At 73.6% G+C, this 44,104-nt stretch carries 34 protein-coding genes, 3 pseudogenes and 1 riboswitch; of the genes and pseudogenes, 14 read left to right on the top strand and 23 right to left on the bottom strand.

Annotation, left to right across the window (positions count from 1 at the left end):
- Positions 1-130: 130 nt before the first annotated feature.
- On the bottom strand, positions 131-1,276 hold the full coding sequence (locus tag ACZ6EJ_RS21505) for a hypothetical protein (RefSeq protein WP_469269198.1): 1,146 nt from the start codon (positions 1,274-1,276) through the stop codon (positions 131-133).
- Positions 1,277-1,772: 496 nt separating this feature from the next.
- Here ACZ6EJ_RS21505 and sepH point away from each other — a divergent pair, with 496 nt between their 5' ends.
- On the top strand, positions 1,773-2,834 hold the full coding sequence (gene sepH / locus ACZ6EJ_RS21500; protein WP_469269196.1) for a septation protein SepH: 1,062 nt from the start codon (positions 1,773-1,775) through the stop codon (positions 2,832-2,834).
- Between the two features lie 78 nt (positions 2,835-2,912).
- Here the strand turns inward: sepH and ACZ6EJ_RS21495 are convergent, their stop codons facing one another.
- On the bottom strand, positions 2,913-3,743 hold the full coding sequence (locus tag ACZ6EJ_RS21495) for a sulfurtransferase (protein ID WP_469269194.1): 831 nt from the start codon (positions 3,741-3,743) through the stop codon (positions 2,913-2,915).
- Positions 3,744-3,978: 235 nt separating this feature from the next.
- Between ACZ6EJ_RS21495 and ACZ6EJ_RS21490 the strand changes: the two genes are divergently transcribed.
- A complete protein-coding gene (locus ACZ6EJ_RS21490) occupies positions 3,979-4,755 on the top strand; it encodes a VOC family protein (protein WP_469269192.1) in 777 nt (258 codons plus the stop codon).
- A gap of 13 nt (positions 4,756-4,768) precedes the next feature.
- Here ACZ6EJ_RS21490 and ACZ6EJ_RS21485 read toward each other — a convergent pair whose 3' ends face one another.
- The 4 genes from ACZ6EJ_RS21485 to ACZ6EJ_RS21470 all read right to left on the bottom strand — a co-directional run bounded on the left by ACZ6EJ_RS21485 (position 4,769) and on the right by ACZ6EJ_RS21470 (position 10,193).
- On the bottom strand, positions 4,769-5,422 hold the full coding sequence (locus tag ACZ6EJ_RS21485; protein WP_469269191.1) for a thymidine kinase: 654 nt from the start codon (positions 5,420-5,422) through the stop codon (positions 4,769-4,771).
- A gap of 47 nt (positions 5,423-5,469) precedes the next feature.
- On the bottom strand, positions 5,470-6,657 hold the full coding sequence (locus ACZ6EJ_RS21480) for an alkaline phosphatase family protein (protein ID WP_469269190.1): 1,188 nt from the start codon (positions 6,655-6,657) through the stop codon (positions 5,470-5,472).
- Positions 6,657-7,253 (bottom strand): DUF5998 family protein, encoded by a 597-nt coding sequence (locus ACZ6EJ_RS21475; protein WP_469269189.1) that lies wholly within the window; start codon positions 7,251-7,253, stop codon positions 6,657-6,659. Before ACZ6EJ_RS21475 ends, ACZ6EJ_RS21480 begins: the two co-directional genes overlap by 1 nt.
- A gap of 87 nt (positions 7,254-7,340) precedes the next feature.
- Positions 7,341-10,193 carry a bifunctional acetate--CoA ligase family protein/GNAT family N-acetyltransferase gene (locus ACZ6EJ_RS21470; protein WP_469269188.1) on the bottom strand — a complete coding sequence of 951 codons (2,853 nt, stop codon included), beginning with the start codon at positions 10,191-10,193 and terminating at the stop codon, positions 7,341-7,343.
- A gap of 171 nt (positions 10,194-10,364) precedes the next feature.
- Here ACZ6EJ_RS21470 and ACZ6EJ_RS21465 point away from each other — a divergent pair, with 171 nt between their 5' ends.
- Positions 10,365-10,646: an HPr family phosphocarrier protein gene (locus tag ACZ6EJ_RS21465; RefSeq protein WP_469269187.1), complete on the top strand. Its 282-nt coding sequence runs from the start codon at positions 10,365-10,367 to the stop codon at positions 10,644-10,646.
- Between the two features lie 545 nt (positions 10,647-11,191).
- On the opposite strand, the gene ACZ6EJ_RS21460 is transcribed toward ACZ6EJ_RS21465, so the two are convergent.
- The 3 genes from ACZ6EJ_RS21460 to ACZ6EJ_RS21450 all read right to left on the bottom strand — a co-directional run bounded on the left by ACZ6EJ_RS21460 (position 11,192) and on the right by ACZ6EJ_RS21450 (position 15,123).
- Positions 11,192-11,974: a M23 family metallopeptidase gene (locus ACZ6EJ_RS21460; protein ID WP_469269186.1), complete on the bottom strand. Its 783-nt coding sequence runs from the start codon at positions 11,972-11,974 to the stop codon at positions 11,192-11,194.
- A 14-nt stretch (positions 11,975-11,988) separates the two neighbouring features.
- Positions 11,989-12,152: riboswitch (cyclic di-AMP (ydaO/yuaA leader) on the bottom strand.
- 218 nt (positions 12,153-12,370) lie between these two features.
- Positions 12,371-13,741 carry a M16 family metallopeptidase gene (locus ACZ6EJ_RS21455; RefSeq protein WP_469269199.1) on the bottom strand — a complete coding sequence of 457 codons (1,371 nt, stop codon included), beginning with the start codon at positions 13,739-13,741 and terminating at the stop codon, positions 12,371-12,373.
- A gap of 26 nt (positions 13,742-13,767) precedes the next feature.
- Positions 13,768-15,123, bottom strand: a complete 1,356-nt coding sequence (locus ACZ6EJ_RS21450; protein WP_469269184.1) for a M16 family metallopeptidase — start codon at positions 15,121-15,123, stop codon at positions 13,768-13,770.
- A 270-nt stretch (positions 15,124-15,393) separates the two neighbouring features.
- Between ACZ6EJ_RS21450 and ACZ6EJ_RS21445 the strand changes: the two genes are divergently transcribed.
- Entirely contained in the window at positions 15,394-17,844 is a 2,451-nt protein-coding gene (locus ACZ6EJ_RS21445) for a DNA gyrase/topoisomerase IV subunit A (RefSeq protein ID WP_469269183.1), read from the top strand.
- Positions 17,845-17,872: 28 nt separating this feature from the next.
- Here ACZ6EJ_RS21445 and ACZ6EJ_RS21440 read toward each other — a convergent pair whose 3' ends face one another.
- Positions 17,873-19,063: a CobW family GTP-binding protein gene (locus ACZ6EJ_RS21440; RefSeq protein ID WP_469269181.1), complete on the bottom strand. Its 1,191-nt coding sequence runs from the start codon at positions 19,061-19,063 to the stop codon at positions 17,873-17,875.
- A 25-nt stretch (positions 19,064-19,088) separates the two neighbouring features.
- On the bottom strand, positions 19,089-20,234 hold the full coding sequence (locus ACZ6EJ_RS21435; protein ID WP_469269180.1) for a citrate synthase: 1,146 nt from the start codon (positions 20,232-20,234) through the stop codon (positions 19,089-19,091).
- A 139-nt stretch (positions 20,235-20,373) separates the two neighbouring features.
- On the opposite strand from ACZ6EJ_RS21435, the gene ACZ6EJ_RS21430 reads away from it, so the two are divergent.
- Genes ACZ6EJ_RS21430 through ACZ6EJ_RS21420 form a run of 3 tightly spaced genes read left to right on the top strand, consistent with a single transcriptional unit; the run spans position 20,374 to position 24,076 of the window.
- Positions 20,374-21,720, top strand: coding sequence for a citrate/2-methylcitrate synthase (locus ACZ6EJ_RS21430; RefSeq protein WP_469269178.1), 1,347 nt, complete (start codon positions 20,374-20,376; stop codon positions 21,718-21,720).
- Positions 21,717-23,405 (top strand): sensor histidine kinase, encoded by a 1,689-nt coding sequence (locus tag ACZ6EJ_RS21425; protein ID WP_469269176.1) that lies wholly within the window; start codon positions 21,717-21,719, stop codon positions 23,403-23,405. Before ACZ6EJ_RS21430 ends, ACZ6EJ_RS21425 begins: the two co-directional genes overlap by 4 nt.
- Entirely contained in the window at positions 23,402-24,076 is a 675-nt protein-coding gene (locus tag ACZ6EJ_RS21420; protein WP_469269174.1) for a response regulator, read from the top strand. The genes ACZ6EJ_RS21425 and ACZ6EJ_RS21420 overlap by 4 nt, the downstream gene beginning before the upstream one ends.
- Positions 24,077-24,147: 71 nt before the next feature.
- Here the strand turns inward: ACZ6EJ_RS21420 and ACZ6EJ_RS21415 are convergent, their stop codons facing one another.
- The gene (locus ACZ6EJ_RS21415; protein WP_469269172.1) at positions 24,148-26,274 is read right to left on the bottom strand and encodes a DNA gyrase/topoisomerase IV subunit B; all 2,127 of its coding nucleotides are present in this window, start codon (positions 26,272-26,274) and stop codon (positions 24,148-24,150) included.
- Between the two features lie 450 nt (positions 26,275-26,724).
- On the opposite strand from ACZ6EJ_RS21415, the gene ACZ6EJ_RS21410 reads away from it, so the two are divergent.
- Complete coding sequence (locus ACZ6EJ_RS21410; RefSeq protein WP_047179196.1) at positions 26,725-26,958, top strand: DUF7455 domain-containing protein; 234 nt, start codon at positions 26,725-26,727, stop codon at positions 26,956-26,958.
- Between the two features lie 131 nt (positions 26,959-27,089).
- Here the strand turns inward: ACZ6EJ_RS21410 and ACZ6EJ_RS21405 are convergent, their stop codons facing one another.
- The 9 genes from ACZ6EJ_RS21405 to ACZ6EJ_RS21365 all read right to left on the bottom strand — a co-directional run bounded on the left by ACZ6EJ_RS21405 (position 27,090) and on the right by ACZ6EJ_RS21365 (position 39,918).
- Complete coding sequence (locus tag ACZ6EJ_RS21405; protein WP_469269170.1) at positions 27,090-27,920, bottom strand: S1 family peptidase; 831 nt, start codon at positions 27,918-27,920, stop codon at positions 27,090-27,092.
- Between the two features lie 148 nt (positions 27,921-28,068).
- Entirely contained in the window at positions 28,069-29,616 is a 1,548-nt protein-coding gene (locus ACZ6EJ_RS21400; RefSeq protein WP_469269168.1) for an RNA polymerase sigma factor, read from the bottom strand.
- A 328-nt stretch (positions 29,617-29,944) separates the two neighbouring features.
- Complete coding sequence (locus tag ACZ6EJ_RS21395; RefSeq protein ID WP_469269167.1) at positions 29,945-30,832, bottom strand: FadR/GntR family transcriptional regulator; 888 nt, start codon at positions 30,830-30,832, stop codon at positions 29,945-29,947.
- Between the two features lie 160 nt (positions 30,833-30,992).
- Entirely contained in the window at positions 30,993-32,729 is a 1,737-nt protein-coding gene (locus ACZ6EJ_RS21390; RefSeq protein WP_469269165.1) for an ATP-binding cassette domain-containing protein, read from the bottom strand.
- 219 nt (positions 32,730-32,948) lie between these two features.
- Positions 32,949-33,707 (bottom strand): NUDIX hydrolase, encoded by a 759-nt coding sequence (locus ACZ6EJ_RS21385; protein ID WP_469269163.1) that lies wholly within the window; start codon positions 33,705-33,707, stop codon positions 32,949-32,951.
- Between the two features lie 138 nt (positions 33,708-33,845).
- On the bottom strand, positions 33,846-35,222 hold the full coding sequence (locus ACZ6EJ_RS21380; protein ID WP_469269162.1) for a DUF4192 domain-containing protein: 1,377 nt from the start codon (positions 35,220-35,222) through the stop codon (positions 33,846-33,848).
- Positions 35,223-35,579: 357 nt separating this feature from the next.
- Complete coding sequence (zwf, locus tag ACZ6EJ_RS21375; protein WP_469269161.1) at positions 35,580-37,040, bottom strand: glucose-6-phosphate dehydrogenase; 1,461 nt, start codon at positions 37,038-37,040, stop codon at positions 35,580-35,582.
- On the bottom strand, positions 37,037-38,518 hold the full coding sequence (locus tag ACZ6EJ_RS21370; protein ID WP_469269159.1) for a sugar porter family MFS transporter: 1,482 nt from the start codon (positions 38,516-38,518) through the stop codon (positions 37,037-37,039). Before ACZ6EJ_RS21370 ends, zwf begins: the two co-directional genes overlap by 4 nt.
- Positions 38,519-38,616: 98 nt before the next feature.
- Entirely contained in the window at positions 38,617-39,918 is a 1,302-nt protein-coding gene (locus ACZ6EJ_RS21365) for a YhgE/Pip domain-containing protein (RefSeq protein WP_469269158.1), read from the bottom strand.
- Positions 39,919-40,269: 351 nt separating this feature from the next.
- Between ACZ6EJ_RS21365 and ACZ6EJ_RS21360 the strand changes: the two genes are divergently transcribed.
- From ACZ6EJ_RS21360 to ACZ6EJ_RS21340, 5 genes and pseudogenes are all read left to right on the top strand, one after another.
- A complete protein-coding gene (locus ACZ6EJ_RS21360) occupies positions 40,270-41,139 on the top strand; it encodes a 3-hydroxyacyl-CoA dehydrogenase family protein (RefSeq protein ID WP_469269157.1) in 870 nt (289 codons plus the stop codon).
- A 36-nt stretch (positions 41,140-41,175) separates the two neighbouring features.
- A complete protein-coding gene (locus tag ACZ6EJ_RS21355) occupies positions 41,176-41,469 on the top strand; it encodes an acetoacetate decarboxylase family protein (protein WP_469269155.1) in 294 nt (97 codons plus the stop codon).
- Positions 41,435-41,536 (top strand): annotated as a pseudogene (locus tag ACZ6EJ_RS21350) (hypothetical protein); the annotation flags it as partial. The gene ACZ6EJ_RS21355 and the pseudogene ACZ6EJ_RS21350, both read left to right, overlap by 35 nt.
- Positions 41,537-41,639: 103 nt before the next feature.
- Positions 41,640-41,771 (top strand): annotated as a pseudogene (locus ACZ6EJ_RS21345) (acetoacetate decarboxylase); the annotation flags it as partial.
- A gap of 418 nt (positions 41,772-42,189) precedes the next feature.
- Positions 42,190-42,474 carry a hypothetical protein gene (locus ACZ6EJ_RS21340; RefSeq protein WP_469269154.1) on the top strand — a complete coding sequence of 95 codons (285 nt, stop codon included), beginning with the start codon at positions 42,190-42,192 and terminating at the stop codon, positions 42,472-42,474.
- Positions 42,475-43,013: 539 nt separating this feature from the next.
- Here ACZ6EJ_RS21340 and ACZ6EJ_RS21335 read toward each other — a convergent pair.
- Together ACZ6EJ_RS21335 and ACZ6EJ_RS21330 are read right to left on the bottom strand one after the other, a co-directional pair.
- The gene (locus ACZ6EJ_RS21335; RefSeq protein WP_469269152.1) at positions 43,014-43,322 is read right to left on the bottom strand and encodes a hypothetical protein; all 309 of its coding nucleotides are present in this window, start codon (positions 43,320-43,322) and stop codon (positions 43,014-43,016) included.
- 159 nt (positions 43,323-43,481) lie between these two features.
- On the bottom strand, positions 43,482-43,862 hold the full coding sequence (locus ACZ6EJ_RS21330; protein WP_469269150.1) for a winged helix-turn-helix transcriptional regulator: 381 nt from the start codon (positions 43,860-43,862) through the stop codon (positions 43,482-43,484).
- A 150-nt stretch (positions 43,863-44,012) separates the two neighbouring features.
- Here ACZ6EJ_RS21330 and ACZ6EJ_RS21325 point away from each other — a divergent pair.
- A pseudogene (locus ACZ6EJ_RS21325) lies at positions 44,013-44,104 on the top strand (RidA family protein); the annotation flags it as partial.

Raw genomic sequence — 44,104 nt, 5'->3', positions numbered from 1 at the left:
CCCCCCCCCCCCCCCCCCCCCCCCCCCCCCCCCCCCCCCCCCCCCCCCCCCCCCCCCCCCCCCCCCCCCCCCCCCCCCCCCCCCCCCCCCCCACGCCTGTTCCGCCGCCTTCGCACGGGGGGCTTCCGCCTCACGGGGTCCCGGTGCCGGGCGGGGCCTGCTCGCCCGGTGCGGGGCCGCCGCCGGTCGGGGCGGGGGCGGAGGGCTCGCTCGCGCCCTCGCCGGGCGTCGGGGAGGCGGGCGGGACGGGTGCGGTCGGCGCGGTCCCCCCGCCGCCGGACGCCGAGGGCGTCGGCGCGGGCCCGGTGCCCGGCGTCCGGCCGGTGTCGGGGGCCGGGCCGCGGGTGGCGCCGCCGTCCGGGCGCGTGGCGGGCGCCGAACCGGTCCCGTCTCCGGGGGTGCGCGGCTCCTCGCTCCGGCCGCCGTCCCGCCCGTCGTCCTCGGCGGGGGTCGGGTCCGGCGTCGCCGGCGCCGGGGGCCGATCGCCGCCGCCGCGGACGACGGAGCTGATGGTGGTGCCCTGGCCGCCGCCGAGCTGGGTGTCGGAGATCGCCTCGTAGGCGGTGATCCCCGCCATCGACACGGCGAAGACCCCGGCGGCCGCGAGCGCGGGGCGCTTCCAGCCGCGCAGCCGGGTGCCGTGCGTGACGCCGGCGGTGAACGCCTCCTCGTCGGCCCCCTCGGCGGGCCGGACTCGCGGCAGCGCCTGCGTACGGTCCGCTCCAACCCCTGCCGACGGGGCCCGCAGCATCCGGGTCCGCGCGTCTCCCAGGTCCAGGAGCTGCGTGCGGTCGGCGAGCTCCCGCATCCGCGTCCGGTCGGCCTCGGGCCCCGGCCGCTCCGCGGGAGCGGCGTCCGCGGCGAGGGACGGCATCTGCGTGGCGTCGGCGTCCTCGGCCCGCTCCCCCGGCCGCGCGGCGTCCGCGGCCACCGTCGGGAGCACCGCGGTGGCGTGGTCCGCCGGTTCGGCCTCCGAACGCCGCGCGGGCCGCCGCTCCTTGGTGTGCACCGTCACCTGGCGGCCCTCCGGGTGGGTCACCTGGACCGTCACTTCGCGGATCTGCTCGCCGGTGCGGCGGAAGAAGTGCTGGAAGACGGAGCCTCCGCAGGTGGCGACGACGCTCATCACGCCGGCTCCGGCGATCGTGCCGTACACGCCCAACTGGGACGCCAGCACGGCGGCCGCGACTGCCGCCACGGCGCTGCCCGCCACCTGGGGCAGGCTCAGATCTATACGCCTTTCCTTGGTTTCCGGGTCGCTCTCCGGCTTCTGCACTGTTACCAGCCTCTGCTTGACATCTCTCCCACCATGCAACAGGAAGGGACAAATGAGCGAAGCAGATAGTTCCGTTTCAGGTGATTGTGTGAAGGACGCCACGCACCGGGGCCCTTCCAGGGAGAACTGGGTAACCCGACTCCCGCGCCCCGCGGCAAGTCCAGCGGCGCGCCGCTCCACCCCGGTGGCCCGAATGGAGTACTGTGACGAGCCCTGGGGCGGTCTCCCACGTGGGAGTCCGCGGCTACGGAAGGGGGCCGACGGCGGCACTCGAACCGGCGGCGCCACGGCATCGCACGGGAGCTTGCTGCACAGAGCGGCCAAATCGGTCACTTTGGGATGCAAGGGATATCGTGTCATGGCGGCGTTCCAGGGCGAGCGCCCGACACGCGGGCAACTCGGCAAGGTTGTGGCAGGCTGCACCCGGGCAGGTCACACTCGACTAGCGGAAGCAGCGACGCACGTGACGTCGGCAGGCACCACCCGGGAGGTCCCCATGCCCGAACTGCGTGTCGTGGCCGTCTCCAACGACGGCACACGACTGGTGCTCAAGGCTGCGGACAGCACGGAGTACACGCTTCCGATCGATGAGCGGCTGCGCGCCGCGGTCCGCAACGACCGCGCCCGGCTCGGCCAGATCGAGATCGAGGTGGAGAGCCACCTCCGGCCCCGCGACATCCAGGCCCGCATAAGGGCCGGAGCCTCCGCGGAGGAGGTCGCCCAGTTCGCGGGCATCCCCGTCGACCGTGTACGCCGTTTCGAGGGCCCCGTGCTCGCGGAGCGCGCCTTCATGGCCGAGCGGGCCCGGAAGACCCCCGTGCGCCGTCCCGGCGAGAACACCGGCCCCCAGCTCGGCGAGGCGGTGCAGGAGCGCCTGCCGCTGCGCGGGGCCGACAAGGAGACCGTCCAGTGGGACTCGTGGCGCCGCGACGACGGCACCTGGGAGGTCCTGCTGGTCTACCGGGTCGCGGGCGAACCGCACTCGGCGAGCTGGACGTACGACCCGCCCCGGCGGCTGGTCCAGGCCGTGGACGACGAGGCGCGCTCGCTGATCGGCGAGACCGACGACGTCGCAGCGCCCGAGCCCAGCTTCCCGTTCGTCCCCCGGATCGCCCGGCTGCCGCGCGACCGGCCGCTGGACCGCGCCCTGGACCGGCAGATCGAGCGCCCCGCCCCGGCCCCGGTCGAGCCCGAGGAGTACACGGGCGGCGCCTCGGCCGGTGAGCGGGACTCGCTGACCAGCCTGCTGGAGGCGGTGCCGAGCTTCCGCGGCGACATGGTCGTGCCCGATCGGCTCTCGTCGCCCGAGCCCCCCGCGCTCGAACCGGCGTTGGACGAGGAGGAGGCGGACGAGCCGCCGGCGGCCGCCGCGTCGGCCGGCGCCGGGTCCGCGTACGCGGACGTGCTCATGCCCAAGGCCGTGGCCGGCCACCGGGACCGGCTGACCGGGACCACCGACCGCCAGGCCGAGGCGGACGGGGTCCGCCCCGGTCGCCGGGCCGCCGTGCCGAGCTGGGACGAGATCGTCTTCGGCACCCGCCGGAAGAAGCAGGACTGACCGGAGAGCGACGACCGGTGGGTGAGGGGCCCGTACGCGACCGCGTACGGGCCCCTCGCCGCCGTCCGGCCGGCGGGCTCAGCGGGGCTCGGGCCCCGTGGCGACCGGTCGGGCCGGGTCCGAGGACCACTCGGACCAGGAGCCGGGGTACAGCACGCCCCGGAACCCCGCGATCTCCAGGGCCAGCACCTCGTGGGCGCCGGAGACCCCCGACCCGCAGTAGACGCCCACCCCCTCGGCGCTCCGCTCCGCCCCGAGCGCCGCGAAGCGTGCGGCGAGCCGCTCGGCGGGGAGGTAGCGGCCGCGCTCGTCGACGTTCTCGGCGGTCGGCGCGGAGACGGCGCCGGGGATGTGGCCGCCGACGCGGTCGATCGGCTCCACGTCGCCCCGGTAGCGCTCCGCCGCCCGCGCGTCGAGCAGCAGACCCGACCGGGCGAACGCCGCCGCGCCGTCCGCGTCCAGCGTGGGCATGGCCCCCGGCTTCGGCCGGAAATCCCCCTCGACGGGGTGCGGGATCTCGGTGGAGAGCTCGCCCGTCCACGCGGCGAGGCCGCCGTCCAGCACCCGTACGTCCGGATGCCCCGTCCAGCGCAGCAGCCACCAGGCGCGCGCGGCGGCCCATCCCTGCCCGCCGTCGTACACCACGACCGGGGTCTCCCGGCCGACCCCGGCGCGGCGCATCACGGCGCCGAAGTCCTCCGGGTCCGGCAGGGGGTGGCGGCCGCCGCTGCCCGCCGGTCCGGCCAGCTCCGTGTCGAGGTCGACGAAGACCGCACCGGGCAGGTGGCCGGCCTCGTAGTCGGGGCGGCCGTGCGCCCCGCCGAGCTGCCAGCGGACGTCCAGGAGCACCGGCGGCCGCGGTCCGGCCGACTCGCTCGCACACGCGGATGCGGTGATGATGGGCTTCATGCGGGCCATCCTCGCGCAGAGACCGCGGCGTCCGTAACAGCGCCGGGGCGGACATCCCATAACGAAACGGCCCCGGCCGGTCGAGAACCCGCGGAACGCGGCGCGGCCGGAGCGCCTCACGCGTCGTGTGGTGCGAGCATCGGCACGGGGCACGGGGACCACGTCCCGACCGGCGGCGCCGTAGGCGTCCCGGACCCCGTACGGCCACCACAACGGTCCGAGGAGAGATACGACGATGACCGAGGCTGCCGCTCGGCGCACGCCCGGAACACCTTGCTGGGTGAGTCTGATCGTGCACGGCCTGACCACGACCCAGCGGTTCTACGAAGCCCTGTTCGGCTGGGAGTTCCGGCCCGGCCCCGACCAACTGGGCCCCTACGTCCGCGGGCTGCTGCACGGGAAGGAGGTCGCGGGCATCGGGCAGTTGGCGCCCGAGCGGCACCTCCCGATCGCCTGGACCACCTATCTGGCGAGCGACGACGCCGACGCGACCGCGGAGGTGATCCGCGCCTGCGGGGGGACGGTGGCGGTCGGCCCGCTGGACGCGGGCGAGGCCGGACGGCTCGCCATCGCCTCGGACCCGAGCGGGGCGGTCTTCGGCGTCTGGCAGGGCGCGGAGCACAGCGGCACCATGACGGCCGGCATCCCCGGCACCCCCGTCTGGAACGAGCTGGTGACCCAGGAGACCTCGACGGTGGCGAAGTTCTACCAGACGGTCTTCGGCTACGCGACGGAGGCGGTGGTCTCGGCCGACTTCGACTACCAGACCCTGCTGGTGGAGGGCAGGCCGGTGGCGGCCCTCCACGGGGTCGGCACCGCCCTGCCGCGCGACCGGGGGCCGCACTGGATGACCCACTTCGAGGTCGCCGACCCGGACGCGGCCGCGGCGCGCGTGGTGGAGCTGGGCGGACGCGTCGTGCAGCCGCCGCGCGAGGGGGCCGGCGGCCGGGCGGCGACGGTCGCGGACCCGGAGGGAGCCGTGTTCACCGTCGTCCGGACCTCCGGGGAGTGAGGCGGTCTCGCCCTCAGCCTTCGGCGGCGACCGGCAGGACGTCCGGGGACAGGCTGCCGGCGCCGGCCGTCCGGGCGGTCGCCCGGCGGCGGTGGTGGCGGCGGCACAGCACCTCGTAACCGACCTCGCCGGCCTGGCGGTTGACGTCGCCGACCACCACCTGCGCGCCCTCCACGACCATCCGGCCGTCCACCGTGCGGGCGTTGTGCGTGGCGCGGGCGCCGCACCAGCACAACGCCTCCACCTGGAGGGCCTCGATGCGGTCGGCCAGCTCGATCAGGCGCTGGGAGCCGGGGAACAGCTTCGTGCGGAAGTCCGTGGTGATGCCGAAGGCGAAGACGTCGAGCCCGAGGTCGTCGACGACCCGCGCGAGCTGGTCGATCTGGGCCGGGGCGAGGAACTGCGCCTCGTCCACGATCACGTAGTCGACCCGGCCGCCGCGGCTGACCCGGTCGACGATGTGCGCGTAGAGGTCCATGCCCTCCTCCGCCTCGACGGCGTCGGTGACCAGGCCGAGACGGGAGGAGAGCTTGCCCTCCCCGGCGCGGTCGTCCCGCGTGAAGATCACGCCCTGGAGGCCGCGCGCCGAGCGGTTGTGGCCGATCTGGAGGGCCAGCGTGCTCTTTCCGCAGTCCATGGTTCCGGAGAAGAACACCAACTCGGGCATGAGGGGTCGAGCACCTTTCACAGGGAGGGACGGTCGGGCGGGGGCGGTTACGAGCGTACTTCGAGGAGCGGCACGAGCTGTTCCACGGGGGTCAGGGAGCCGTGCACGCCGGCCATCGCCGACTCGTGCGGCTCGTTGACCGAGGCGGTGATGATCACGTCGTCGTGGGCCGCGGCGACGACGTCGCCGATCCGGCCGTACACCCGCTCGTCGATCCGCGGCCCGAACCAGCCCGCCGCGATCGCCTCGTCCCGGCTCGCCACCCAGAACTGCTCGCCGAGCACCTCGCGCCAGACGGCCAGGACGTCGGCCTGCGCGCCGGGATGGGCGTAGACGTGGCGGGCGCGCCCCTCGCCGCCGAGGAGGGCGACGCCCGCGCTCAGCTCCCAGTCCTCGTCGAAGTCGATCCGGGACCGCTCGTCGAACGGGATGTCGATCATGCCGTGGTCGGCGGTGATGTAGAGCGCCGAGCGGGGCGGGAGCTGCTCGGCGAGCCGGCGGGCGAGCCCGTCGACGTACATGAGCTGGCCGCGCCAGGCGTCGGAGTCCACGCCGAAGCGGTGGCCCCTGGCGTCGACCTCGCTGTAGTACGTGTACACGAGGGAGCGGTCGCCGGCGGCGAGGCGCTGGGCGGCGACGTCCATCCGGTCCTCGCCGGAGAGCCGGCCCAGGAAGGAGCCGCCGCTGAGCGCGACCTTGGTGAGCGGGGTGCGCTCGAACGTCGGCGCGGAGACCTGCGCGGTGCTCACGCCCGCGGCGTCGGCGAGCTGGAAGACGGTGGGGTGGGGCTGCCACACCTTCGGCTCGGTCCACGGCTGCCAGCGGAGCTGGTTCATCAGCGCGCCGGACTCCGGGTCGCGCACGGTGTAGCCGGGCAGGCCGTGCTCGCCGGGCGGCAGCCCCGTGCCGACCGAGGCGAGCGAGGTCGCCGTGGTGGAGGGGAAACCGGCGGTGAGCGGGCGGCCGGTGCCGCCGCGCGAGGTCGGCAGCAGGGAGTGCAGGAAGGGCGCCTCGTCGGGGTGGGCGGTGATCTGCTCCCAGCCGAGGCCGTCGATCAGGAAGACGCAGTTGCGGTCGGCCGGGGCCAGTTCGGGGATCGCGGCGGAGAAGCCGGGCACCTCCTGTCCGGCGACGAGCGTCGGCAGCAGGTCCGCGAGGGAGCCCCCGCCGTACTCGGGCACGGGCGCGGTGTCCAGCGGCAGCGGGTCGGGGTCGTGCCAGTCGGGCTGGGCCATCAGCGGCCGGTCGCCTCGGTGGCGGCCGTGGCCTCGGAGAGCGCCTGGGCGAAGGCGAGGGTCTGGCGGACCGTGTCGGGGCCGTCGCCGGCCTCGCTGACCCGCAGGCTCAGGTCGTCGGCGGTGGAGCTGCCGGTGTAGCCGTGGTCGGCGTCGCAGGCGGAGTCGCCGCAGGCGGCGGGCTCCAGGTCGATCCGGGAGACGGCGCCCCAGCCGATGGTGAGGACGACCTCGCGGGGCAGGGCGCCCGGAACGTACTTCTCCGGGTTGGCCACCACCCGGCTGACCACGACGGAGGAGATGCGGTCGAGCTTGACCGACTCGGTGGAGGTGGTGGCGTACGGGGTGGGCGAGCTGGTGTCGGCGGCCTGTTCGTCGGTGTGGCTGACGATGAACCGCTGCTCCGTCAGGACGAGGACCGTCACATGGCGGCGCACCTCGTTGGAGTCGAAGGTGGTCTCCTGGTGCACCAGGTACGAAGCGACCGGCTCCCCGCCGACGGCGGCCTCCACCGCCTCGGCCACGAGGGCCGGGTAGTAGCCGCTGCGCTCGATCGCCGCGCGCAGCCCCTGGGTCGTCGTACCGGTCTTTGCCATGAGCACCATCCTACGGCGGGCCGGTGACTGCCGGGGACGCCCCGGCGGACGGGTGCGGGGCGTCCGCTTCCGGCCGCGGGGCCGCCGTCAGTAGTTCGGGAGGCGGCGGGGGCCGAGGTCGCCGCGGGCGGGCGGCGGGGCGAGCCGGACGCTCGCGCTCAGCACGGTCAGGCCGTGCGGGGCCACCACGACCGGTTCGAGGGCGACGGACACCACCTCGGGGTGGTCGTCGACCAGCCGGGACAGCCTCAGCAACAGCTCTTCGAGCGCCGCCGTGTCGACCGGGGCCGCGCCGCGCCAGCCGAACAGCACCGGGGCCGCCCTGATCGACCGGACCAGCTCGGCGGCGTCGCGGTCGGTCGCCGGAACCAGCCGGTGGGCGGTGTCGCCCAGCAGTTCGGAGGGGGCGCCCGCCAGGCCGAAGGAGAGGACGGCTCCGGCGGCCGCGTCGATGGAGGCCCGTACGACGGTGTCCACGCCGCGCGGGGCCATCGCCTGGACGACGGGGAGCAGTTCGGCGGGGGCGCCGAGGAGGTCGGTCAGCTCTCCGTACGCCCGGCGCAGCGCCTCCTCGTCGGCGAGGTCGAGGCGGACCCCGCCGAGGTCGGCCCGGTGGCGCAGGTGGGGCGCGGTGGTCTTCAGCGCCACCGGGTAGCCGAGCGAGGCGGCCGCTGCGACGGCCGCCTCGGGGTCCGGGGCGGGCGCCGCGCGCCGGACGGCGATGCCGTAGCGGCCGAGCAGTTCGCGGGCCTCGTCGGAGGCGAGGGGCCGGCCGCGCGGGCCGGGGGCGGTGGCGAGCTGGGCCTCGATCAGGGCGGCGGCGCCGGGCTCGTCGATGGTGTCGTCGAGGAATTCGGGGACCTTGCCGGGCGCGGCCGCCTGACGCCTCCACTGGGCGTACTTCACGGCCTCGGCGAGGGCGCGCACCGCGCGTTCGGCGGCCGGGTACGCGGGAATGCGGCCGGGGCGGCCGGGCTGTTCGGCGTCGGCCTCCTCGGGGCGGTCCTCCGGCGCCGCCCCGGCCGCCCGGACGGGCGGGGGCGGGGTGGGGCGGGGGCGCGGGGCGGCGGTGCCGGCGGCGGCGGCAAGCGCCTCCGCGAGGCCGCCGATCTCGACGTGGACGACGGCCACGGGCTTGGCCGGGCCGCCCGCGGCGGCCTTGCTCAGGGCGGCGGCCAGCACCTCGCCGTCGCCGGTCTCGGCCTCCCCGTCCTCGCCGACCCACGGGATGGCCGTGACGATCACGGCGTCGCAGGCCGCGTCGGCCAGCGCCTCGGCGAGGGCGTCGCGGAAGTCGCGGGGGGAGGCGGCGGTGGTGAGGTCGCGCGGCGGGCGCGGGCGCAGCCCCTCGGCGAGGCAGGCGTCGTAGGTGAGCAGGCCGAGGGACTCGGAGTTGCCGAGGATCGCGACGCGGGGACCGGCCGGGAGGGGCTGGTCCGCCAGCAGGAGCCCGGCGTCGACCATCTCGGTCACCGTGTCGACGCGGATGACGCCGGCCTGGCGCATCAGGGCGGAGACGGTGGCGTCGGGGATGCGGCTGACGGGAACCGCGTGGCCGGGCGGGGTGGAGCCGCTGTGCCGGGCCCCCTTGACCACGACGACGGGTTTGACGGCGGCGGTGCGGCGGGCGAGGCGGGTGAACTTGCGGGGGTTGCCGATGGATTCGAGGTAGAGCAGGGCGACGTCGGTGTCCGGGTCCTCGAAGGAGTACTGGAGGAAGTCGTTGCCGGAGACGTCGGCCCGGTTGCCCGCCGAGATGAACGAGGACAGGCCCGCCCCGCGCCGGTGGAGGCCGGAGAGCAGGGCGATGCCGATCGCGCCGGACTGGGTGAACAGGCCGATCCGGCCGCGGGCGGGCGACTCGGGGGCGAGGGAGGCGTTCAGCCGGACGGCCTCGGCGGTGTTGATGATGCCGAAGGCGTTCGGCCCGATGATCCTCATGCCGTACGAGCGGGCCTGGCGGACCAGTTCGCGCTGGAGCTCGCGGCCCTCGGCGCCGCGCTCGGCGTATCCGGCGGAGAGGACGACGAGGCCCTGGACGCCGTGCTCCCCGCAGTCGGCGACGGCCTCGGGCACCCGGTGGGCGGGGACGGCGACGACGGCGAGGTCGACCCGCTCGTCGATCTCGCCGAGCGAGCGGTGGGCGGGCACCCCGTCGAGGGTCGTCGTGCCCGCGTCGAAGGCCCGGTTCACGGCGTACGCCCGGCCGGTGTAGCCGGCGGCGAGGAGGTTGCGCAGGACGGTGCGGCCGACGCCGCCGGGGGCGCGCCCGGCGCCGATGACCGCCACGGAGCCGGGGGCCAGGAGGCGCTGCACCGAGCGGGCCTCGGCGCGCTGCTCGCGGCCGCGCTGGACGGCCAGGGACTCCTCGGTGGGTTCGAGGTCGAGGGTGAGGTGGACGGAGCCGTCCTCGAAACTGCGGCGCTGGGTGTACCCGGCGTCGCGGAACACCTTGATCATCTTGGTGTTGGCGGGGAGCACCTCGGCGGCGAAGCGCCGGATGCCGCGCTCGCGGGCGACGGCGGCGATGTGTTCGAGCAGCGCCGAGGCGACCCCGCGGCCCTGGTGGTCGTCCTGGACGAGGAAGGCGACCTCGGCCGCGTCGGCGGGGGCGGAGGCGGGGCGGCCCCGGTCGTCGATGCGGTCGTAGCGGACGGTCCCGATGAACTCGCCGCCGATGGTGACGGCCAGCCCCACCCGGTCGACGTAGTCGTGATGGGTGAAGCGGTGCACGTCCCGGTCGGACAGCCGGGGGTACGGGGCGAAGAACCGGTAGTACTTCGACTCGTCGGACACCTGCTCGTAAAAGCTGACCAGTCGTTCGGCGTCGTCCGTGGTGATGGGCCTGATGCGCGCGGTGCCCCCGTCGCGGAGCACCACGTCCGCTTCCCAGTGGTCGGGGTACGCGTGATGCGGACTCTGCTCCGGCGTGGGCTGCATGGGCCCCAGCCTACGGCGGACACCCCGGTCGCGGACCGGGTGGAGCCGGGGCAGGCTGGGGAGCCCCACCCGCGGGCGGCCGCGGCGGGGGCGGGCTGGAGGCCGGGCACAGCACCGCGCACTGCATGAGAGACTGGTCTAGACAACCGTTGATATGTGAAGGGCAGAACCATGGCTGAGCGCCGCGTAAACGTCGGTTGGGCCGAGGGCCTGCACGCCCGCCCCGCTTCCATCTTCGTCCGTGCCGCCACGGCGTCCGGCGTCCCGGTGACCATCGCCAAGGCCGACGGCGACCCCGTCAACGCCGCCTCCATGCTCGCCGTGCTCGGCCTGGGCGCGCAGGGCGGCGAGGAGATCGTGCTCGCCTCCGACGCGGACGGCGCCGAGGCCGCTCTGGACCGGCTGGCGAAGCTGGTGGCCGAGGGTCTGGAAGAGCTTCCCGAGACCGTCTGACCCGCCGGGCCCGGCACGCCGGGTCCGCTCCTCCGGCCCGGTCGGCCCCCGCGATCGAGCGGGTCGGAGTTCCTGTCGCGCGAGAGCCGCGGCCCCTCACCGGGCCGCGGCTCTTTCGCGTTCCCGCGTCGGCGGCGGGCGGGCGCTCGCGGATCGCGTCGTCCGCGGCGGGTGGCGGGTGGTGGGCCGGGTGCCCTCGGAGGGGCGGTGGGCGCGACGGTCGGCGGTGGGCTCGGGTGCACGCCCTGGCTCGGGTTCGAGCGGCGCGCGACGGGTCGGCCGGGGATCCTCCGGACTCGGCGCGATACGGGCGGGTCGACCGGTGCCCCGCCGGGCGCGGCGCGGCGCGGACGGATCGGCCGGGGACCCGCCGGGCGCGGCGCGGCGCGGACGGATCGGCCGGGGACCCGCCGGGCTCGATGCGGCGCGGGCGGGTCGACCGGGCCCCGCCGGGCTCGGGCGGGCGCGGCGGGTCGCGGACGGTACGCGGACGGCCCCGCACCGCCGCGCGGTGGCGGGGTGCGGGGCCGTGCGGACCCGGTGGGTCAGAGGCTCAGGCCGTGGGCGCGCAGATAGCCGACGGGGTCCATGTCGGAGCCGTAGGCGGGGCTGGTCCGGGCCTCGAAGTGCAGGTGCGGGCCCGTGGAGTTGCCGGTGGAGCCGGAGAGCCCGATCTGCTGGCCGGAAGCGACGCTCTGGCCGACGAAGACGCCGATCGAGGAGAGGTGGCCGTACTGGGTGTACGTGCCGTCCGCCATCCGGAGCACGATGTTGTTGCCGTACGCGCCGCCCCAGCCGGCCTCGACGACCGTCCCGGCGCCGACCGCGACGACGGAGCTGCCGGAGGGGGCGAGGAAGTCCACGCCGGAGTGGCTGCCGGAGGACCAGAGCGAACCGCCGGACCGGTAGCCGGTGGTGACGTGGCTTCCGGCGACCGGGAGGTGGAAGGCGTTGAGCCGGGCGCGCTCGGCGGCGCGGGCGGCGCGGGCCTTCTCCTCGCGGATCTCCGCGGCGCGGGCCTCGGCCTTGCGTCGGGCCTCCGCCTTGGCCTTCGCCCGGGCGGCGGCCTTGGCCCTCGCCTCGGCCTGCTCCTGCTGCGCCTGCGCCTGGGCGTCGATCTGCTCGGCGAGGGAGGCGTCGAGGGCGATGGCCTGGGTGAGGCCGGTGTCGGCCGCGCCGGGGGTCTCGGTGTCCGCGGCGAGGGCCGGGGAGGCCAGCGAGCCGATGACCCCGGTGCCGGCCAGAGCCGCGATGCCGGCCGCCCGGGCGCCCCGGCGGGCGAGGCGGCTGGAGGCGCGGTGCTTCCCGGCAGGACGGGTGAACGCCATGGAGGGGCTGAATCCTTTCCTTCCTTCTCGCCTACCGGGTTAGCTGACGGGTTCGGAGCAGGAAGGTCTCCTACGGACACCGCCCCCATCCGGGCGCGGCCTCCGATTCACCCCAGGGACTGTGTGGGTCCCCGGCTCCCCAGGCTCGCGCCTGACGGGGACTCGGCGATGACTGCCCGGCGCCGCGGCTGCGGCATACGGGTGACGGACAGCGGAGCCGACGCTAAGCCGGACGGCTTCCCGACGCCAAGCCGATCAGACGATTTGTCGCACATCCCACAGGGCGGAACACCCTCTTCTCCGCGAAATCCAACAGAGCGCCCGTATCGGGCAAAGGGGAGGAACCCGGCGGACTCTCGTCCGCCGGGGTCCTCCTCGTCCGGATGCGCCGAGGTGTCAGCCGGTGACGACGGAGACCTCTCCGATGCTGAGGGCCTTCACGGGCTCCGCGATCCGCGCCGCGTCCCCCACCAGGACCGTGACCAGCCGGTCCACCGGGAAGGCGCTGACCACCGCGGCGGTCGCCTCCACGGTGCCCGTCTCCGCCAACCGGGCGTAGAGGCGGGCCTGGTAGTCGTCGGGGAGGTGCTGCTCGACCTGGTCGGCCAGCGTGCTCGCGACGGAGGCGGCGGTCTCGAACTTCAGCGGGGCGACGCCCACCAGATTCTGCACGGCCGTCTCGCGCTCGGCGTCGGTCAGCCCTTCGGCCGCCAGCGTGCGCAGGACCTTCCACAGGTCCTCCAGCGCCGGACCGGTGGACTCCGTGTCCACCGAGCCGCTGATCGCGAGCATGGCCGCGCCGCCCGCGTCGGGGCCGCTGGAACGCAGCACCTGGGCGAAGGCGCGCACCCCGTAGGTGTAGCCCTTCTCCTCGCGCAGCACCCGGTCCAGCCGGGAGGTGAGCGTGCCGCCCAGGCAGTACGTGCCGAGCACCTGCGCGGGCCACACGCTCTCGTGCCGGTCCGGGCCGATGCGGCCGATCAGCAGTTGGGTCTGGACCGCGCCCGGACGGTCCACGATGACCACCCGGCCGGTGTCGTCGGCGGTGATGGGCGCGACCGGGTACTCCCGGCCCGCGTCGCCCGACCAGTCGCCGAGGGTGTCGGCGAGCAGGGCGTCGAGGTCGATGCCGGTGAGGTCGCCGACGATCACGGCCGTCGCGGTGGACGGGCGGACGTGGGCGTCGTAGAACGCGCGCACCGCGGCCGCGTCGATCCGCCGGACCGTCTCCTCGGTGCCCAGGCGCGGACGGGACATCCGCGCGGTGGCCGGGAACAGCTCCTTGGAGAGCTGCTTGGCGGCGCGGCGGGAGGGGTTGGCCTGCTCGTGCGGGATCTCGTCCAGCCGGTTGCCGACGAGGCGCTCGATCTCGCTCTCGGTGAAGGCCGGGGCCCGCAGCGCCTCGGCGACCAGCCCGAGGGCCTTCGCCAGCCGGGAGGCCGGGACCTCCAGGGAGACCCGGACGCCGGGGTGGTCGGCGTGCGCGTCGAGGGTCGCGCCGCAGCGCTCCAGCTCGGCGGCGAACTCCTCGGCGCTGTGCTTGTCCGTGCCCTCCGAGAGCGCCCGCGACATGATCGTGGCCACGCCGTCCAGGCCCTCGGGCTCGGCGTCCAGGGGCGCGTGCAGGAAGATCTCCACCGCGATGACCTGCTGGCCGGGGCGGTGGCAGCGCAGCACGGTCAGCCCGTTGGGCAGGGCGCCGCGCTCGGGCGCCGGGAAGGCCCAGGGGCGGGCCGTGCCGGCGGTGGGCTGCGGGTGGAACTGCATGGCTACTCCAGTCACGGCGGCGTCGCTCACTTGGCCGCCCCCTCGTGGGCGTCGGCGCCGTCGGCGGCCTCGTCGGACGGCTCGATCGGCTCGTACACCAGCACCGCGCGGTTGTCGGGGCGCAGGGCCGCCGCGGCGGCCGCGCGCACCTCGTCCGCCGTGACGTCCAGCACGCGGCCGACGGCGCTCAGGGCGAGCTGCGGGTCGCCGAACAGGACCGCGTAGCGGCACAGTTCGTCGGCGCGCCCGGCGACCGTGCCGAGCCGGTCCAGCCACTCGCGCTCCAACTGCGCCTGGGCCCGCTCCATCTCCTCGGGGGTGGGCCCCTCGGCCGCGAACCGGGCCAGCTCCTCGTCGACCGCGGCCTCGATCTGCTCCACCTCGACGCCGCCGGACGTCTTCACGTCCAGCCAGCCCAGCGAGGGCGCTCCGGCCAGCCGCAGCAGGCCGAAGCCGGCCGCGACCGCCGTACGGTCGCGGCGGACCAGGCGGTTGTGCAGCCGCGAGGACTCGCCGCCGCCCAGCACGGTCAGCGCGAGGTCCGCGGCGTCGCAGGCGCGGGTGCCGTCGTGCGGCAGCCGGTAGGCGGCCATCAGCGCACGCGCCGGGACCTCCTCGTGGACCACTTCGCGCAACTGCTCGCCGATGGTCTCGGGCAGGGCGCCGTCGCGCGGGGGCTGCTTGCCGTCGTGGGCCGGGATGGAGCCGAAGTACTTCTCGATCCACGCGAGCGTCTGCTCGGGGTCGATGTCGCCGACCACCGAGAGCACCGCGTTGTTGGGCGCGTAGTACGTACGGAAGAACGCGCGGGCGTCCTCCAGGGTGGCCGCGTCCAGGTCGGCCATGGAGCCGATCGGGGTGTGGTGGTAGGGGTGGCCCTCGGGGTAGGCGAGGGCGGTCAGCTTCTCGAACGCGGTGCCGTAGGGCACGTTGTCGTAGCGCTGGCGTCGTTCGTTCTTGACGACGTCGCGCTGGTTCTCCATGGACTCCTCGTCGAGAGCGGCGAGGAGGGAGCCCATGCGGTCGGCCTCCAGCCAGAGCGCCAGCTCCACCTGGTGGGTGGGCATGGTCTCGAAGTAGTTGGTCCGCTCGAAGCTGGTGGTCCCGTTGAGCGAGCCCCCGGCCCCCTGGACCAGCTCGAAGTGGCCGTTCCCCTTGACCTGGCCCGAGCCCTGGAACATCAGGTGCTCGAAGAGGTGCGCCAGGCCGGTGCGTCCCGCGACCTCGTGGCGCGACCCGACGTCGTACCAGAGGCAGACCGCGGCGACCGGGGTCAGATGGTCCTCGGAGAGCACCACACGCAGGCCGTTGGCCAGGCGGTGCTCGGTCGCTGTCAAGCCGCCGGAGCCGGCCTGTGCGGTGGCCGTGTGACCCATGGGCATGTACGTCCCTTCGATCGCGATGCTGGACTTTCTGCCAGACCTGCCACTCTAGGCAAGCGCACCGGCGCCTGGCGAAGTTCCCGTTCGGCCGATGTTTCCGTCGATGGTGTCGCGGGCGGGTCCCCGCGGCCCGCTTCGGACGGGTCGAGGTCCGCGCTGTCAGTGCGGCGGTCCACAATGGACCGCGTCAGCAGCTCGTGTCGCCAGCTCGTGTCACCTCGAACAAGCTCAGGTCGCCCGAACAGAATCCGTGAAGGAGTCGCAGCCGCGATGGCCCGCCGTAGCACGAAGACCCCGCCGCCGGACGACTTCGAGGAGAAGATCCTCGACATCGACGTCGTCGACGAAATGCAGGGCTCCTTCCTCGAGTACGCGTACTCGGTGATCTACTCCAGGGCCCTGCCCGACGCCCGTGACGGCATGAAGCCGGTGCACCGCCGCATCGTGTCCCAGATGAACGAGATGGGGCTGCGCCCCGACCGCGGCTACGTGAAGTGCGCCCGCGTCGTCGGCGAGGTGATGGGCAAGCTGCACCCGCACGGCGACGCCTCGATCTACGACGCCCTGGTGCGGATGGCGCAGCCGTTCTCGATGCGGCTGCCCCTGGTCGACGGCCACGGCAACTTCGGCTCCCTGGGCAACGACGACCCGCCGGCGGCGATGCGTTACACCGAGTGCCGGATGGCCGACGCCACCTCGCTGATGACCGAGGCGATCGACGAGGACACCGTCGATTTCCAGTCGAACTACGACGGTCAGGAGCGCGAGCCGGTCGTCCTCCCGGCCGCCTACCCCAACCTCCTGGTCAACGGGGTGTCCGGGATCGCCGTGGGCATGGCGACGAACATGCCCCCGCACAACCTGGGCGAGGTCATCGCCGCCGCCCGGCACCTGATCAAGCATCCGGGCGCCGACGTCGAGACGCTGATGCGCTTCGTCCCCGGCCCCGACCTGCCCACCGGCGGGCGCATCGTCGGACTCTCCGGCATCAAGGACGCGTACACGGCGGGCCGCGGCTCGTTCAAGATCCGCGCCACCGTCGCCGTGGAGAACGTGACCGCCCGCCGCAAGGGCCTCGTCGTCACCGAACTGCCCTTCACCGTGGGCCCGGAGAAGGTGATCGCCAAGATCAAGGACCTGGTCTCGGCCAAGAAGCTCCAGGGCATCGCGGACGTCAAGGACCTCACCGACCGGTCGCACGGACTGCGCCTGGTCATCGAGGTGAAGAACGGCTTCGTCCCCGAAGCGGTGCTGGAGCAGCTCTACAAGCTGACGCCGATGGAGGAGTCCTTCGGCATCAACAACGTGGCGCTGGTCGACGGCCAGCCGCTCACCCTCGGCCTCAAGGAGCTGCTGGAGGTCTACCTCGACCACCGCTTCGAGGTGGTGCGCCGGCGCAGCGAGTTCCGCCGCACCAAGCGCCGCGACCGGCTGCACCTGGTCGAGGGCCTGATCGTCGCGCTGCTCGACATCGACGAGGTCATCCGGATCATCCGGGACAGCGACAACTCGGCGCAGGCGAAGGAGCGCCTGATGGCGCACTTCTCGCTCAGCGAGACCCAGACGCAGTACATCCTGGACACCCCGCTGCGCCGGCTCACCCGGTTCGACCGGATCGAGCTGGAGGGCGAGCGGGACCGGCTCAACGGCGAGATCGAGGCGCTGACCGCGATCCTGGAGTCGGACGCGGAGCTGCGCAAGCTGGTCTCCTCGGAGCTGGCCGCGGTGGCGAAGAAGTTCGGCACGGACCGGCGCACGGTGCTGCTGGAGTCGGCCGGTTCGCAGATCGCCTCGGTGCCGCTGGAGGTGGCGGACGACCCGTGCCGGGTGCTGCTCTCCTCGACGGGCCTGCTGGCCCGGACGGCCAACGCCGACCCGGTAGAGGTCTCCGAGGACGCCCGGCGGACGAAGCACGACGTGATCGTCTCGGCGGTCGCGGCGACGGCCCGCGGCGACGTCGGGGCGGTGACCTCAGCGGGCCGGCTGCTGCGGCTCTCGGTGATCGACCTGCCGCAGTTGCCGGACACCCACGCCGAGCCGAACCTCTCGGGCGGGGCGCCGATCGCCGAGTTCCTCAGCCTGGAGCCGGACGAGGAGCTGATCTGCCTGACCACCCTCGACGAGTCCTCGCCGGGCCTGGCGATCGGCACGCTCCAGGGCGTGGTGAAGCGCGTCGCGCCGGACTATCCGGCCAACAAGGACGAGCTGGAGGTCATCACCCTCAAGGACGGTGACCGCATCGTGGGCGCGACCGAGCTGCGCACGGGCGAGGAGGACCTGGTCTTCATCACCTCCGACGCCCAGTTGCTGCGCTATCCGGCGGCCCAGGTGCGCCCGCAGGGGCGGCCCGCCGGAGGCATGGCGGGCGTGAAGCTGACGGCCGGGTCCGAGGTGCTGTCGTTCACGGCGGTGGACCCGGCGTCGGACGCGGTCGTGTTCACGGTGGCCGGCTCGCACGGGACGCTGGACGACTCGGCGCTGACGTGCAAGCTCACCCCGTTCGACCAGTATCCGCGCAAGGGCCGGGCGACCGGCGGGGTGCGCTGCCAGCGGTTCCTCAAGGGGGAGGACGTCCTGGTGTTCGCCTGGGCCGGGGCCACCCCGGCCAGGGCCGCCCAGAAGAACGGCGCTCCGGCCGAGCTGCCCGAGCCGGACCCGCGGCGCGACGGCTCGGGCACGCCGCTGCACCAGCCGGTGGCCGTCATCGCCGGTCCGGTGTAGGCGGTACGCGCGGGGCGGTCCGGGGGCCTCACGCCTCCGCGGCCGCCTCCTCCTCCTCCCGTACGGCGTCCGCGTCCGGAGCGGGCTCCGCCTCCCGTACGTAGCGGAGCACGCCCCACATGGCGCGCTCCGCCGCGTACGGGGCGTCCGGCGATCCGGCCGACGGGTCCGGCAGCGTGTCGGCATCGGTCTCGGACGCGTCGGCGTCGGCGAGGCAGCCGGCCAGGGCGGCCCGCAGCGCCCCGGCGTCGATGCCCGCGCCGATCAGGACGAGCCGGCTCAGCCGCGGTTCGTCCCGCGCCCACGGCCGCGGGACGAACCGCAGGAACCTCCCGACCGCGTGGAGGGCGTACGCGTTCGCCGGGTCCCCCGCCCCGAAGTCGGCGAACCCCTTGATCCGGTAGAGCCCTTCGGGCCGGGAGTCGAGGAAGGCCATGAAGCGGCGGGGGTCCAGCGGCACGTCCGAGGTGAAGTCGACGCTCTCGTACGCCGCGTGCAGGTGCTCCCGATGCGCCGCGCTCCCCTCGTCGCCCGCTCCCCCGCCGTCGCACTCCGCCTCGCGCAGCAGGTCCTCGAAGGTGAGCTGACGGGTCTTCTCCTCGTGGTCGGGGCGCAGGGCCGGGTCGAAGAGCAGCGCGGGATCGATCCGGCCGTGCGTGGCGGAGACGACGGCGGCCGGGCCGCACAGCGCCCCCACCCGCGCCCGCAGCTCGTCGTGCTCCGCCGCCCCGATCCGGTCGGTCTTGTTCAGGACGACGAGGTCCGCGACGGCGAGATGGCGGTCGATCTCCGGGTGCCGCTCGCGGGTGCGGCCGAACTCCGCCGCGTCGACGACCTCGACGAGTCCGCCGTACTGGATGCGCGGATCGTCGCTGGCCAGCACCATGCGCACGAGCTCCTGCGGCTCGGCCAGGCCGCTCGCCTCGATGACGATCACGTCGAGCCGGGCGGAGGGCCGGGTCAACGTCTCCAGGAAGGCGTCGAGCTCGCTCGCGTCGACCGCGCAGCACAGGCAGCCGTTGCCCAGCGAGACCGTCGAGCCGACCTGCCCCGAGACGGTCATGGCGTCGATCTCGATGGCCCCGAAGTCGTTGACGACCACCCCGATCCGGGTGCCCTCCCGGTTGCGGAGCAGGTGGTTGAGGAGGGTGGTCTTGCCTGATCCGAGGAAGCCCGCCAGGACGACGACCGGGATCTGCGGGGTGCGGGGCGGGGTCAACGGGGGGGCCTTCCTGGGGGCGTCGTCAGGGTGCCGGGACCGGCTGCGGCGGGGGTGGGCCGACATAGCGGGCCGCCGGGCGGATGATCTTCGAGTCCTCCGCCTGCTCCAGGATATTGGCGCTCCAGCCGATCATCCGCGCGGCGCAGAAGGTGGGGGTGAACATCGGGCGCGGCAGCCCGCACAGCTCCATGACCACTCCGGCGTAGAACTCGACGTTGGTGTGGAGCTCACGGCCCGGCTTCAGCTCGGCGAGGATGGCCTCCACCCGCCGCTCCACCTCCACGGCGAAGGCGACGAGCGGTCCGCCGAAGTCCTCGGCGAGGGTCCTGAGCATCCGTGAGCGCGGGTCCTCGGTGCGGTAGACGGGGTGGCCGAAGCCCATGATGCGGCGCCCGGAGAGGACCTGTTCGCGGATCCAGCCGTCGATGCGGTCGGGCCGGCCGATGGCGTCGAGGGTGTCCAGGGCCCGGCTGGGCGCTCCCCCGTGCAGCGGTCCGGAGAGGGCGCCGACGGCGGCCACGAGACAGGCGGCCAGGTCGGCCCCGGTGGAGGCGACGACCCTGGCGGTGAAGGTCGAGGCGTTGAAGCCGTGGTCGACGGTCGAGACGAGGTAGCGCTCGACGGCCCGGACCCGTGCGGGCTCGGGCTCCGACCCGGTCAGCATGTAGAGGTAGTTGGCGGCGAAGGCCAGGTCCTCGCGGGGCTCGACCGGATCCAGGCCCTCGCCCAGGCGGTGCAGCGCGGTGAGGATCGTCGGGACGGCCGCGCAGACGGCCAGGGCGTCCTCCCGTCGGCGCTCGGCCCCGATGTCGTACACCGGGCGGAAGCCGGCCGACGCCCCGAGCAGGGACAGCGCGGTGCGCAGTCCGGCGAGCGGCCCGGAGGCGGCCCCGGCGCGGGCGATGGCGGGCAGCGCATCGCGGACCTCGGCGGGCAGCGCGCGCAGCGACGCCGTACGGGCGGCGAAGTCGGCGGCGGCCGCCCGGTCGGGCAGCTCGCCGTGGAACATCAGGTGCCACACGTCCTCGAAGGGGCGGGTGCGGGCCAGCTCGATCGCCGAGTACTGGCGGTAGTGGTAGAAGCCCTCGCGGCCTCGGACATCCCCGAGGGCGGTGTCGGTGACGACGACGCCGGCGAGGCCGCGGGGGGCGGCAGGGGTGGTGGTCATGGCCGTGCTCTCTTTCCTCCACAGGATATTGATACGACTGTCCATGCTTGACTGAATGACTGTCAATATTGATTGAATCAATGTCAATCCGAGGAAACCGGCGGCTGACCATGGACGCGGGGTGGATACGGTGGTCGCCATGACGGATCAACCAGCCCCCGGTGCTCCTGCCGGCCTCCGGCTCACCACACGGGAGGCGGCCGACCTGCTGGGCGTGAAGCCGGAGACGGTGTACGCCTACGTCAGCCGCGGCCAGTTGACCAGCGCACGGGCCCCCGGCGGGCGGGGCAGCACGTTCGACGCCGACGAGGTGCGGGCACTGGCCCGGCGCTCGGGACGGCGCGAGGCCCACCAGAGCGCCGGAGGCGGCCTCGTCTTCCGGACCGGCCTCACGCTCATCGAGGCGGACCGCTACTGCTTCCGCGGGGTCGACGCCGTGGAGCTGGCCCTGCGGCACGGTTACGAGGAGGTCGCCGAGTGGCTGTGGACGGGGACCCCCCGTCCCGGCGCGCGCTTCACCGCGCCCGCCGAGGCCCTCGCGGCGGCCCGCCGGGCGGTGGGCGCGCTGCCCGCGCACAGCGGCTCCACGGACCGGTTGCGGGTGGCGGTGACCGCCGCCGCGGTCACGGACCCGCTGCGGTTCGACCTCGCGCCGCGGGCCGTGCTGGACAGCGCGCGCGGTCTGATCCCCACGCTGGTGGGCGCACTGCCGGTGCTCGGCGGCCCGTCCGCCGAGGAGGACGGCGGGCCCGCCCCCATGGCGCACGCGCTGTGGTCGCGGCTCACCCCGCTGCCGGCGGACGCCCCCTCCCTCGCCGTGCTGGACGCGGCGCTGGCACTCCTGGTCGACCACGACCTGGCGGCCTCCACCCTGGCCGCCAGGGTCGCCGCCTCCGCCCGCGCCCACCCCTACGCCGTGGTCTCCGCGGGCCTCGGCGTCCTGGAGGGGCCGCTCCACGGGGCGGCGAGCGGGGCGGCCCACCGGATGCTGCGGGAGGCGGTGGACCGGGGCAGCGCGGTGCCCGTGGTGGCCGACCATGTGCGGGCCGGACGCCCGGTGCCGGGCCTGGGCCACCGGCTGTACCGGGGCGAGGACCCGCGGGCGACGGCCCTGTTCACCCTGCTGGAGGACGTGCCGGAGGCGGCCGGGGCGCTGGCGGCGGCGCGCGAGACGGTCGCCGCCGCCGCGCGCCACGCCCCGCTGCACGCCAACGTCGACCTGGCCCTGGCCGTCCTGTCCGTCGCGCGGGGGATGCCGGCGGACGCGGGCGAGACCGTGTTCGCGGTGTCCCGCACGGCGGGCTGGATCGCCCACGCGCTGGAGGAGTACGCCGAGAGCCCCCTGCGCATCCGCCCCAGCGGGCAGTACACCGGCCCCCGCCCGCCTCGGCCGCTGCCCGCGCCCGACGGCGGGCCGGGCCCGCGGGCGGAGCGCGGGGGCGTGGTCCCGCCCCCGCCGCCCGGCCGTCCACCGCTCCCCGGATGAGCACCGCCTCGGCCGCCGTCCGGGGCCCGCGCCGGTTCGGCCGGCCGCGACGGGTCTTCTCGCAGGTCCTGCTGATGCAACTGGCCGTCGTCACCGGCGTCACCGTGCTGGTCACCGGCCTGTTCCTGGCCCCCCTCGGGGCCCAACTGGACGACCAGGCGATGCGCCGCGCGCTGGCCATCGCCCAGAGCACCGCCGCCCAGCCGGGCATCGCCACCGGCCTGCGCACCACGGCCCCGTCCGGGCACGGCCCCGTCCAGGCGGCGGCCGAAGGGGTCCGCCGGGCCACCGGCGCAGAGTACGTCGTCGTCATGGACCGGCGGGGGGTTCGGTGGTCGCACCCCGAGCCCTGCCGGATCGGCGGAGTCGTCTCCACCGACCCCGAAGCCGCCCTGAGCGGCCGGGAGGTGATGGAGATCGACAGCGGGACGCTCGGCCGTTCCGCGCGGGGCAAGGTCCCGCTCCTCGGCCCCTCCGGCGAGGTGGTCGGCGCGGTGTCGGTGGGCATCGCCTACGACAGCGTCCGCGCCCGGCTCCTCGCGGCGATACCGGGGCTGCTGGCGTACGCGGGCGGAGCCCTGGCCGTCGGCGCGCTCGCCGCCTGTCTGATCTCCCGCCGGCTCCAGCGTCAGACCCATGACCTGGCGTTCTCCGACATCGCCGCGCTGCTGGCCGAGCGCGAGGCCATGCTGCACGGCATCCGCGAAGGGGTCGTCGCCCTCGACGCGGCGGGCCGCGTCCGGCTGCTCAACGACGAGGCGCAACGGCTGCTCGGGCTCGGCCCGGAGGCGGCGGGCCGCCCGCTGGAGGAGGTGCTGGACGGCGGCCGGACGGCGGACGTCCTCGCCGGGCGGGTGGTCGGCGACGACCTGCTGGCCGTACGGGGCAACCGGGTGCTCCTGGCCAACCGGATGCCCACCGACGACGGCGGGGCCGTGGTCACCCTGCGCGACCGGACCGAGCTGGAGCGCCTCGGCCGCGAACTCGACTCCACCACGGGGCTGATCGACGCCCTGCGCGCCCAGGACCACGAGCACGCGAACCGGCTGCACACCCTGCTGGGGCTGCTGGAGCTGGAGATGCACGAGGACGCGATGGAGTTCGTCACGGAGGTGGTGGGCGTGCACCGGGCGACGGCGGAGCAGGTCGCCGAGAAGGTCCGGGACCCGCTGCTGGCCGCCCTCCTGGTCGGCAAGGCGGCGGTCGCCGCGGAGCGCGGCGTCGCGCTGCGCGTGGCGGGCGGCTCACTGCTGCCGGACCGGGTGGTCGACCCCCGCGGCCTGGTCACCGTGGTCGGGAACCTCGTCGACAACGCCATGGACGCGGCGGCCGGGTCGACCGGGGCGCTCGTCGAGGTCGGCCTGCGGACGGAGGACCGTACGGTGGTGCTGCGGGTGCGCGACAGCGGTCCCGGCGTCCCGCCGGGGCAGCAGGCGTCGATCTTCACGGAGGGCTGGTCCACCAAGGAGGTCCCGGCGCACGGCAGGCGCGGCCTCGGGCTGGCGCTGGTGCGGCGGCTCGCGGAGCGCCACGGGGGCAGCGTGGCGGTCGCGGACGCGGAGGGCGGCGGGGCGGTGTTCACGGTCGTGCTCCCCGAGGCGCTGGCGGAGCCCGCCGCGGCCGCGAGCGGCGAGCCGGACCCACCGCCCCCCGTGCGTGCGGTCCCGGCGGGAGGCGAGCGGTGATCGAGGTCCTGATCGTGGACGACGACGTGCGGGTGGCGGGGATCAACGCGGCGTACGTCGACAAGTCGCCCGGCTTCCGGGTGGCCGCGCGGGCCCACTCGGCGGCCGAGGCGCTGGCGGCGGTGGAGGGCGTCCCCGTCGACCTGGTCCTGCTCGACCACTACCTGCCCGACCGCGACGGCCTCTCCGTCGTACGGGAGCTGCGGCGTCTCGGCCGGCAGGTGGACGTGATCATGGTGACCGCCGCGCGGGACGTCGCCACCGTGCAGGACGCGATGCGGCACGGGGCGCTCCACTACCTGGTGAAGCCGTTCACGTACGCGGGCCTGCGCGCGAAGCTGGAGGCGTACGCGGCCCTGCGGCGCACGCTCGACGGCGGCGGGGAGGCGGAGCAGGCGGAGGTGGACCGGCTCTTCGGCGCGCTGTGGGCGACCGGGGAGCCGGACCTCCCCAAGGGCCACTCCCCCACCACCGCCGAGCTGGTCCGCCAGGCCCTGCGCGGCGCCGGCGGGCCGCTCTCCGCCCAGGAGGTCGCGGACAGCGCGGGGATGAGCCGGCAGACGGCGCAGCGCTACCTGAAGCTGCTGGAGCGCACCGGCAAGGTCCGGCTGACCCTGCGGTACGGGGAGACGGGCCGCCCCGAGCACCGCTACGCCTGGGCCGCGGGCTGAGCGACGCCCCCGCACACGCGGCCCCCGCCCTCCGGCGGGTCCGGGAGCGGGGGCCGAGCGGTACGCGGGGCTCAGGCGTCGATGCGCGAGCGGTCCAGGGTCGCCGCCGAGCTGGTGATGAACTCCTTGCGGGGCGCGACCTCGTTGCCCATCAGCAGGTCGAAGACCTGCTCGGAGGATTCCAGGTCCCCGATGTTGATGCGGCGCAGCGTGCGGTGGCGCGGGTCCATCGTCGTCTCCGCGAGCTGGTCGGCGTCCATCTCGCCCAGGCCCTTGTAGCGCTGGATGGACTCCTTGATCCGCACGTTCTTGCGCTGGAACTCCAGAAGGGTCTGGCGCAGCTCGTTGTCGGAGTAGGTGTAGACGTACTTGTCCTGGCCCCTCTTGGGCTGGACCAGCTCGATCCGGTGCAGCGGCGGCACGGCGGCGAAGACCCGCCCCGCCTCGACCATCGGGCGCATGTAGCGCTGGAAGAGGGTCAGCAGCAGGCAGCGGATGTGCGCGCCGTCGACGTCGGCGTCCACCAGCAGGACGATCTTGCCGTAGCGGGCCGCGTCGATGTCGAACGTGCGGCCCGACCCGGCTCCTATGACCTGGATGATCGCCCCGCACTCGGCGTTCTTCAGCATGTCCGAGACGGACGACTTCTGTACGTTGAGGATCTTGCCGCGGATCGGCAGCAGCGCCTGGAACTCGCTGTTCCGAGCCAGCTTGGCGGTGCCGAGCGCCGAGTCGCCCTCGACGATGAACAGCTCGCTGCGCTCGACGTCGTCGCTGCGGCAGTCGGCGAGCTTGGCGGGCAGCGAGGAGGACTCCAGCGCGGTCTTGCGGCGCTGGGCGTCCTTGTGCTGGCGGGCCGCGATCCGGGTGCGGGCGGCGGCGACGGCCTTCTCCAGGACGGCCCTGGCCTGGGCCTTGGCGTCGCGCTTGGTGGAGGTCAGGAACGCCTTGAGCTCCTTGGCGACGACGTTGGCGACGATCCGGTTGGCCGCCGAGGTGCCGAGCACCTCCTTGGTCTGCCCCTCGAACTGCGGCTCGGCCAGCCGTACGGTGACGACCGCGGTGAGGCCCTCCAGCGCGTCGTCCTTGACGATGTCGTCCTCGGCGACCCGGAGCATCTTGGCGGAGCGCAGGGCCTCGTTCACCGTCCTGGTCAGGGAGCGTTCGAACCCGCTGACGTGGGTGCCTCCCTTGGGGGTGGCGATGATGTTGACGAACGACCTCAGGGTGGTGTCGTAACCGGTGCCCCAGCGCAGCGCGATGTCGACGCCCAGCTCGCGGGTGACCTCGGTGGCGGTCATGTGGCCGCGCTCGTCCAGGACGGGGACGGTCTCCTTGAACGTGCCCGTGCCGCTGAGGCGCTGGACGTCGCAGACCGCCTTGTCCTGGGCCAGGTACTCGCAGAACTCGCTGATGCCGCCGTCGAAGCGGAACGTCTCCTCGGTCTTGCCCTCGCCGTCGATCCCCCGCTCGTCGCGGACGATGATCGTGAGGCCGGGGACGAGGAACGCCGTCTGGCGGGCCCGCTGGTAGAGCGTCTCCAGGTTGAGCTTGGCGTCCTTGAGGAAGATCTGCCGGTCCGCCCAGTAGCGCACGCGCGTGCCCGTGCGGGTCTTGGGGACGCGCTTGCCCTTGCGCAGGCCGTTGGCCGGGGTGAAGGGGCCCTCGGGGCCCTGCTCGGCGAACGCGCCGGGGACGCCGCGCCGGAAGCTGATGGAGTGGGTCGCGCTGTTGCGGTCCACCTCGACGTCCAGGCGGGCGGAGAGGGCGTTGACCACGGAGGCGCCGACGCCGTGGAGACCGCCGGAGGCGGCGTAGGAGCCGCCGCCGAACTTGCCGCCGGCGTGCAGCTTGGTCATGACGACCTCGACGCCCGAGAGCCCCGTCTTGGGCTCGACGTCGACCGGGATGCCCCGGCCGTTGTCGCGCACCTCCACGGAGCCGTCGTCGTGGAGGATGACCTCGATCTGGTCGCAGTGCCCGCCCAGGGCCTCGTCGACGGAGTTGTCGATGATCTCCCAGAGGCAGTGCATCAGGCCGCGGCTGTCGGTGGAGCCGATGTACATACCGGGGCGTTTGCGGACCGCCTCGAGCCCTTCGAGGACGAGGAGGTGCCGCGCGGTGTAGTTGGAGCTGTCCCGGTCGCCGCCTGCTCCGGTCAGCATCGCGGTGGACGGCACGGATGTTTCGGCGGTCACGCGGGTTCGCTCCTCGCTGAATTTCAACTGGGGCACCCGTGGGTACGGGGCTGGGCTTCGGTTGCCGCTGAGAGCCTACAGAGGCCTGGTAGAGCGGTTGTAACGCCACCCTCGGGGAATCCTCATGCTAGTCGAGCCCAATCCGGGCTCGCATACGTGTTCGATCATCCGTGGGGGTGACGTGCACATCACGTTCCCTTCGAGGCATGAACCATTTAGGCTCCGGGCACGTCCTCATGAACAAACCGGCAAGCCGGCCGGCGGGACACACCCCCTGAGACAAGCAATGCGAAACCGTAGCGCTCCACATACGGCACATTCGCCGCCAACCGGCAGCAGACAGCCACACCGAGAAGAAGTTTCGAAGAAAAAGCCACGAGCGGGAACGTTTTCGGCCTGGTTGGATGTTGACCCTGGTACGACAGCTCGTCGAGCTAGAGAAGAGGCGACGTGACTACTGTTCTGACCCCCGCGAGCCCGCTGACCGCAGCAGACCGCTGTGACCGTTGCGGCGCCCAGGCATATCTGCGCGTCGTCCTGATCAGCGGCGGTGAACTGCTCTTCTGCGCCCACCACGGGCGCAAGTTCGAGCCGGAACTCAAGAAGATCGCCGCGGAAATACAGGATGAGACGGATCGGCTGACCGCTGTCCAGGCGGCCGCTGCCGACGAGGACCAACACTGACACCTCGCATCCACGACGAGCCACGGGCCGGTTCAGGACCGGCCGACGGGCGGTCTCCCCACGGGGAGGCCGCCCGTTCTCGTGGTGTCCGCCGCGTGCCGGAGGGCGGTGCCGGCACGCGGCGGACCCGCTCAGATGCGGCCAGCGGCCCACTCAACGGCCGCGGAGATCCGGGTGTACACACCGGGGCTGCCCGCCCGCCCGCAGCCGCTGCCCCAGGAGACCAGGCCGACGAGCCGCCCGCGGGCCACCAGCGGCCCCCCGCTGTCCCCCTGGCACGCGTCCCGGCCCCCGGCCGGGTCGCCCGCGCAGAGCATCGCCGAGGCGTCGTACGTGCCCTCCCGGCCGCCGGGGTAGGCGCGGGCGCAGTCGGCGTCCGGCAGGACCTGGACGCGCGCCGAGCGCAGCACGGAGGCGTAGGTGCCGCTGCCCGTGGTGTCGCCCCAGCCGTAGACGTCGGCCGCCGTCCCCGCACGGTACGCGGCGTCCCCGCGCCGGGCCATCGGGATCACGCTGCCGTCGGGCAGCGCGCGGGACAGGGTCAGCACCGCGAGGTCGCCGGCGTTGGAGGCGCGGTCGTAGGCGGGGTTCACCCACAGGTGCCGGACCGGGATCTCCTGGCCGCCCGGCCCGCTCAGCCGCTCCCGCCCCGCGATGACCAGGAGGTCCCTCACCCGGCTCACCGGGCCGCCGAGGGCCTCGTCACCCAGACAGTGGGCGACCGTGAGGATTTTCGTGGGGGCCACGGCGACCCCGCCGCAGAACTGGCCCGCCCGCGCCGATCCGAACCGGTCGCGGCTCGACAGGGCCACCACCCAGGGGCTCTCCGCGGCCTCGGCGGGCCGCCCGCCGACGATGACGCTGTCCGCGGCCGCCGGAGCGGCCGAGGCGAGCGGCAGCACGGCGGCCGCGGCGGTCCAGGCGAGCAGCCCGGTCAGGGCGCGGACGAGAGGACGGGGCATGGGGGCTCCTGACGCTGAGGTGGGAACGGTCCACCCAGCGTGATCCAGCCGGTCGCCCTCGGCACCCGAGGACACGCCGGAGGGCCCGGAATCCCCTGGGGGTTCCGGGCCCTCGGCCGGTGGTTCTGTGCGATCGGACGCCCGCGACCTAGTCGAGGTAGTCGCGCAGCACCTGGGAACGCGACGGGTGGCGCAGCTTCGACATCGTCTTCGACTCGATCTGGCGGATGCGCTCACGCGTCACGCCGTAGACCTTGCCGATCTCGTCCAGCGTCTTCGGCTGCCCGTCGGTGAGCCCGAAGCGCATCGAGACCACGCCCGCCTCACGCTCCGAGAGCGTGTCGAGCACCGAGTGCAACTGCTCCTGGAGGAGGGTGAAGCTGACCGCGTCCGCCGGGACGACGGCCTCGGAGTCCTCGATCAGATCGCCGAACTCGCTGTCGCCGTCCTCACCGAGCGGGGTGTGGAGGGAGATCGGCTCGCGCCCGTACTTCTGGACCTCGATGACCTTCTCAGGGGTCATGTCGAGCTCCTTGGCCAGCTCCTCCGGGGTGGGCTCGCGGCCCAGGTCCTGGAGCATCTGCCGCTGCACGCGCGCGAGCTTGTTGATGACCTCGACCATGTGCACCGGGATGCGGATGGTGCGGGCCTGGTCGGCCATCGCGCGGGTGATCGCCTGACGGATCCACCAGGTGGCGTACGTCGAGAACTTGTAGCCCTTGGTGTAGTCGAACTTCTCGACCGCGCGGATCAGACCGAGGTTGCCCTCCTGGATCAGGTCCAGGAAGAGCATCCCGCGGCCCGTGTAGCGCTTGGCCAGGGAGACCACCAGGCGGAGGTTGGCCTCCAGGAGGTGGTTCTTGGCACGCCGGCCGTCCTCGGCGATGATCTCCAGCTCGCGCTTCAGCTTCGGAGCGAGCTTGTCCGCGTTGGCCAGCTTGTCCTCGGCGAAGAGGCCCGCCTCGATGCGCTTGGCGAGTTCGACCTCCTGCTCGGCGTTGAGGAGCGGGACCTTGCCGATCTGCTTCAGGTAGTCCTTGACCGGGTCGGCGGTGGCGCCGGCGACGGCGACCTGCTGGGCGGGCGCGTCGTCCTCGTCGTCGTCGGAGAGGACGAAGCCCTTGTTCTCGCCCTCGCCCTCCTCCTCGTCGCCCTTGCCGGCCTTGACCTCCTCGACCGCCTCGTCACCGTCGAGGAGCTCGTCGTCCTGCTTGCCGGACTTCTTCGCGGCGGTCTTCTTGGCGGCCGTCTTCTTCACGGCGGTCTTCTTGGCGGCCGTCTTCCTGGCCGCGGTCTTCTTGGCGGGGGCGGCCGCTGCGGTCTCGTCGGCCCCCGCTTCCGCGCTCTCGGCCGCCGGGGCGGCGGGGGCCGCGACGGTCCTGGTCACAGTGGTCTTCGCCGTGACAGTCTTGGTGGCGGTGCGCTTGGCCGGGCTCTTCGCTGCGACGCTCTTGCGGGCGCGCTTCGGCGACTCCGCGGCACTGACCATCAGCGTCACACCCTCTTCCTCGAGGATCTGGTTGAGGCTGCGCAGAACGTTCTTCCACTGGGTTGGCGGAATCTGGTCAGCCTCGAAGGCCCGACGCACGTCATCGCCGGCGATCTGCCCATCAGCCTTTCCCCGCTCGATGAGCGCCATCACAGACTCGGACTCGGCGATCTCCGGCGGGAGCGTACGGGATGTGCTGGCCGACACGAACAACCTCTCGGAACGATGGAAACGGCTTCCGGCCCCGCCCTGGTGAGGGCTGGAGCCGACGACCGCCGACTGGGGATGTCGCCGACGGCGCGGGTTTCACCTCAGAACTCCACAGCGTGCTCACAGCCTGCTGTATTCCTTCTGCGGCGGTTACCTCTTAGGTCATCGCGCTGCTCCGGGGAGTGTTACGCCCCATCCACGTGGCCCGAGTCACACCCCGTTCGTCACGAACAGGGCCAGAGATGACATCTCCCCGCAATTGTGCCGCCGGACCGTGCGGTCCGGCGGCACAGGGGCCCTGGCGCCCCGGCCGGCCGTGCTTCGGTCAGTGCTCGCGCGGCGCCGGGACGACCCGCTCGACGTCGGGGTGGACGACGAGCAACTGCCGCATGGCCGCCTCGGCGGCCGTGGCGTCGCCCGACGCCAGGGCGTCGGCGATGCGCGCGTGGTGGGCCAGTGAGGCGTCGCCGGGCCGGTCGCACCCGGTGACGGGGCTGCCGGAGACGTGCAGGGCGGCCGAGACGATGCCGGAGAGGTGTTCGAGCATCCGATTGCCGGCGGCCTGGATGAGCAGGGAGTGGAATTCCGCATCGGCGCGGGAGAAGGTGATCGCGTCCCCCTGCCCCATCGCGTGGCCCATGATCTCCACCATGTCGCCGAGGCGCTGCTGGATGTCGTCCCGGCCGTGCCCGGCGGCCAGGCGGGCGGCGAGCGGCTCGATAGTCCAGCGGAGCTCGGCCAGCTCGCGGCGCTGGTCGTCGCGCTGCGGGCCGAAGGCCCGCCATTCGATGATGTCGGGGTCGAGAAGGTTCCAGTCGCTGACGGGCCGCACCCTCGTCCCCACGTTGGGGCGCGCGCTGACCAGTCCTTTGGCTTCGAGCACGCGCAGCGACTCGCGTACGACGGTGCGGGAGACCTCGAAACGCTGGCCGATCTCCTCCGGGACGAGGGGCCGGTCGGCGCCGAGGTCGCCGGAGACGATCATCTGGCCCAGTTGTTGGACGAGTTGGCCGTGGAGCCCGCGCCCCCGGCTGGCGGCCCCCCGCCGGGGCGCCCGTCCCAGCTCGGAATCGGAACCGCCCCAGGCTCGGGCCGCGGCGCGCTCGCCGGCCGGCGCCTCCGTATAGGGATGGCGATCGAGTTCGCCCGGACCGGCCAGGCCGGAATCTACGGAGCGGGCGGCGGTCATCATGGTGTGCGCAAGGGTACTCACGCATCCTTTGTCGGCGCAGCCCGTCCGCCTCTTGAGGTCTTTGGTGAAAAGCACACGAAAGGGTGATCGGCGCTCGCTCCACAATTGACGCCATATACCTACAAATCGACCATTACCCACGGGGATTCGGGGTGTCGCCCTCGCCTCCGGACGAAAGTGTTCACCAACGCACCTTTCCCCGAAGGCTGGTGAACAGATACGCACAGATCAGGGCGGACAACGACAGGGCGAGGGCGGCGCCCACGGGCTGGGCCACGACCCGCGCGGCGGCCAGGACCCAGCCGTCGACCTCCTGCGGCAGGTGCCACCAGGCCCACTCCCGCAGCCGGCCCGGCAGCCCGGCGACCGACCGCGTGGACGGCGCCGCGAAGACCTTCTCGATGAGCGGTACGACCAGCACCGGTACGGCCAGCACGGCGGCGACGCCCGCCCCGGCCACCCGGAAGACACCGGCCGCCAGCAGGCCCGCCCAGGCGCAGCCGACCGCCAGGCCGGCCCAACCGGCCGCCAGAGCGGGATAGTTGTCCGGAACCTCGACCAAGTCCGGCCCGTACACGAGGCGGAGGCTCTGGGCGTCGCACACGACGGTGAGGACGGCGAGGACCAGCGCGAAGCCCGCGGTGACGACGAGCTTGGCCAGCAGCAGCCCGATGCGCCGGGGCACGGTGCCGCGCCCGGCGGCGAGCGCCGGGTAGCGGAACTCGTCCCCGAAGGAGAGCGCTCCGAGCAGGCCCGCCCCCAGGGCGGCGGGAGGCAGCGGCAGCAGCGCGGGCCAGCCGGCGAGCAGGCGCGGCAGTCCGGTGCCGTCCGTACGGGCGAGCAGGACGGAGAGCGCGGCGGACATCAGCAGGACGGCCGCCATGACCACGGCGGTCGTCCGGACGCCGAGGGAGCGGTGCAGTTCGTAGCGGAGGGGGCGCAGCGGGCCGCGGGCGGGGCTCACCCGGATCGGCGGCGGCAGCTCGGAGAACGCGACGGCGGAGGCCTGCCGCGCCGCCTCCCGCGCGGCGCGGGGAGCGGCGGGTCCGGCGTCGCCGATCTCGTCGGCGAGCTGGTGCACCGGGACGCCGTGCCGGTAGGCGGTGTCCCCGATCTCGGCGCAGGTGCTGCCGTACACGGTCAGCCGTCCGCTCCCCTCCTCGACCACCTCGACGGAGCGCCGCGCGGCCCGCGCCTCCCGGCCGACGACGGTGGCCAGTCGGGCGGCGTGCGGGGTGCGGACGGCGACCCTGGGCCGCAGCCGGGTGCGGGCGAACTCGGCGACCTCCTGGTCGGCGACGAGGCGTCCGCCGTCGATGGTGACGACGCGGTCGGCCGTGCGGGCCGCCTCCTTGGGGTCGGCGGTGGCGTACAGGACGGTTCCGCCCTGGGTCGCGTGGGCGCGCAGCAGTCCGTGGAGCCAACTGTTCTCGCGCGGGGAGAGCCCTTCGGCGGGTTCGTCCAGGATGAGGGTGTGGGGGTCGCCGAGCAGGGCGGAGGCGAGGCCGAGCCGGCGGTCCATGCCCACCGACAGGGCCCCGAGGCGTTGGTCGCCGAGCCCGGCGAGGCCGACGACCTCGAGCACCTCGTCGGCCCTGGCCGCCGGCACGCCGGCGGCCGCGCAGAGCATCCGGAGCTGCCCGCGGGCCGTCCGGGAGGGGTGCCCCGGCACGTCGCCGAGCAGCACGCCCACCTCCCGCGCCGGGTGGGCGATGCGGTGCAGCGGCCGCCCCCGGAAGTAGGCGACGCCCCGCCCGGCGTCGAGTTCGAGCATCAGGCGCAGGGCGGCGGTCTTGCCCGAGCCCGTGGCGCCCAGCAGGGCGGTGACGCGGCCGGGCGGCGCTTCGAAGGTCAGGTCGTTCACGGCGGGCGGGGCGTCGCGCCGGGGGGTGCTGGTGAGTCCGATGGCCTGGAGCATCGCTTCTCTCGCGTCTCTCGCGGAAGGTGAGACCGCTCGGCGGCAGATGGGTACTGCAGCAACATAACGCGACATTTCTGACTTTTCGTGCATGGGTGAACCGGTGGGCGTTCCGCGTGACCCCCACGGTGAACACCTTGGGCCTTCTGGGGCCCTCCCGGACGGACGGGAACCGCCCGCCGGGACTCCGCGACCGGAGGGCGCCGACCGGGACGCGCCTCAGACCTCCGGGCGGAGCATCGGCGGGTTGAGCACCGTGGCGGCCCCCGCGCGGAACAGTTGTGCGGGTCGGCCTCCCTGCCGCGTGGTCGTCCCGCCGGACGGCACCAGGAAGCCGGGGGTGCCGGTGACCTTGCGGTGGAAGTTGCGGGGGTCCAGGACCACGCCCCACACCGCCTCGTAGACCCGGCGCAGCTCGCCGACCGTGAACTCCGGCGGGCAGAACGCCGTGGCCAGCGACGAGTATTCGATCTTGGAACGGGCCCGCTCCACCCCGTCGGCCAGGATGCGCGCGTGGTCGAAGGCCAGCGGGGCCGACTGCTCGCCCTGCCGGCCGGAGCCGGGACGCAGCAGGTCCTCCACCGGGGCCCAGCGCGCGCTGTTTGCGTCGCCGCCCGCGCGCGGCGCGGGCAGGTCCGGCGCGAGGGCGAGGTGGGCGACGCTGACCACCCTCATCCGGGGGTCGCGGGCCGGGTCGCCGTAGGTGGCCAACTGCTCCAGGTGCGCGCCGTTGCCGGTGGCCGGCTTCGCCGGATCGTGCGCGGAGAGGCCGGTCTCCTCCACGAGTTCACGCGCTGCCGCGGTTTCCAGGTCCTCGTCGGCCCGTACGAAGCCGCCGGGCAGGGCCCAGCGGCCCTGGAACGGACTCTCCCCGCGCCGGACCACCAGCGCGCAGAGCGCGTGACGGCGCACGGTGAGCACGACCAGGTCGACGGTGACGGCGAAGGGCGGAAAGGTCGACGGGTCGTAGGGCGGCATGTCGCGATCTTAGTCGTCTGCCTGACGATAAACACTCCCTTCTCCGTCCTCGCGATCCCGCCTTTCCGCGGCCCGGCGGCATCCGGCCACTCCCGCCCCTCCCTCTTCGGCCACGCCCCGCCCGTCACCGCTTGCTCGTCACCGGCGCGCCCTGATACCGCGTCGGCCGTACCGCCGGACCTCTCCGGTCCGCCGCCTGGTCGGGGCGGCTCCGGAGCGGGCGGCCCCGGCCGACGGCGCCCCTCCCCCGGCGCCCGGGGGGCGGGGACCGCCGCCGTGCCGCCGCCCCCTGACCGGCAGTGGGCGGGCCTTGACGACGTGCGGGGCGGCGCCGCCTCCGGGCACGGCGCCGGACGTCCCTCCGGCGCTCTCGGCTCGGGCGGCCGCCTCCTCCGCGAGCGCTTCGCGCAGGCAGCGGCGCAGCGCCTCCGGGTCGAGCCCTTCGTTGCAGGCCCGGTGCAGCAGTTGGGCGAACGTGTAGGCGGGGTCGGCTCGCAGAGCGAGCGTCAGGGCGACCCGTGCGCCCGGTTCGTCGCCCGTGGACCAGGCCACCCAGCCCGCCAGGGTGAGCGGGGCGGCGGCGTACTCCCCGTACACCCCGACGCAGCGCCGCGCCAGGGTCCGCCACAGGCGCAGCGCGGACTGCGCCTCCGGTCCTTCCATCCACGCGGCGGCCTTGTCGCGGGTCTCCCTGTCCTGGAGCCCGAGGATGACGGCGGCGGCCTCGTCGGGGCCGACCAGTCGGTCGTCCCCCGCGTCCGAGAGGGCGGGGGGTGCGGGGCGCGCCTCCTCGATGCGGCCCATGAGGGTGCGGGCCAGCTCCAGGGTCTCCGCCCCGACCTCCCGCTTGGCCCTCTCGTCGAGCATCCGGGCCATCAGCGGCGGCCCGGCCTCGTCGAGCGCCCTCTCCTGCACGGACACCTCCGCCGTCGCCCGCCAGGGACTCAGCCGCGCCTCCATGTCGCGCAGGGTTCCCCGGACGTGGATGCCCGCGTAGGCGGCGGCCGCGGCCATGACCGTCGTGCCGGGCATGGCGAGGGGCTTTCCCCGGCCGGGGCAGCACCGGTCGTCGGGGCAGCAGTAGGACCAGTAGCGGCCGTCGGAGATGCAGAGGGCTTCGAGCACGGGGACGTCGAGCGCTCCGCACGCCGTGCGCAGGCACTGCGCGAAGGGCCGCAGGCGCTCCATGGTCGCCTGCCCGCCCGCCCCGTCCGGTGAGTCCTGGCAGAGGAAGACCACGATCGCGTCGGGTCGCCCCTCGCGGCGCTCGCTCCCCGTGATCAGGGATTCCGCGAGTTGGTCGGCGACCGGCCCCCATTCGCCGGGCGCGTGCGGGATGCCGAGCCTGAGCCGGCCGCCGAACCGGCCCCGGCCGCCGTGCAGGGCGACCATCACGACGCTGTCGTTTGGGTAGAAACCCATGAGGTACGGCAGGGCGTCGGCGAGTTCGGCGGGGCCGCGCAGGACGATCTGCTGGCCGTCGGTCGATCCGGTGGGTTCACGGTGCTGGTTCATGGCTCGACGGTCCCGCGCTCCGCCGCATCCCGCGACCCCTGTGGATAACGTTATCCACAGGTCCGACCCGTGGCTCGCGCGGTGTCGCGCCCATCGGGTTGCATGGAGGGATGGCCACCACGGAGCGGACGGCGGACGCGCCGCCGGGGCTCCGCGCCGGTACGTCCGGAGGGGCCGCCGAGATCCCGACCGGCGACCCCTGTCGGGCGCGTCCGGAGTCTTTCGTCGGGATCAGACCGGATCGGGGAGGGGGGTGCGGTGCGTACGGAGGCGAGGCGGAGGAGGCAGTCACCGCGGAGCACCGACGGCCGACGGCACTGCCGCAGACATACGTGCCGGGGTTCCGCGAGCCCGGCATCACCCAGACGAGAGGCCCTGACCCTCGGCGGACGCGACGTCGTCGAAGAGGAGGCGGCCCGGCCGGTGCCAGTTCCGCAGGCCGGGGAGGAGGTCGGCGGCCTCCGGTCCCCAACTCCCCGGCGCGTACGGGAGGGGCGGCTCGGCCGGGTCGAGCACGGGTTCCACGATGCGCCAGCACTCCAGGATGGAGGGGAGGGAGGGGAAGCGCTCGGCGTCCCCCTCGACGGCTCCTTGGAGCACGTTCTCGTACGGAAGGGTCTGCCGCCCCAGCACCTGCTCGAAGTCGACGCCGATGGGGACCGTGGTCGGCCCCGTGCTCTCGTCGGGCCTGCTCAGGATCAGGTCCGCCCTGATCCCGGTGTCGCCGTCGATGCGGAAGCGGATCAGGTTGGAGGGGGTGCGGGTGTCGTAGCCGCCGAAGAGCTCCACGGGCGACTTGCGCAGCTCGACCACGACCTCGGTGGCGGAGACGGCGAGCGCCTTGCCGCTGCGGAGGTAGAACGGCACGCCCGCCCAGCGCCAGTTGTCGATGAACACACGGGTCGCGAAGTACGTCTCGGTGGTGGAGCCGGGGGCGACGCCCTCGACGTCCTGATAGCCGGTGTACTGACCGCGCACGGTGTCGGCCGGGTCCATGGTGCGCATCGCGTGCAGCACCCGCCTCGTCTCCAGTCCCAGGGCCCGCGGGTCGGTGCCGCTGGGCGGGTCCATCGCGAAGGAGGCCAGGACCTGGAGCATGTGGTTCTGGACCACGTCGCGCAGGCAGCCCACCGCGTCGTAGAAGGAGCCCCGGTCGGCGACGTCGAAGTCCTCTGCGAGGGTGATCTGGACGTTGTCCACGGAGGAGCGGTGCCAGATGGGCGCCAGCAGCGTGTTGGCGAAGCGGGCGACCGTCAGGCTCTCGACCACGCTGTTGCCCAGGAAGTGGTCGACGCGCAGGAGGTGGTCGTCGTCGAAGTGGGCGCCCAACTCCCGTTGGAGCTCCCGCGCGGAGGCGAGGTCGTGTCCGAACGGCTTCTCCACCACCAGGCGGGCGTCGCGGTTCAGGCCCGCGGCGGCCAACGACGCGGCGACCGTGGTGAACAGCGCCGGCGGGATCGCCAGGTAGTGCGTCACGAAACCGAGGCCGGCCACCGCTTCGCGCAGCCGGACGTAGGTGGCGTCGTCGGTGAAGTCACCGGTGACGATGGACAGACGCGCCGCGAACCGGGCGAAGACCGCCTCGTCGACGTCCGCGCCGGCGGCGGTGACCGCCTCGCGCGCGTGTTCGCGCAGGGCGTCGTCGTCCCAGTCGGAGGCGGCCACCCCGATGACGGGCACCGTGAGCCTGCCGCACTCGGTGAGCCGGTACAGCGCGGGCAGCAGCATCTTCTTGGCGAGGTCGCCGGTGATGCCGAAGAGCACGAGGGCGCCGGAGTTCTCCGGGGCGCGGGGACCGAGGAAGGTGTCGCTCGTCACGGGCGTCGTCCCTTCTGGGGGGTGGTCGGCTGCGATGGGCCGCCCGACGCGGACCGGCCGCGCCGGAAACGGGCCTTGAGGGCCTCTTCGATCTGTTCAGGGTCGCGGCCTCGGGTCTCGGGCAGGTATCGGCCGACGAAGAAGAACGCGAACACGCAGATCCCGGCGAAGATCCAGAAGGCCTCGCCCTGGCCGATGGCGGCCGCGATGGGCAGGAAGGCCAGGCTGACGACGAAGTTGGAGACCCAGTTGACCGCGGTGGCCACGCTCGATCCCTCGGCCCGGACGGTCGGCGGGAAGATCTCCCCGAGCAGCGTCCAGAACACCGGTCCGAGGCCGCCCGCGTACGCGGCGATGTAGATGACCATGAACAGCAGCGTGAGCAGCGAGTTCATGCCGACCACGAACGCGACCCCGAGCATGAAGATCGACACCGCCATGAGGGCCAGCGAGACGAGGACCATCACGCGGCGGCCGGCCCGGTCGACGAGTCGGATCGCCGCCAGGGTCATGACCAGGTTGATCACGCCGATGAACACCGAGTAGAAGATGGAGTTCGACGCGTTCAATCCGGTCTGCTGGATGATGGTCGGCGCGTAGTAGATGATCGTGTTGATGCCGCCGAACTGCTGCACGGCGGCGAGGGTGAGTCCGACGACGAGGGCCGGGCGCACGTCGGGCGTGAGCAGCTCCCTGGCGCCCGGATGGTCCGCCCCGGAAGTGCGGGCCATCTCCTCGCGCTCCGCGGCGATCCGGTGCTGGACCCGTTCGACCAGTTCGTCCGCCGTGGCCTCGTCGGTGAGCGCGGCGACCCCCTTCCGCGCCCGCTCCTCCTGGCCGTGGGAGATGAGCCACTGCGGGGACTCGGGGAGGAACCACACGCTGGCCGCCACCATGAGGGCGGCCGGCACCGCGCCGACGGCGAACATGGCCCGCCACATCCCGCTGCCCGAGAAGGCGAGGTTGACCAGGTAGGCGATGAGGATGCCGAGCGTGATCATGAGTTGGTTCATCGTCAGCAGTCGTCCGCGGATCTTCGTCGGCGAGATCTCGGAGAGGTAGACCGGGACCGTCGCGGACGCCGCTCCGACCGCGAGGCCGAGGACGACACGGCCCGCCATGAGCATCAGATAGCCGCTCGCCGCGCTCGCGATCGCCGTCCCGACGATGAACACCGTGCCGATCACACCCAGGGCCTTGCGCCGGCCGATGCTCTCGGACAGCCGGCCGGCCGAGGTGGCGCCGAACACCGCGCCGATGAGCAGCACGCTGACGACGCTGCCCTGCTCGAAGGAGTTGAGGTCGAAGTCCTCCTTGACGTAGAGCAGAGCGCCCGACACGACTCCCGTGTCGAAGCCGAAGAGGAAGCCGCCCAGGGCGATCATGGTCGCCCAGCGGGTGATCTTCCGCTGCCCCTCCGGGGGAACCTCGAAGAGCGGCCCATGGGTGCCCGGCTCTTTGGAGAAGCCCTGAACCATGTCACTTCCTCATGTCTGGGTGGCCCGTCCGGACAACGTCACCACTTTTCCGGACGTACAGAGAGGAATTCGGAGCAATCGAGTGGTGCGCGCGGGCGTCATTCGGGCTTCGGGACCATGCGGTGCAGGCCCTTGCGGTCGTAGTAGCGGGTCATCGCGTAGCCGAAGACGAGCGCGACGGCGAAACCGACCGCGATCATGGTCCATCCGCGCACCAGTCCGGCCTCGGCGCGGGCGTCGAAGTAGAGGATCGCCCGCACCCCGTCGGCGACCTGGCGGATGGGCTCGAAGGTTCCGAGGAACCGGTAGAAGCCCGGCACCGCCTCCAGGGGCACGGCGGCCCCGGACGAGGGCAGCGCCAGCGCGATGAAGACGAACATGGCCACCAGTTGGCCGATGCCGCCGAAGGCGGCGTTGATGGCCTGGACGCCGATCCCGACCGTCAGGCACGCGCAGTAGGAGAACACCCACAGCAGCACGCGATGGGGTGCGTCCATGCCGAGGATGCCGATGGTGGCGAGCATGATCAGGGTGGTGGTCAGCACGGAGAGGCCCGCGGTCATGGCCATCTTCACCAGCAGGGTCCGGGTGCGGTCGATGGGCACGGTGCGGTGGCGGGTGTGCCAGGGGCCGATCTCGCTGTCCGCGTAGCCGAGGGAGGTGTCCACGGCGTTGTGGATGATGTTGGCGCTGATGAACCCGGCGAGCACCAGCAGCAGCGTGTAGTAGAAGGCGCTCAGGCCCAACCCGCTGTGGCTGCCGATCGGGTGGCCCACCTGGACCCGGACGGCGACCGGGTCCGCGAGCAGGAGCCGGAAGCCGGGGGCCAGGTCCGCCGCGGCCGGCGAACGGGTCAGCTCCCGCCCGACCGACGCGGATGCCTGGCCGGCCGCCCGCTGGGAGATCTGCTGGGCGAGGGAGGAGCCGAGGCTGCCCGTGCCGGGGTTGGTCAGGACGGTCAGCGACGGGCGCTTCGCGGCCTCGCCGGTGGCCAGTCGGCCGACGTCCGCGGTGAAGTCGGACGGGATCACCAGCGCGCCGAAGACCTTGCCGGAGGCCAGTTCGTCCTGCGCCCGTTCCTGGCTCATCCGCCGCCACCGCACCTGGTCGGCCGGGGTGGAGGAGACGACGGCGGCACTGATCCGGGCGCCGAGGTTCTGGTTCTGGCCGGACGGCGGCGGGCCGGTGTCCGCGTTCACCAGCGCGATGGGCAGCCGGTGCAGGCTCTCGGTCGGGGTGAGGATGCCGCCCATGTACAGCAGCGAGAGCACCAGGGCGACCAGAGCGCTGAGCACGGTCGGCGCGATCCACAGCTTCCACCGCCGCAGGATGTACCCGGCCGAGGCTCCCCCGACCGGGCGGCCCGCCCCCGCGCCGTCTGCGGTACTGCCGGTTGTCATAGCACTCCACCGAGGTCGCCGACGGCGGTCCCGTCGCTGAACGGATCACGGCTCGGGCGGGTCCAGCGCCCCCACCCGTACACGCGGCGCACACCTGGCGAGCGCACGTCGACCCTAAGTCGCGAGCGGACAAAGAGGACGAAGCGACACCAGGCGTACGCCGGTGGGCCCTGCGGGCTCTTGATGGCGGGTGCGCGGGCGCCCCCGACGGGGCTGGACGGACCGGATCGGCGCCGGCCGCCCGACCGGAGTAGCACGGGTGGCTGGTACGGGGCGGGCGGTGGAAGCTGCTGAGCAGGCACGACGAGTCCGCGTCGAAGCCCTCCGTCGTCTGGGAAGCAGGAAACGACCATGTCCTTCACCCTCCCCACCGGCATCGCGGAACGGCCGGTCGCCGTCGTCGGCGCGGGCACGCTCGGCCGGAGAATCGCCCTGATGTTCGCCACGCGCGGGGGCCAGGTGCGGATCTACGACCCCTCGACGCAGGCGGGCGAGGCGGCACGGGCGTACGTCGAGGAGAACGTGGCGGAGGTCGCCGCCGGCATCGAGGGCGGCTCGCCGGGCCGGGTCTCGATCACCGACGACCTGGAGGAAGCGCTCACGGACGCGTGGCTGGTCGTCGAGGCGGTGCCCGAGCGGCTGGACCTCAAGAAGGAGATCTTCGGCCGGCTGGACCGGGCCGCCGCGCCCGACGCGATCCTGGCCAGCAACTCGTCCTCGTACCCGACCAGTCAGTTCATCGACCGGGTCGAGCGCCCCGAGCGGGTGCTCAACATGCACTTCTACATGCCGCCGCACCAGAACGCGGTCGACATCATGTCGGACGGCCACACGGACCGGGACATCATGGCGTTCCTGGAGCGGGAGCTGCCCCGTTACGGCGTCCACCCGTTCGAGGCGCGCAAGGAGTCGACGGGATTCATCTTCAACCGCATCTGGGCCGCCATCAAACGGGAGTCGCTGGCGGTGGTGGCGGACGGGGTCTCCACCCCGCAGGACGTCGACCGGATGTGGCAGATCAACATGGGCACCCCGGCCGGCCCGTTCCGGATGATGGACATGGTGGGCCTGGACGTCGTCCTCGACATCGAGGACCACTACGCGGCCGAGCGCCCCGAACTGCCCGAGGGGCCCCGTGAGCTGCTGCGCACCTACGTCGACGCCGGGCACCTGGGCGTCAAGACGGGCCAGGGCTTCTACGACGACTACACCGAGCGGTAGGCACGGGTACGTGCGCGCGGTGGACATGGTGGCGGAGTGGTCCGTTCCGCTGGGAGCGCCCTCGTTCCCGTCGGCCGGTACCGGTTCACCGACCGCGAGTACCTCGACGCCATCCACCGCACCGTCCCCAGGGCCCTGCGCCGCCTGGTCCCCGCGCCGCCGACGGTGACCGAGCCGCTGGTCCGGTCCGAGACCACGCGGATGCCCGGCGTGACGGGGCCCGACGACCGCACCGAGTCCGGCCAGTCGGCGATGGTCGGGCTCGACCGGCGTGCGCGGGGAGTACGCCGTCGCGATGTACGACCACCCGGCCATCGACGGCGGCCGTGAGACCGGCGCCTGTCCGAAGAAGCGCGGAGCGCCCCGGCCGTCCGTCGACAGCGACACGCTCGTCGGCACCCTGGACTACGGCTCCGTTCGGGTCGCGACCGCCACCGTGGGCCACAGCACGGCGTCCTGGACGAGCGGCGGGCGCGCGAGGAAGTGGGCGTTCCCCGTCCATGCCGAAGAGGCCGCCCCGCTACGGCGCGAGGCCGCGCATCCGCGCACTGGCCAGGGGGCGGATCACCGACCTCACGATGAAGGGCGCGCGCACGGGTCCGGCCCGGCTCCACCTGTTCGAGCACGCGCTGGCGCCGCCGGCGGATCCGCCGGTACGGGAGGTCGTCGCGGCGAGCCGCATCCTCACCGATCCGGCCCTGGGCCCGGCCGACCGTCGCCCACGACCAGCTGTAGCGGGTGTGCCGTTCAGGACCCCGTGCTCGAATGTACGCGCTCCGTCGGGGCGGTGGGCCCGCCGGAGATCATTCACCGGACGGTCCGGGCAGACGTCACCCGTTCTTGATGAGTCACCCGAATGCCGCATACCCCCCGGAGAGGGAGATCGTTGTGTGGGGTGCGGCGACGGGAGCACATGTCGTCGCGCATCAGACGACTTTCGCGGGCGGGCCGCCACGGCGGCCGCGCCTTTGCCGATCCCGTGCGTCCGGTCGTCGCCGCGCTCCGACCCCGGTGTGCGGCGGAGGGAACCATGCAGGAAACGAGGAGCAGATGTACGAAGGAAGCATTCCACTCGAGGACTTCCTCGACACCATGAACCGGCTGCAGGCCGACTTCGAGCGCCGCCTCGGGGGCATCGCGCGCGAGACGCCGCAGCCCCCGGCGACACGACCGAGGCAGGAACGTTCCAGCTCTGCGGCCTGGACGCAGGAGGACGGCTACCGCCCGCTCGGGCTCGTGGCGATCTGGGCCGACGCACGCGAAGCGCCGGACGGACGGGCCGGCGGTCGGCGCGGTGCGCTCCGCTCGCAGCACTTCGGCACCCTGGTCGACTAGGGGGTGCCCGGCGGATCAGGGCGGGACGGTCCGGGGTGTCTGGTGCGGTGCAGCGCGAGTCGCTGAAATGCCCTCGTAGGGGGGCGATTCGAACCTTTCTGCATCGCGGCGAGGTGCCGTGCCAGGCGCCGTCGTCCCGGTCGAGATCCGCCGGACGCCCCCTGCCCCGCCCGGCGGACCGCCGTCGAAGCCCATCACCGCCCTGTGGCGGCGCGCCGCGGAAGACGTGGCCCCGATGTCGTGGCGGGTGGCCCCGGTTCGGGGGTTCCCGAGCCGGTCGACCGCCCGCTCGATCGCGTACGGCATGGCCGGATCTCGCCGTCGAAGCCGTCCATGCTCGTCGCGCCGGCGGTCCGGTGGAGCGCGCCGCCACAGGGCCGTGAGGACCGGGACGGCAGGCGCGTGATCCGCCCGTCCCTCCGGGAACCGCCCGCGGGTCATGCGTTCGCACCCCGCCTCGATCGGGTGATTCTGCCGATCTGGGCCTCGTCCGGATCCTGCCGGGCTCGGGAAGCCCCGGCAGGATCCGGACGAGAACCCTAGCGCCAGTCTCCGGTCACCCAGGCCACCAGGCGGGGGCGGGCCGTGTACGGGTCGCACGCGACGATGGCCTCGGTGTCGACGAGGTCGCTGGTGACGATCTGGGTGGCGTCGCGGGCGACGCGGGAGAAGCCGTCGGAGAAGTCGCCGGGTTCACCGACCGTCACCGCTTCCAGGGGAGGGGCCGTCGACTCCTCGGAGAGGCAGCCGACGAGGGGGAGGGGCTGGCCGAGATACCAACCCCCGAGGAAGACGGCGTACAGGACGGCGGTGGCGCGCAGGCGGCGCGGCGTTATCCAGGTGGGCACCCGCGGAGTCTTCCACGAAGGGGGCGCGGGGAGCGGGCGCGTCAAGTCCCGGCCCGGCCCAGTGGCCCGCCGACCGCCCGGAGCCGGGCCGGCCCCGGCCGCCCGTCGGGCCCGCGCCGCCCTGTCCGCGCCGGACCCGACGAGGCGCTCGCCGCCCCGTCAGGAGTCGAAGCTCCGGCGGGAGGTCTCGATGTGGCCGAGGTACCGGTGGGTCCACGTGCACATGCTGTCGACGGTCGCCCGCAGGCCGCGGCCCGGTTCGGTCAGGGTGTACTCGACCCGTGGCGGCACCGTGGGGTGCACGGTCCGCTCGACCAGGCCGTTGCGCTCCAACATGCGCAGGTTCTGGGCGAGCATCTTGTGGCTGATCCCCTCGACGCCGTTGCGCAGCTCGGTGAAGCGCAGCGTGTCGTCGGCCAGGGTCTCGATGATCAGCAGTGCCCACTTGTTGGCCACGTCCGAGAAGATCTCCCGCGCGAGGGAGTCCGCGCGCCTCAGGTCCGCCCCCTCGGGCGTGTCCGCGAACTGCTTGGTCACCATCAGGTTCCCCACTCTCTCAAAAGTGCGTTCTTCCCTGTCAACGACCACTCTCCTATGGTTCCTGAGTAACCACAAGAGATCGGGAACAGCCCGGTCCGGTACACGTGAGCCCTCGATCCCCCGGGCTCCCGGAACAAGGAGAAGTAGAGCATGGCCATCACCCTGGTGAACCCCGCGGACCTGCCCGAGATCGACGTCTACCACCAGGTGTCGATCGCCTCCGGGACGAAGCTGATCTCCGT

Source organism: Streptomyces sp. NPDC041970, from assembly GCF_055588985.1.
The sequence above is the reverse complement of the archived record's forward strand: the minus strand, read 5'-3'. Positions and strand labels throughout refer to the sequence as shown.

Coding starts and splice junctions, on each gene's coding strand:
- ACZ6EJ_RS21385 (WP_469269163.1), bottom strand. CDS start 33,707: ATGCCGCCCTACGACCCGTCGACCTTTCCGCCCTTCGCCGTCACCGTC.
- ACZ6EJ_RS21465 (WP_469269187.1), top strand. CDS start 10,365: ATGGCTGAGCGCCGCGTAAACGTCGGTTGGGCCGAGGGCCTGCACGCC.
- ACZ6EJ_RS21470 (WP_469269188.1), bottom strand. CDS start 10,193: ATGCAGCCCACGCCGGAGCAGAGTCCGCATCACGCGTACCCCGACCAC.
- ACZ6EJ_RS21380 (WP_469269162.1), bottom strand. CDS start 35,222: ATGAACCAGCACCGTGAACCCACCGGATCGACCGACGGCCAGCAGATC.
- ACZ6EJ_RS21390 (WP_469269165.1), bottom strand. CDS start 32,729: ATGCTCCAGGCCATCGGACTCACCAGCACCCCCCGGCGCGACGCCCCG.
- ACZ6EJ_RS21405 (WP_469269170.1), bottom strand. CDS start 27,920: ATGCCCCGTCCTCTCGTCCGCGCCCTGACCGGGCTGCTCGCCTGGACC.
- ACZ6EJ_RS21365 (WP_469269158.1), bottom strand. CDS start 39,918: ATGACAACCGGCAGTACCGCAGACGGCGCGGGGGCGGGCCGCCCGGTC.
- ACZ6EJ_RS21425 (WP_469269176.1), top strand. CDS start 21,717: ATGAGCACCGCCTCGGCCGCCGTCCGGGGCCCGCGCCGGTTCGGCCGG.
- ACZ6EJ_RS21330 (WP_469269150.1), bottom strand. CDS start 43,862: ATGGTGACCAAGCAGTTCGCGGACACGCCCGAGGGGGCGGACCTGAGG.
- ACZ6EJ_RS21460 (WP_469269186.1), bottom strand. CDS start 11,974: ATGGCGTTCACCCGTCCTGCCGGGAAGCACCGCGCCTCCAGCCGCCTC.
- sepH (WP_469269196.1), top strand. CDS start 1,773: ATGCCCGAACTGCGTGTCGTGGCCGTCTCCAACGACGGCACACGACTG.
- ACZ6EJ_RS21490 (WP_469269192.1), top strand. CDS start 3,979: ATGACCGAGGCTGCCGCTCGGCGCACGCCCGGAACACCTTGCTGGGTG.
- ACZ6EJ_RS21495 (WP_469269194.1), bottom strand. CDS start 3,743: ATGAAGCCCATCATCACCGCATCCGCGTGTGCGAGCGAGTCGGCCGGA.
- ACZ6EJ_RS21340 (WP_469269154.1), top strand. CDS start 42,190: ATGTACGAAGGAAGCATTCCACTCGAGGACTTCCTCGACACCATGAAC.
- ACZ6EJ_RS21430 (WP_469269178.1), top strand. CDS start 20,374: ATGACGGATCAACCAGCCCCCGGTGCTCCTGCCGGCCTCCGGCTCACC.
- ACZ6EJ_RS21450 (WP_469269184.1), bottom strand. CDS start 15,123: ATGCCCATGGGTCACACGGCCACCGCACAGGCCGGCTCCGGCGGCTTG.
- ACZ6EJ_RS21445 (WP_469269183.1), top strand. CDS start 15,394: ATGGCCCGCCGTAGCACGAAGACCCCGCCGCCGGACGACTTCGAGGAG.
- ACZ6EJ_RS21485 (WP_469269191.1), bottom strand. CDS start 5,422: ATGCCCGAGTTGGTGTTCTTCTCCGGAACCATGGACTGCGGAAAGAGC.
- ACZ6EJ_RS21455 (WP_469269199.1), bottom strand. CDS start 13,741: ATGCAGTTCCACCCGCAGCCCACCGCCGGCACGGCCCGCCCCTGGGCC.
- ACZ6EJ_RS21480 (WP_469269190.1), bottom strand. CDS start 6,657: ATGGCCCAGCCCGACTGGCACGACCCCGACCCGCTGCCGCTGGACACC.
- ACZ6EJ_RS21370 (WP_469269159.1), bottom strand. CDS start 38,518: ATGGTTCAGGGCTTCTCCAAAGAGCCGGGCACCCATGGGCCGCTCTTC.
- ACZ6EJ_RS21435 (WP_469269180.1), bottom strand. CDS start 20,234: ATGACCACCACCCCTGCCGCCCCCCGCGGCCTCGCCGGCGTCGTCGTC.
- ACZ6EJ_RS21475 (WP_469269189.1), bottom strand. CDS start 7,253: ATGGCAAAGACCGGTACGACGACCCAGGGGCTGCGCGCGGCGATCGAG.
- ACZ6EJ_RS21360 (WP_469269157.1), top strand. CDS start 40,270: ATGTCCTTCACCCTCCCCACCGGCATCGCGGAACGGCCGGTCGCCGTC.